General features: G+C 56.9%; 51 protein-coding genes, 3 tRNA genes and 3 pseudogenes (1 of these 57 running past the window's edge). 28 read left to right on the top strand and 29 right to left on the bottom strand.

All coding sequences use genetic code 11. The annotated features are described in order from the left end of the window. From BLW11_RS00300 to BLW11_RS00280, 5 genes are all read left to right on the top strand, one after another. Nucleotides 1-682, top strand: the 3' portion of a protein-coding gene (locus BLW11_RS00300) for a Dyp-type peroxidase (RefSeq protein WP_048360163.1). 203 nt of this gene lie to the left of the window's left edge; 682 of the gene's 885 nt are visible here — the last part of the coding sequence; its start codon lies off the left edge, out of view; it ends in the stop codon at nt 680-682. An 85-nt stretch (nt 683-767) separates the two neighbouring features. Then, nucleotides 768-3521, top strand: coding sequence for an ATP-binding protein (locus BLW11_RS00295; RefSeq protein ID WP_048360162.1), 2754 nt, complete (start codon nt 768-770; stop codon nt 3519-3521). An 11-nt stretch (nt 3522-3532) separates the two neighbouring features. Further along, entirely contained in the window at nt 3533-4729 is a 1197-nt protein-coding gene (gene pvrR, locus BLW11_RS00290) for a response regulator cyclic di-GMP phosphodiesterase PvrR (RefSeq protein WP_048360161.1), read from the top strand. A gap of 24 nt (nt 4730-4753) precedes the next feature. Further along, nucleotides 4754-5404: a response regulator gene (locus tag BLW11_RS00285; protein ID WP_048360160.1), complete on the top strand. Its 651-nt coding sequence runs from the start codon at nt 4754-4756 to the stop codon at nt 5402-5404. A 33-nt stretch (nt 5405-5437) separates the two neighbouring features. Beyond that, nucleotides 5438-6082, top strand: a complete 645-nt coding sequence (locus tag BLW11_RS00280) for a response regulator (RefSeq protein WP_048360203.1) — start codon at nt 5438-5440, stop codon at nt 6080-6082. Between the two features lie 9 nt (nt 6083-6091). On the opposite strand, the gene BLW11_RS00275 is transcribed toward BLW11_RS00280, so the two are convergent. The 6 genes from BLW11_RS00275 to BLW11_RS00250 all read right to left on the bottom strand — a co-directional run bounded on the left by BLW11_RS00275 (nt 6092) and on the right by BLW11_RS00250 (nt 12041). Next, nucleotides 6092-6610, bottom strand: a complete 519-nt coding sequence (locus BLW11_RS00275) for a fimbrial protein (RefSeq protein WP_088500151.1) — start codon at nt 6608-6610, stop codon at nt 6092-6094. A 7-nt stretch (nt 6611-6617) separates the two neighbouring features. Continuing rightward, on the bottom strand, nt 6618-7097 hold the full coding sequence (locus tag BLW11_RS00270; protein ID WP_048360158.1) for a fimbrial protein: 480 nt from the start codon (nt 7095-7097) through the stop codon (nt 6618-6620). A 20-nt stretch (nt 7098-7117) separates the two neighbouring features. Next, nucleotides 7118-8044: a hypothetical protein gene (locus BLW11_RS23675; protein WP_048360157.1), complete on the bottom strand. Its 927-nt coding sequence runs from the start codon at nt 8042-8044 to the stop codon at nt 7118-7120. Then, nucleotides 8037-10670: a fimbria/pilus outer membrane usher protein gene (locus tag BLW11_RS00260; protein ID WP_048360156.1), complete on the bottom strand. Its 2634-nt coding sequence runs from the start codon at nt 10668-10670 to the stop codon at nt 8037-8039. The genes BLW11_RS23675 and BLW11_RS00260 overlap by 8 nt, the downstream gene beginning before the upstream one ends. A gap of 33 nt (nt 10671-10703) precedes the next feature. Continuing rightward, nucleotides 10704-11399: a fimbrial biogenesis chaperone gene (locus tag BLW11_RS00255; protein ID WP_048360155.1), complete on the bottom strand. Its 696-nt coding sequence runs from the start codon at nt 11397-11399 to the stop codon at nt 10704-10706. 66 nt (nt 11400-11465) lie between these two features. Continuing rightward, the gene (locus tag BLW11_RS00250) at nt 11466-12041 is read right to left on the bottom strand and encodes a fimbrial protein (RefSeq protein ID WP_048360154.1); all 576 of its coding nucleotides are present in this window, start codon (nt 12039-12041) and stop codon (nt 11466-11468) included. Between the two features lie 235 nt (nt 12042-12276). Between BLW11_RS00250 and BLW11_RS00245 the strand changes: the two genes are divergently transcribed. Beyond that, on the top strand, nt 12277-15483 hold the full coding sequence (locus BLW11_RS00245) for a hybrid sensor histidine kinase/response regulator (protein ID WP_241486129.1): 3207 nt from the start codon (nt 12277-12279) through the stop codon (nt 15481-15483). A gap of 14 nt (nt 15484-15497) precedes the next feature. On the opposite strand, the gene BLW11_RS00240 is transcribed toward BLW11_RS00245, so the two are convergent. Then, a complete protein-coding gene (locus tag BLW11_RS00240; protein ID WP_048360152.1) occupies nt 15498-16214 on the bottom strand; it encodes a GntR family transcriptional regulator in 717 nt (238 codons plus the stop codon). A 137-nt stretch (nt 16215-16351) separates the two neighbouring features. On the opposite strand from BLW11_RS00240, the gene BLW11_RS00235 reads away from it, so the two are divergent. The 3 genes from BLW11_RS00235 to BLW11_RS00225 all read left to right on the top strand — a co-directional run bounded on the left by BLW11_RS00235 (nt 16352) and on the right by BLW11_RS00225 (nt 18475). Next, the gene (locus tag BLW11_RS00235; protein ID WP_048360151.1) at nt 16352-17752 is read left to right on the top strand and encodes an FAD-binding oxidoreductase; all 1401 of its coding nucleotides are present in this window, start codon (nt 16352-16354) and stop codon (nt 17750-17752) included. Between the two features lie 120 nt (nt 17753-17872). Beyond that, nucleotides 17873-17948, top strand: a tRNA-Phe gene (locus BLW11_RS00230). 182 nt (nt 17949-18130) lie between these two features. Then, nucleotides 18131-18475 carry a cupin domain-containing protein gene (locus BLW11_RS00225; protein ID WP_048360150.1) on the top strand — a complete coding sequence of 115 codons (345 nt, stop codon included), beginning with the start codon at nt 18131-18133 and terminating at the stop codon, nt 18473-18475. A 136-nt stretch (nt 18476-18611) separates the two neighbouring features. Here BLW11_RS00225 and BLW11_RS00220 read toward each other — a convergent pair. Further along, nucleotides 18612-18688, bottom strand: a tRNA-Met gene (locus BLW11_RS00220). Nucleotides 18689-18860: 172 nt separating this feature from the next. Here BLW11_RS00220 and BLW11_RS00215 point away from each other — a divergent pair. Next, nucleotides 18861-20078: an MFS transporter gene (locus tag BLW11_RS00215; protein WP_048360149.1), complete on the top strand. Its 1218-nt coding sequence runs from the start codon at nt 18861-18863 to the stop codon at nt 20076-20078. A 193-nt stretch (nt 20079-20271) separates the two neighbouring features. Here BLW11_RS00215 and BLW11_RS00210 read toward each other — a convergent pair whose 3' ends face one another. Next, nucleotides 20272-20811 (bottom strand): RNA polymerase sigma factor, encoded by a 540-nt coding sequence (locus BLW11_RS00210; RefSeq protein ID WP_048360148.1) that lies wholly within the window; start codon nt 20809-20811, stop codon nt 20272-20274. Nucleotides 20812-21081: 270 nt separating this feature from the next. Between BLW11_RS00210 and BLW11_RS00205 the strand changes: the two genes are divergently transcribed. The 12 genes from BLW11_RS00205 (at nt 21082) to BLW11_RS00150 (ending at nt 35965) form a co-directional block, all read left to right on the top strand. Next, a complete protein-coding gene (locus tag BLW11_RS00205; protein WP_241486128.1) occupies nt 21082-22173 on the top strand; it encodes a TyeA family type III secretion system gatekeeper subunit in 1092 nt (363 codons plus the stop codon). Further along, nucleotides 22170-24263, top strand: a complete 2094-nt coding sequence (gene sctV / locus BLW11_RS00200) for a type III secretion system export apparatus subunit SctV (protein WP_048360146.1) — start codon at nt 22170-22172, stop codon at nt 24261-24263. The genes BLW11_RS00205 and sctV overlap by 4 nt, the downstream gene beginning before the upstream one ends. Then, nucleotides 24260-25192, top strand: coding sequence for an FHA domain-containing protein (locus tag BLW11_RS00195; RefSeq protein ID WP_241486127.1), 933 nt, complete (start codon nt 24260-24262; stop codon nt 25190-25192). The genes sctV and BLW11_RS00195 overlap by 4 nt, the downstream gene beginning before the upstream one ends. Continuing rightward, nucleotides 25189-26547, top strand: a complete 1359-nt coding sequence (locus BLW11_RS00190; protein WP_048360145.1) for a FliI/YscN family ATPase — start codon at nt 25189-25191, stop codon at nt 26545-26547. The genes BLW11_RS00195 and BLW11_RS00190 overlap by 4 nt, the downstream gene beginning before the upstream one ends. After that, a complete protein-coding gene (locus BLW11_RS00185) occupies nt 26534-26962 on the top strand; it encodes a hypothetical protein (protein WP_048360144.1) in 429 nt (142 codons plus the stop codon). The genes BLW11_RS00190 and BLW11_RS00185 overlap by 14 nt, the downstream gene beginning before the upstream one ends. Beyond that, nucleotides 26959-27399 (top strand): type III secretion system HrpP C-terminal domain-containing protein, encoded by a 441-nt coding sequence (locus BLW11_RS00180; protein ID WP_053069549.1) that lies wholly within the window; start codon nt 26959-26961, stop codon nt 27397-27399. Before BLW11_RS00185 ends, BLW11_RS00180 begins: the two co-directional genes overlap by 4 nt. After that, nucleotides 27396-28406, top strand: a complete 1011-nt coding sequence (locus BLW11_RS00175) for a FliM/FliN family flagellar motor switch protein (RefSeq protein WP_048360143.1) — start codon at nt 27396-27398, stop codon at nt 28404-28406. The genes BLW11_RS00180 and BLW11_RS00175 overlap by 4 nt, the downstream gene beginning before the upstream one ends. Continuing rightward, the gene (gene sctR / locus BLW11_RS00170; RefSeq protein ID WP_048360142.1) at nt 28403-29056 is read left to right on the top strand and encodes a type III secretion system export apparatus subunit SctR; all 654 of its coding nucleotides are present in this window, start codon (nt 28403-28405) and stop codon (nt 29054-29056) included. The genes BLW11_RS00175 and sctR overlap by 4 nt, the downstream gene beginning before the upstream one ends. A 7-nt stretch (nt 29057-29063) precedes the next feature. Further along, nucleotides 29064-29324, top strand: a complete 261-nt coding sequence (sctS, locus tag BLW11_RS00165) for a type III secretion system export apparatus subunit SctS (protein ID WP_048360141.1) — start codon at nt 29064-29066, stop codon at nt 29322-29324. Nucleotides 29325-29337: 13 nt separating this feature from the next. Then, entirely contained in the window at nt 29338-30135 is a 798-nt protein-coding gene (gene sctT / locus BLW11_RS00160) for a type III secretion system export apparatus subunit SctT (protein WP_048360140.1), read from the top strand. Continuing rightward, nucleotides 30132-31229, top strand: coding sequence for a type III secretion system export apparatus subunit SctU (sctU, locus tag BLW11_RS00155; protein WP_048360139.1), 1098 nt, complete (start codon nt 30132-30134; stop codon nt 31227-31229). Before sctT ends, sctU begins: the two co-directional genes overlap by 4 nt. A gap of 338 nt (nt 31230-31567) precedes the next feature. After that, nucleotides 31568-35965: an AvrE-family type 3 secretion system effector gene (locus BLW11_RS00150; RefSeq protein ID WP_241486126.1), complete on the top strand. Its 4398-nt coding sequence runs from the start codon at nt 31568-31570 to the stop codon at nt 35963-35965. 21 nt (nt 35966-35986) lie between these two features. On the opposite strand, the gene BLW11_RS00145 is transcribed toward BLW11_RS00150, so the two are convergent. The 18 genes from BLW11_RS00145 to BLW11_RS00055 form a co-directional block, all read right to left on the bottom strand. Next, nucleotides 35987-36373 carry a type III secretion system chaperone gene (locus BLW11_RS00145; protein WP_048360138.1) on the bottom strand — a complete coding sequence of 129 codons (387 nt, stop codon included), beginning with the start codon at nt 36371-36373 and terminating at the stop codon, nt 35987-35989. A 39-nt stretch (nt 36374-36412) separates the two neighbouring features. Continuing rightward, nucleotides 36413-36571: an HrpT family type III secretion system protein gene (hrpT, locus tag BLW11_RS24055; protein WP_338152527.1), complete on the bottom strand. Its 159-nt coding sequence runs from the start codon at nt 36569-36571 to the stop codon at nt 36413-36415. A gap of 41 nt (nt 36572-36612) precedes the next feature. Continuing rightward, nucleotides 36613-38625, bottom strand: a complete 2013-nt coding sequence (gene sctC, locus BLW11_RS00135) for a type III secretion system outer membrane ring subunit SctC (RefSeq protein WP_420912208.1) — start codon at nt 38623-38625, stop codon at nt 36613-36615. A 37-nt stretch (nt 38626-38662) separates the two neighbouring features. Next, nucleotides 38663-38881, bottom strand: coding sequence for a type III secretion protein HrpF (locus BLW11_RS00130; protein ID WP_048360136.1), 219 nt, complete (start codon nt 38879-38881; stop codon nt 38663-38665). A 24-nt stretch (nt 38882-38905) separates the two neighbouring features. After that, nucleotides 38906-39517, bottom strand: a complete 612-nt coding sequence (gene sctL, locus BLW11_RS00125; protein ID WP_048360135.1) for a type III secretion system stator protein SctL — start codon at nt 39515-39517, stop codon at nt 38906-38908. 526 nt (nt 39518-40043) lie between these two features. Next, nucleotides 40044-40844 (bottom strand): type III secretion system inner membrane ring lipoprotein SctJ, encoded by an 801-nt coding sequence (sctJ, locus tag BLW11_RS00115; protein ID WP_048360134.1) that lies wholly within the window; start codon nt 40842-40844, stop codon nt 40044-40046. 8 nt (nt 40845-40852) lie between these two features. Continuing rightward, a complete protein-coding gene (sctI, locus tag BLW11_RS00110; RefSeq protein ID WP_053069548.1) occupies nt 40853-41221 on the bottom strand; it encodes a type III secretion system inner rod subunit SctI in 369 nt (122 codons plus the stop codon). A gap of 99 nt (nt 41222-41320) precedes the next feature. Further along, the gene (locus BLW11_RS00105; protein WP_048360133.1) at nt 41321-41563 is read right to left on the bottom strand and encodes a type III secretion system major pilin HrpA; all 243 of its coding nucleotides are present in this window, start codon (nt 41561-41563) and stop codon (nt 41321-41323) included. A 293-nt stretch (nt 41564-41856) separates the two neighbouring features. Next, nucleotides 41857-42774: a sigma 54-interacting transcriptional regulator gene (locus BLW11_RS00100; protein WP_048360132.1), complete on the bottom strand. Its 918-nt coding sequence runs from the start codon at nt 42772-42774 to the stop codon at nt 41857-41859. A 287-nt stretch (nt 42775-43061) separates the two neighbouring features. After that, nucleotides 43062-44141 (bottom strand): FUSC family protein, encoded by a 1080-nt coding sequence (locus BLW11_RS00095; RefSeq protein ID WP_048360131.1) that lies wholly within the window; start codon nt 44139-44141, stop codon nt 43062-43064. A gap of 129 nt (nt 44142-44270) precedes the next feature. Further along, complete coding sequence (gene ychF, locus BLW11_RS00090; protein WP_048360130.1) at nt 44271-45371, bottom strand: redox-regulated ATPase YchF; 1101 nt, start codon at nt 45369-45371, stop codon at nt 44271-44273. A gap of 23 nt (nt 45372-45394) precedes the next feature. Next, entirely contained in the window at nt 45395-45979 is a 585-nt protein-coding gene (gene pth, locus BLW11_RS00085) for an aminoacyl-tRNA hydrolase (protein WP_048360129.1), read from the bottom strand. 166 nt (nt 45980-46145) lie between these two features. Continuing rightward, nucleotides 46146-46733 carry a 50S ribosomal protein L25/general stress protein Ctc gene (locus BLW11_RS00080; RefSeq protein ID WP_016781750.1) on the bottom strand — a complete coding sequence of 196 codons (588 nt, stop codon included), beginning with the start codon at nt 46731-46733 and terminating at the stop codon, nt 46146-46148. 139 nt (nt 46734-46872) lie between these two features. Further along, nucleotides 46873-47814, bottom strand: coding sequence for a ribose-phosphate pyrophosphokinase (locus BLW11_RS00075; RefSeq protein ID WP_003439794.1), 942 nt, complete (start codon nt 47812-47814; stop codon nt 46873-46875). Nucleotides 47815-47859: 45 nt separating this feature from the next. Further along, nucleotides 47860-47934: transfer RNA gene (locus BLW11_RS00070), tRNA-Gln, on the bottom strand. A gap of 10 nt (nt 47935-47944) precedes the next feature. Then, entirely contained in the window at nt 47945-48832 is an 888-nt protein-coding gene (gene ispE, locus BLW11_RS00065; RefSeq protein WP_048360128.1) for a 4-(cytidine 5'-diphospho)-2-C-methyl-D-erythritol kinase, read from the bottom strand. Nucleotide 48833: 1 nt separating this feature from the next. Further along, nucleotides 48834-49460 (bottom strand): lipoprotein insertase outer membrane protein LolB, encoded by a 627-nt coding sequence (gene lolB, locus BLW11_RS00060; protein WP_048360127.1) that lies wholly within the window; start codon nt 49458-49460, stop codon nt 48834-48836. Nucleotides 49461-49462: 2 nt separating this feature from the next. Next, nucleotides 49463-51187: a tetratricopeptide repeat protein gene (locus tag BLW11_RS00055; RefSeq protein WP_048360126.1), complete on the bottom strand. Its 1725-nt coding sequence runs from the start codon at nt 51185-51187 to the stop codon at nt 49463-49465. 202 nt (nt 51188-51389) lie between these two features. Here BLW11_RS00055 and hemA point away from each other — a divergent pair, with 202 nt between their 5' ends. From hemA to BLW11_RS00025, 6 genes and pseudogenes are all read left to right on the top strand, one after another. After that, a complete protein-coding gene (gene hemA, locus BLW11_RS00050; RefSeq protein ID WP_048360125.1) occupies nt 51390-52673 on the top strand; it encodes a glutamyl-tRNA reductase in 1284 nt (427 codons plus the stop codon). 2 nt (nt 52674-52675) lie between these two features. Beyond that, nucleotides 52676-53757: pseudogene (prfA, locus tag BLW11_RS00045) on the top strand (peptide chain release factor 1). Then, on the top strand, nt 53758-54588 hold the full coding sequence (gene prmC, locus BLW11_RS00040) for a peptide chain release factor N(5)-glutamine methyltransferase (protein WP_048360123.1): 831 nt from the start codon (nt 53758-53760) through the stop codon (nt 54586-54588). Then, nucleotides 54582-55337, top strand: coding sequence for a molybdopterin-synthase adenylyltransferase MoeB (locus tag BLW11_RS00035; RefSeq protein WP_048360122.1), 756 nt, complete (start codon nt 54582-54584; stop codon nt 55335-55337). The genes prmC and BLW11_RS00035 overlap by 7 nt, the downstream gene beginning before the upstream one ends. Beyond that, on the top strand, nt 55330-56121 hold the full coding sequence (murI, locus tag BLW11_RS00030) for a glutamate racemase (protein ID WP_048360121.1): 792 nt from the start codon (nt 55330-55332) through the stop codon (nt 56119-56121). Before BLW11_RS00035 ends, murI begins: the two co-directional genes overlap by 8 nt. A gap of 81 nt (nt 56122-56202) precedes the next feature. Continuing rightward, nucleotides 56203-56720, top strand: a pseudogene (locus BLW11_RS00025) (acyloxyacyl hydrolase). Nucleotides 56721-56790: 70 nt separating this feature from the next. Here the strand turns inward: BLW11_RS00025 and BLW11_RS00020 are convergent. Together BLW11_RS00020 and BLW11_RS00015 are read right to left on the bottom strand one after the other, a co-directional pair. Beyond that, on the bottom strand, nt 56791-57096 hold the full coding sequence (locus BLW11_RS00020; RefSeq protein ID WP_048360119.1) for a YkgJ family cysteine cluster protein: 306 nt from the start codon (nt 57094-57096) through the stop codon (nt 56791-56793). A gap of 245 nt (nt 57097-57341) precedes the next feature. Further along, nucleotides 57342-57634: pseudogene (locus BLW11_RS00015) on the bottom strand (DUF2878 domain-containing protein). Nucleotides 57635-57671 lie beyond the last annotated feature (37 nt).

Below are 57671 nucleotides of genomic sequence, written 5' to 3'. Positions count from 1 at the left end.
CCCGGCCCTCAATGCAATGGTTGAGAACCCGTCCACCCAGCACGCACTGTGGCTGTGGTTGTTGGGCGAGGACCGCGGCGAGTTGCTGCACCGCAGCCAGAAGATCGAGACCGCGCTGGCGCAGGCGTTCAACCTGCTGCAAGTGACTGAAGGTTTCCGCTACAACACTGACCGCGACCTGACCGGCTACGAAGACGGCACAGAAAACCCGGTGGATGAAGCGGCAGTCGACGCCGCTATCGTTGCGAACGCTGGCGCTGGGCTGGACGGTGGCTGCTTTGTTGCCATCCAGCAGTGGCAGCATGACTTGAACGGTTTTGCCGCACGCCCGCAAGCCGAGCAGGACAACATCATTGGTCGTCGTCTGAGCGATAACGAAGAGCTTGAAGACGCGCCGCTCTCGGCCCACGTCAAACGTACCGCTCAGGAGAGTTTCTCGCCTGAAGCCTTCACCGTGCGCCGCTCCATGCCCTGGGCTGAAAACGGCAAGGCCGGGCTGATGTTCGTGTCTTTCAGCCGCACCCTGAATGCATTCGAAGTTCAGCTGCGTCGCATGAGCGGTATGGAAGACGGCATCGTTGACGGCCTTTACAGCTTTAGCCGGCCTTTGAATGGTGGTTATTACTGGTGCCCGCCGTTGAAAGACGGGCGTATGGATTTGAGCGCGGTTCGCCCGGCTTAAGGTCGGGCTCCAACTGAAACCGCACCTCCTGCGGTTTCAGGAATTGTCTGATTATTTTCTTTTTGCCCAAGCCTCAAGCTTGGGCATGAAATCGACTCCCCAAGCCGCGCGAAAACTGCTCCACTTATTTGCCATTGGCCTGATAGTTGCGGTTTTTGCGGGTTCGTTTGTTTATTTGCGCGCTGTTTTTAATGAGGAGGTTTCTCTTCGTCGCAGCTATATGAATGAAGCGGTTTTCCATGCGCAGGACTTTTTTGTCAGCCGCCAGACTTTGCTCAAAAGCCTGGTGCTGGCCTCGGTGCCTGACATCAACGGCGCCAAACCTTATATCAGTGCCAATCCAGACGAAGAGGTGAGTATCAGTCTTGGCACTGATGAGGGCCATTGGAACCTCTGGCTGACCTGCCGAATGATGACCTATCTGCGCCAGAACAAAGTCAATCTGTTGTATGTGCCGTACGCGGCTGACCCCGAGGTGGTGCGCTTGTTTGACGCTTCAAGCCATTTGAAGCCCCTGCCCACTTTGGTCTTGCAACGTTTGGCGGCACATGGCGATGTCGATGAGCTATGGCTGACAGACAACCAGGTACTGGATTCACCTTTCTATTTGTTCGCGCGCCTTGATAATCGCCAAGCGAGTTCTGGCTGGCTGGGCATTGAGGTCGATGTGCCGGACCTTGTAGAGGCTTTGCGCAGTGAAAGTGCTGGCGACTTCATGTTACTGGACAGCCAGGGTCAGATTATTTTCGCAAATGCCGTGCGATCACCTCTGGTGGATTCGTTGCATTCGCTGGAGGCTCAAAACTCGTTTGGTTTTATCGGCTCGGGCTGGTTTCCCGATCGTCTGGCCATCCGCAAACAATTGGGCTATTCCGGCTGGAAAATTGTGTATGCGGTGGACATTCGCTCTTTGCTTCCAGTGTTGGGTTGGCCTTTGCTGGGCTGTGTACTGTTGGGTATCGCGGTCTGTATTGGACTGCGCTTGCTGATACTGCGAATTGAACGGCGTCTGATAACCCCCAGTGAAGCCCGCATTCAAGCGCTGGTTGAAAGTGAAGCCTTCAGCCGCGCCGTGCTGCAAGTTGCGCCGGTTGCCTTGTGTGTGATCAGCCGCACAGACGGCGCAGTGGTGCTGGAAAACTCCCTGTCGCAACAGTGGTTAGGCAGCAGCAGTGAGCGCGCAAAGTTGTGTCATGGCTGGATTTGTCGCGCTTTCGATGAGAATGATCCGCGCAACAGCGATGAAATTGAGATGGAAGATGGCCGCCTCTTGTACCTCGCCTTTGCGCCGACACGTTACAAAAGTCAGGATGTGCTGATTTGCGCATTCAGCGACATCAGCGCGCGCAAACAGATTGAAGTGACACTGGAGCGTGCCCGGCTCCTTGCAGACCGGGCCAATGAAGCCAAAACCCTGTTTCTGGCGACCATGAGCCATGAAATCAGAACGCCTTTGTATGGCGTATTAGGCACGCTCGAACTGCTGACGCGTACCGAACTCAATGAACAACAAAACAACTACTTGAAAGCCATCGAGCGCTCGTCCGGCAATTTGTTGCAGTTGATTTGCGACGTGCTGGATGTCTCGCGAATCGAGGCAGGCCAATTGCAGCTTGAGCTCAACACCTTCAGCCCTCTGGAGCTGATAGAAGATGTGATTCAGGGGTATTGCGGCGCGGCACAGGCCAAGGGCCTGCAGTTGTGTGCCCTGATCGATTCGACGGTGCCTGAGTGGCTCAGCGGTGATGTCACCCGTATTCGCCAGATTCTGAACAATCTGCTCAACAACGCCCTGAAATTCACCGACTACGGAAAAATCGTGCTGCGCCTGAAAATGGACAGCCGCGATGATGAGCGCGTCATGCTGCACTGGCAGGTTTCGGATAGCGGCAAAGGTATCGCCCATGCTGAGCAGGGCCACTTGTTCGAGCCCTTTTATCAAGTTGAGTCAGGGAAAAACATGGTCGCCGGGACAGGGCTGGGTTTATCCATCTGCAAGCGCCTCATGCACTTGATGAACGGCACGATGCGCTTGGTCAGTGAGCCGGGCTTGGGTAGCAGTTTTACCCTGTATTTGCCATTGGTGCAGGTCAACGATCCTGTGCGGTCAAGCCCTTTTGGCGAGTTGTCCCCCAGTGTGGTGTATGTGGTTTCGCCCCTGCGCGAGTTGGCTGAGTGTTATTGCGGCTGGTTGCGTCGCTGGGGCGCGCGCGCTCAGTTGGGGCCGCCCAAGCAGGGCGAGGCAAACGATGATGCGGTTTTGCTGGAGCTACACCCGAACTGCGCCCCGCAATTGCTGGTGCCCGCATGGACGGGACCTTTGGTGCTGGCCACCAGCGATACCTCAGTTGTTCTCAACGTTGAAAACCCTTGCTGGAAAGCTGACCTCAACAGTTTGCAGGACGTATACCGGGCCCTGTGCAAGGCTCAGGGCATCCACACGGCTACTCATCTTGAGGCTGGAGTCGCCAAGGCTGAACTCAAACTCGGACTGCGAATCCTGGTCGCGGAAGACAACGTGATCAACCAGCTGATTTTGCGTGATCAGCTCGAAGAGCTGGGATGCGTGGTGACGCTGGCCTGTGATGGTATGCAAGCCCTGGAGCTCTGGCAGGAAGGCAAGTTCGATCTGGTGCTGACCGACGTCAACATGCCGAGAATGAACGGTTATGAGCTTGCGGCCAAATTGCGGGCCATGAAGATGACGCAGCCGATTATTGGCGCCTCGGCCAATGCCATGCGCGATGAAAGCGAGCGCTGCCTGAGCGCCGGCATGAACCACTGTCTGATCAAGCCTTTTACGCTGCACACCCTATACAACTGTCTTCAGCACTTCTAAAGGAGGGGCAAGTGAAGCCCTATCGTGTACTGGTCGTTGAGGACCACCCCTTTCAGCATGAGTATTTGCTGACTGTTTTCAATGAAGTGGGTGGCTTTACAGTTGACACTGTTTGGGATGGAGATGGCGCGTTGGAATGTCTGGCGCGTAATGACTATGACCTGTTGCTCAGTGATTTACTCATGCCCGTCATGGACGGCGTGCAATTGATCCAGAAAGTTGCCGTCCTTAAAAAACGGCCTGCACTGGCGCTGATGAGTGCATCGTCACGGCGGATGTTGATCAGTGCGGGGCTGGCGGCGAAAAATCTGGGTATTTCGGTGGTGGGTTTGATCTCAAAGCCGGTCGAGTTCAATGCGGTCATGCACTTGAAAGAGCGGATGGCTATTTTCCGCATCAACGGTGAAGTAGACCCTGCATTAGCCATAGAGATTGACCCGAAAAGTATCGAAAAGGCTATGGGTAACGGCCAGATTCAGGCCTGGTACCAGCCCAAGAAGTCGCTGCGCAACGGCAATATTCTCAGCGCTGAAGCACTGGTGCGTTGGGTGCATCCCGAGGTCGGGCTGTTATTGCCGAAAGACTTCCTTCCCGTCCTGATTCTTCAGGGGCTGGAAGAGCGTCTGTTGTGGTTGATGCTGGAGCAAACGCTGCAAGCCCAAAGGCAGTGGCGCGAGCAGGGGTGGGATATCCCGGTTTCAATCAACCTGCCGACCCATTTGCTGGATAACCACGATCTGGCTGACCGCTTGCGCGATTATGTGGTGGCTGATGGCGGGGAGCCGCGCAGCATCATTTTTGAACTGATGGAGAGTTCTACCACAGAGGAACTCAGTAACTACTACGCTGGTGCTTGTCGGTTGCGCATGATGGGCTTTGGCCTGGCTCAGGACGACTTTGGTCAGGGGTTCAGTTCTTACTTCAACCTTGTCTCAACACCGTTCAGTGAACTCAAGATCGATCGTTCACTGGTACATGGTTGTGTCGAAAATGAGAACATGGCATCCGCCTTGCGCAGCCTCGTGGAATTGAGCCGAAAGCTGGGGCTGACGGTTGTCGCTGAAGGCGTAGAGACCCAGGCAGAGCTTGCATTCCTGCGTAGCATTGAATGTGATCAAGTTCAGGGCTTCCTGATTTGCGGTGCTTTATCGTGCACCGATTTTGAAACTCTTTTGCTTGAGGATAGCTCTAGGCCATCATGGAATTAGTTCGAATCATCACTGGAGCAGGCAATGCGCGAATTAAGGGTAGTGATTGCCGATGATCACCCGGTGGTTTTGGTAGGGCTTAGGGAAGTGATTCAACGTGATGAGTGCTTCACCCTGGCTGGCGAGGCCCTCAATTCTTCGCAGTTGGTCGAGCAGTTGGCGTTGCATCAGCCTGCCCTGGTGATTACCGATTTCAACATGCCCGGTGATGATACTTATGGCGATGGGCTGCAACTGATTGAGTACATCAGCGAGCATTTCCCCGCCGTGAAAATTCTGGTGCTGACGATGGTGAGCAATCAGTTGATTATTTCGCGCTTGCTGGAAATGGGTGTAGCGGGGGTGATCGCAAAAAGTCATATCCATCAAGAAATCGGCAAGGCACTGAGTGCACTGGCCAATGACCGGCCATATGAAGCGCCTGCTGCTCCCGCCACTTCGGTGATGATCAATCCTAAAGTCATTGATGAGCGATTTTCCACGCTCTCGCCTCGGGAAGTTGAAGTGTTGCGGCTGGTTGTATCGGGGAGCAGTGTGGGTGACATTGCCCGTCTGCTTGATCGCAGCGTTAAAACAGTCAGCACCCAGAAAGTATCGGCCATGCGCAAGCTGGAAGTGCTGAATGATCATGCCTTGATCACTTACTGCATCAAGGCGGATCCGTTTGAACAGTAATGGAGCTTTATCAGCATCGGAGTCATGCCTGCCATGCCGCAAATGAGAGTCTTACTGGCTGACGATCACCCGATTGTCTTGATGGGGGTACGTGAAATTATCGAGCGCGACCCGCGGTTCAAAGTCGTGGGCGAAGCGATGAGTTCGTCAGAACTGATCGACAAAATTGCGCAGCTGCGCCCTGACGTCATCATCACCGACTACAACATGCCGGGTGACGATCAATACGGCGACGGCACCCGCCTGGTGGAGTACCTGCGCCGGCATTTTCCTGAGCCCAGGGTATTGATCCTGACGGTGATTTCCAACCCGCAGGTTTTGAGCTGGCTGTATGAGTTGGGTATCAGCGGGGTTATTTCGAAAAGCGCGGGGCTTGAACAAATACTGGTGGCGCTGGATGCGTTTTATCGTGAGGGGCATTTCCAGCAAGCCCCCCCTGATGGTGCATCGAGTGATGATGTTGATGGCTTAGCGCAGAGGCTAAGCCAGTTGACCGTCAAGGAGTTTGAAGTTCTGCGCCTGTTCGCAACGGGTGTGAGTTTGGGGGAGGTTGCCCAGAGCCTTAGTCGCAGTATTAAAACCGTCAGTACCCTGAAGATTTCGGCGATGCGCAAGCTCAATGTCGATAACGATCAAGCGCTGCTGATCCTGTGCGTCAAGGCCAATCTGTTTGCCTGATTGGCCGGGTTACAGATAGGTTATTTCCATCAACAGCGTTGAGCTGTAGCTGCCAATTGCGGGCAGCTCTGTTCCGGTCTTGACCGGTCGCACGGAGAGCTGGAGTTTGAGCTGTGTGTCTTCGACCGGGAGGACCAGTTGCTCGCCCAGCTTCAAGTCCATCACTCTTGCAGTACTGGTCATGTCACTCAGGCGGGTTTTGAGCCCAAGCCTGTCGAGGGTGGTGCGCAGTGTGCTGCTGTCAAAAGAGCCATTCCCCGCGCTAAAACGTACAAGCACCTGGCTGCCTGTGACGCATTGGAAATCCAGCGCCACATCGGTCCAGTCGGTGATATCCGACTTCAGCGAATTAAGGTTCGTCTTGGGGATATCAATAGTTTGCGAGGTTGGAAAGTGGGCTGTGCACGATGGTTTTGTCAGGGTGCCGCTGACCTCTAACTGAGTGGTGTCCTGAGCGTAACCGGCCGTGCTCAGGCTCAGCGTTACGGCTGACAGCAGCGTTACCCACGGGCTTTTTTTGACGTGCATTAACATCTCACAGGTACTCGATGTTGATAACGGCCGTGGTACTGAACGCGCCTTCGGTCAATGCACCCAATGCGATCAGCTTGGCCTTCAAACTCAGATTCACGGCACCGCTCTGGTTGGTCAGGGAGCGTTTCACCCCGGTGATGTTCGCCGCCGAATTATCACTGTTCCAGAGTAGCGAATAGGCCAGGTTACTCTTGCCCGCGGATGCCTGGGTGGTTGAGCCTGAAACGGCGCTTGCCGCCTTGATGCTGATGTTCAATGACGAATTGCTCGGGCAGCTCAGGGTGACCGGGATATCGATCAAGGGTGCACTGGCGATCTGGTCGTAGGGCAAGCTGCCAAAGTTGGCGCTCAGGGTTTTACTGCTGGTCAGCGTGCAGGGCGGCCGGGTGAGGGTGCCACTTACGTTTATGGTGACCGTATCGGTGGCCGCGAAGGCTGGCGTGCAGGCCAGTGCAGCCGCCAGCGAGAGCGAAAATCTCATGGTCGATCTCCCGAGTTTGATTAGAGATAGGTGATGTTGAGGGTGTACTGGCTGGAGAAGTTTCCGCTCGGCGTGGCGTCAGGGGATATCAGCTTTGGGCGAAAGCCCAGGCTAATAGTGTTCGTGCCCGCTGTGAACGCAAATGTGCGTGGAACGTTGAAGTTCACGGCGGAGTTGTAATCGGCCCAAGTGGCGACCATCAACAGCTGGGGCAGCGTGGTATAGCTGGTACCTGCTGCGCCGGTAGAACTCTGCGTGGGACTCAGGCTTGCAGTTACCTGAGAGGCGTCGGGGCAGTTCATTGTAATGTTTGCGATTTGCTGTGAGGTCGCAAAGTCGTTGCTGCTCAATGTGCCGAATGGCAGGTCCAGGGTGCTGTTCGTCACCATTTTGCAGCCGGGTTTAGCTACGGTGTACGTGATGTCAAATGACTGAAGATGTTCGTTGTAGGTGGGTGAACCGATCATGGTGGTATTGAGTAACACTGCGAGCTCGTATCTGCCAAATCCTGAGCCCGTACGCCCTATGACTAACACTTCATATATAAAAGGCGTACCCGCAGTTAATCGGGTGCAGGTTAATGGTAGGCACACCGGTCCTACGTAGCCGGGCTGTTGTAAAGGGACAATTTTTTGCGAGTTTGTGTGAAAGATAGCTACGTCATCTGCTGAGCCGACGAGGTAACGATTGAACTGCCCCAGTGATGCTCCGCTCGCGAACGTGCGCACTGCCGTGCAATTCGCAGACATGGAAACGCGGAAGGATTCGTTGGGTTGCAGATTACCGAGATTAGTGAAATTCGTCGCTGAGCCGGTCCCGAGCCCGCGACACTCCATGCTGCCTTCAATCGCAAATGCCTGTGGGCAGGCAATGCTAAGGATCAGAAAAAACAGCAGCCCAAAACCGAAAAGTAATCTATTGGGCTTTTTTTGCCGTTGGTTATGCATCGGGAGTGCCTTGATTTTTGTCAGTTGAGGTCAATCGGGCATCGCAACTGATATGCAGTTGTCCGATGCCCGCTTCTGGAAGGGTGTGTGCGTTCAGGTCCAGATCCCTGGCGCACCAGGGCTGGCCGTTGACGTTGATCAGCAGCCGCGCCTTGTCGGGCACGCCGGTCAAAAATACCCGGCCTTTGTCGGCCACCATCGCACTGCTCAGCAATCTGTCGTCAGGGCCGTAGAGCATGGCTTCGGCGGCAAACGGTGCAGGCTTGCCATTGCTTGAGCTGATGGTGAGCAACAGTCGGCGGCCGTTGCGGGTTTCGAAATTGGCCAGAACAAAGGCCCCGCGATTGGGCGTCACCTCCTGAACCAGTTGCTCGATATCGGTGTTGTCCGATAACGAATCGGTATTGAGCGACACGCGGTTTTTACGGTAAGGCTGCGCCGAAGAAATGATCGTGTAGCCGCCGCTGTTGGTTTTAACCCCGCTTTTGGTTCGCACCCCAACGTTGGCGGCGCCGGGCGTGGCAACGATGATGTTGGTCTCGCCCAAGGGCTGGGTGAACATCAGCGTGTCACCGGTGGCGACCAGCGCACCCTCTACGCCGTAGTCGGTCTGGCGCATGTTTTGATCGCTGTTGTAAGCACCGTGCCAAATGGCATTGGCCGCGTTGTAACGGGCCGCCACCGAGCCGCCGAGCACGCGCTCCTGGTCGCTGACTTGCTGATTCACCCCCAGGCTGTAGGACAGGGCGTTGTCTTGAAAATGAGAACCGCCGAACGTGGCCGAGCGGCTGGCATTGCCGCTTGAGTCCTGGTTGGTGCTCAAACCGATGCGGCTGTTGCTGGTGCCCGGATTACCCAGCGGGATGCTCACGCTCAGTGACACGCTGCGCACGTCACTGCCCATGCCGCTGCTCTGCGCCAGGCCCAGGTTGTACGAAGCGCTGCCGGCACTGAAGCTGTAGCCCAACTGCATCGAGGTGTTGCTCTTGGCCATGTTCCAGTAATCGGTTTTGCTCAGGTTGGCGTACATGCCGCCCCAGTCGCCGAATTGCTGCGAGACGTTGGCGCTGAAACTGCTTTTCAGGTGGCCGCTGATGTAGGGGGAAAACACCCCGCTGTCATTGACCGCCTCATCGATATAAGGGGCGAGCGAGTCGTTGGCGCGGGCGTTGATGGCCTCGTTGAAGCTGTAATAACCGCTGGTGGAATAGCGATAGCCAATCAGGCTGAAGTTGGTGTCTGTCAGGTCGATGGATTTGGAATAGCGAAAACGAAACGACTGGCCCGACAGGGTCTCGCTCCCGGGCCCCATGTCATCGCTGATGGCATGGGTCACGTCCAGGGAAATCGCACCGAAACCCGCAAAGTCGTGAGCAAAGCCCAGTAGCGCTGATCGGTACTGCTCGCTGATGACGGTGCCGCCGAATAGGGTGGTGCCATCGGTCAAGCCGCGCCGGTAGGTGCCTTGTACAAAACCGGGTGCTTGTTGATTCAGCGTGCCGTCTGCCGGGCGATATTGCCCCGCAGTCACGGCGTAGCTCTGTTGCCCTTCGCGCAGCATGTACGGCACGGAAGAAAACGACTGGGTGTACACCTGCAATTCGCCATTGGGGCCTTCGATGGTGACTTCGATATCGCCGTTGCCCGAGGTCGAGTACAGGTCCTTGAGGGCAAACGGGCCGGACGGTACCCACTGTTCGCTGATCACGTAGCCGCGCTGGCGCAATGTCACCAGTGAGCGGCCGTTGGCCACACCGCGTACGACGGGGGCGAAGTTGCGCGAATCATCGGGCAGCATGTCCAGATCCGAGGCAATACCCGCGCCGCGATACGAAATAGAGTCAAACAAATCGCTGTCGGTTGAGCTTTCACCGATCGTGGCGATGGCCATCAGGTTACCCAGGTCGCGCTGGACATAGGTGTCCACGGAGTTCCACTTGCCGTCGACGCTGGTGCTTTTTTGCCAGGTCGAGAAGTTGCGAAAGCGCCAGGCTCCGCTGTTGATTCCGCTGCGCACACTGCCGAACTGGGATTGGCGGTTACCGTATTGGGTTTCGAAATGGCTACCGGAAAAGTTGTAGTTGGCAAAGGCTACTTGCTCGCCATCGCTCCAGCCCTTGCGGCGCGTTGCGAACGGCACGCTGCCGATGTACGCCTGGGGCACTTGCAGGTCCAGGAGCTGTTTGTTGAAGTCGTAGTTGTAAGTGACACCGGCGAGGTCACGGTTGAAGTACACGCAATTGTCGACGCTGATATCAGCGTTTTTCAGTCGCGTCGGATCGATGCCCAGATCAGTCATGGCTTCAAGAGAGAAGCAGGGGAACAGGCCGTTGGGGGTCGATGTCTGCTGTGCTGTTTCGCGGATAAAACGCAGGTCGCGTTGCTCTACAAGGCGGTTATCCACAGACAGGTCGACACGGTAAATACCGGGCAATTGCCCTTGGCTCATGGATTTGACCTGCTCGGACACTTCGGCCGTAGCGTTGCCGCCACCAATTTCCAGAAAGGAAGAGTCGAAGCTGTAGCCCGCTTGAACGGCGGTCGTTGTGAAGCCGACAGCACCAAGGATCAGAGTGTTCCAATACTTTTTTTGGCGCGCGAAGGCGCACATGCGCAATCGCAGCATGAGGGGAGTCCTTTCAGTGTTGTCATCCAGTGATCAATGCGCGGTGACGGGGGCGGCCTTGACCGTGCTGCCGTATTCATTGATGTAGCTGAGCACCAGCGTGTCGCTGTTTTTCAGCGGTGTGCCGGTGGTGACGGTGCTGCCCGGCCTGATGACTTCGGGTATGTCTTTGCTGGCGCTGTTGTTGATCAGTAATTCACTGACCACCACGTTAAAACCCGACGGGTTATGCACACTCAGCTTGCCGTTTTCGACACGCCATTGAAGTTGTTCCACGGCTTGCGGCAGAGAGCCTTTCAAGTTGGTGGGGCGATAAAACAGTTTGATCGTGGTCTTGAGCGCAATCTGCAGGACGTTCTTGTTCTTCTGCTCGGCACTCATGGCCGGAATCGCTTTTACGTTGACCAGGAACAGGCTTTCTTTATCGCTGGGAAGGTTCTGCGTGCCGGTGGCAATAATCCGCAAGATGTTCTGGTTGTTGGCATCCAGGCGAAACAGCGGCGGGGTGATGATGAATTCATCCGCGCTCTCATCCTTGTTATCAAATGGACTGACCCAGGACTGCACCAGATACGGTACGTCGTCGCCCGAGTTTGAAAGGCCCAGGTTGGCTTCCTTGTCCTTGCTTTGATACACAACGCGGGTGGAGGCCACATTGACGCCAGCCTGAAGCTGGGGCAGCCAGAAGCCCGCTGCCAATGCCAGAAAGGCTGCAACTTTTAAACGCATAACGGGTGTCCTCGGTTTAACGCCAGAGCTCGCGATTGGCGCGAGCTCTGGCGTTAAACACATGGGTTACTTGTAGGTAACGTCGAAGCTGGCCAGAGCGTTGACTTTACCGGTGCCGATGCCGCGTACGGCTGCGGCTCCCTCAGGTACGGCCGCGGTGTCCGCCACCAGGCGCACATAAGAGGCCGTAAAGTCGAAGGTGTTGGTCTGAGGGCGCAGCACGTAATCGGTGCTGGCTGTGTTCAACGGCAGTTTGCTGCCGGTGCGTGCGTCGTTGATCTGGATGCCTACGCCCGTCACCTGGTTCGCCCCGCTCATGCCCAGAACGGTGTCATCCGTTGCCGATTGCTGGCCGCTGAACTTGATCGAAACGTTTTTCAGGGTGGACGTGCTGCAATTTTCCAGCGAGACCGAGAACGGTGTAGAGCCTGCAGTAGAGCCAACGGTATTGGCAAAGTCGGCGATACGAACCTGGCCCATATCAACCGAAGTCTTCAGAACCCCACTGTTGATGGTGCAGGCGTTGTCGTTGATGCTGCCGGTGAACTCAACCTGACCATCTGCCGCGTGAGCGTTAACAGCTATCATGACCAGCAGCGATGACGCGCACAGTGCGGTGTATTTGCCCATTTTCTGAAACATGTGAGAAGCCCTCTACAAACAAGTGGTGTGTGATATCCATTATTTATTGCTCCCTGTTCACGGCTTGCCGTAGCAGGTGGTGCACAGGATGCAATTTGGAGGAGGCGAGCCCCATCAGACGATTCCTGTTCTGCTTCTCTCTGTATCCTTGGCCTGCAGTTCCTGCCAGCGAAACCAACGGCACTTAATCATGAAGCAAGCAAAGGTACGTCTCGGTGCACTGGCACTGAGTTCAATGAGACTTCACAAACTGATGTTCCTGCTCATATGGCTGGCCCTGTTGCTGGTGAGCATGAGTTATTGGGCGGTTAACCGGGTGCTGCAGGAGGAATGGGAGAAGACCGACTTCGATTTCGCGCGGCTGATGGAAAGCATTCATGAGCACAAGGGGTTCTTGCGCACTGCCGCCCTGAGCTATGGTCAGGCCAGCGACAACTTGTCGATGGATATCAAGCCACGTGTACAAACCGAGTTGATGCGCCAGGGCGATGAGCGTTTGTATTTGAATAGCGACACGCTCAAGTCACTGCCGTTTACGGTGAGTCAGCGTGGCAGTTTTACGCCCGACAACATGCAGGGTGCCTACGCATTCGGGGTTCAATTGACCGACCTTTTTGCGGCTTACTGGTCCAACTCCTACCACTCGGCACCGCAAGTGTTTGTTTTTTCCCCTGCCAATCAGTTCACCATCGCCGTGCCTGGCATCGATGACACGCGCGAGTATGCCTGGCTGTTTAAAAGCAATTTTTTTGAAGTTGAAAAGCGTTTGCACGATGCACTTGTGCCTGCTCGTGATGCGATAAACAGCGAACACTTGGTCTGGTTAAGAGCGCCCCCCGACTTGATCCAGAACCACAAGTACATTGTGGGCGCCATAGGCGTCGATATTTCCCCGCGCTTTATGCCCGCGCCTGACGAAGACGGCACGGTGGTGCTCGCCGCATTGGTGGATGTCAGCGATGTCAGTGATCAAAAGCGCTTGCTGATGCGCCCCACCAACAGTCGTCTGACCCTGATCTCTCCAGCCGGTGACGTGCTGCTGGGAGACGATCCGCAGGTGGGCAAGCTGCCATTGGGCTTGAGTTTTACCCGCGATGGTTTGCGTTTTAAATTGAGCTCCGGTGGCACCGAGCCCTGGATTGGTTTGTACGCGACCAGCTATCAGAACTTTTTCGGCTATGCGATCTGGCCAGTGATGGGCGCGGTCTGTCTGCTCCTGCTGTTTGTATTGATCGGCTGGCGCGTCAACCGCTGGTATCGAGCCCAGATCATTGAACCCGCCCAGCGGGCCAGCCAGTCCCTGACCGAAAGTGAAGAGTTCAGCCGGGTCATGCTCGATAGCGCGCCCGTTGGGCTGTGTGTGGTCGAGCGCGGTACCGGTGTCGTCTTGCTGGAAAACCAGCGGGCGCACGAATGGCAGGGCACCCCAGAACTGATCGCCCTGTTGAAGCGCGATTATGATGCGCAGGAGCCGGGTGAGGTTCAGATTGAGGTGGCGGGGCGTCATCTCCAGGCCTGTTTCGCCTTCACCCGTTACAAAGGCAAGGACGTAGTGCTCTGTGGCTTCAACGACGTTACGCGGCATGTAGACGACGCTAACCTGATGGAGCAGGCACGTCGTTCGGCCGATGAAGCCAGCAAAGCTAAAACCATGTTTTTGGCCACCATGAGCCATGAGATTCGCACGCCCTTGTACGGTGTGCTGGGCAATATCGAGTTGCTGGAACTCACGCCGCTTAATGGGCGTCAGCACGAGTATCTGCAAACCATTCAGCGCTCATCCACCGTCCTGTTCCAGTTGATCAGCGATGTGCTGGACGTGTCCAAGATCGAGTCCGGGCAAATGGCGGTAGAAACCAAAACCTTTAGCCCTCTGGATGTCTTCGAGGATGCCGTGCGCAGTTACTCTGCCGCGGCGAGCAATAAAGGTTTAAAAATATTCGCTTGTGCGGATGCCACCCTGCCGGCTCTTTTGTGCGGGGATGCCGTGCGGATCCGGCAAATCATTAACAACTTGCTGAGTAACGCAATCAAGTTCACTGACTCCGGCCAAGTGGTTCTCAGGCTGAAGGTGACGGATATTGAATCGGGCCATGTGTCGCTGCAGTGGCAAGTGTCGGATAGCGGCGTCGGAATCAGCGAGCAGCAGCTATCGCTCCTGTTCAAGCCTTTTTCCCAGGTGGGTGGCAGCGAGCGTGCAGGTGGCGCCGGGCTGGGCTTGTCCATTTGCTCCCGACTGAGCGAATTGATGGGCGCTAACTTGCGGGTGGTCAGTGAGCCTGGGCTGGGCAGCAGTTTTTCACTGCATATACGCCTGCCCATCGTTAGCGGGTCGCTGGTCAACAGTGCTGATATTGATCTTGATGAAGTGAGTATTTATGTCCACGCGCCGTTCAAGGATGTCGGCCAGAGCCTGATTGACTGGCTAGGTCGTTGGGGAGCGCGGGCGAAGGTGTTACCGGCGTCAGAGACTAAAGACAGCAACGCAATACTTCTGGATGTCGATCCGGATCCGTTGCAGGCGTCGCAATGGCAGGGTGAGCGAGTGATCGCGACGGCGTCGGGCCGCAGCCTGCCCCAAAGAACGTCTCGAGGCTGGGAGGTCAATGCCCATGACATCCGGGCCATTGCCAGAACCTTGATGCAGGTGGCGCGGGGAACCGTACCGGAGGTGACCGCCAGCGTGGCCGAACCTGTTGCAAACATGGCGTTGAGCGTCTTGGTTGCCGAAGACAATCCCATCAACCGGGAAATCCTCAAGGAGCAACTACAGGCTTTGGGCGTTCAAGTGACGTTGGCAGAAGATGGCGTGCAAGCATTGCTGCGCTGGGACGAGGCCTCGTTCGATCTGGTGATCACTGACGTGAATATGCCCAGACTCGATGGCTATCAGCTCGCACGTCGCTTGCGTGAGCTGGATCCGCAAGTGCCGATTATTGGCGTGACCGCCAATGCCTTGCGCGAAGAAGGCGAGCAATGCCTGGAGGCCGGGATGAATGTGTGGCTGGTTAAACCCTTGAGCCTGACAACATTGCGTCAGACCCTGTCAGCCTACTGCCCGCAATCTGCACGGGGGCAGTTACCCGCATTGGAGGTTCCTGCTGCGGTCCTGCCGGCGGATGATCTTGAAGGCTGGATTACGCTTTCGCCGATGATGCAACGGTTGTTTATCACCACCATGCAGGAGGATCTGGCGAAGGCGCAACAGGCTTTGCAGGAAGCCAACACTTCGAAACTGGTCGGCCATGTGCACCGGATGCATGGTTCATTTGCCACGGTAGGCGCCGTCACTTTGACGGCGGCCTGCAATGAGTGCGAGAACGCGTTGTTGAATGAGCCCTTGAGCCTCGAGTCTTCCAGTGGGATCAAGGCGTTGTTGCAGCGCTTGAATAACGTAGTGTCGAGGCTGGTTGATGGGGAGTTGAATCCCGGGGACAAATAAGGGGCGACCGCTCGCTACAAACGCAGCTTGCGGCGCATCTTCTCCACCCGGTCACTGTTCTGCCCCTGCAGCTCCTGGCGTTCACGCAGGGTCGCGATGTAGCTCTCGCGGGTTCGCAGAATATGGCGGCTGAGCAGCGTCGCCAGGGCGCCATATTTGCCCGTCTCGGCCAGCTCGATCATTCGACGGTGATCATTGAACGAACGGTCCGGCTCATGCCGGGCGCGTCGGGCCAGGTGCGTGCGCAACGCCGCGACACGGCCCAGATTTCGTTCGTAGGCATCCACCAGGTAACGATTGGCGCTGTACTTGAAAAAGCTCAAGTGAAACTCAGTGTCGGCGGCGCCATAACTCAGTCGGTCATCCTGCTCCAGCGCACTGATCATCTGCGCCAGGGCGTCACGCATCGCTTGCAGCGTGGCTTCAGGGTTGCGCTCAAGCGAACGGCGCGAGGCCTCGACTTCGAGCGTCACACGGTGCTCGCACAGCTCGACAATATCGTCTTCGCTCGGGCTGAACACGTAGCTGCCGGACTTGGCCACCACGTTTACCAGCCCTTCGGTTTGCAGCAATGCCAGTGCCTCGCGCACCGGCGTGCGACTCACTTCAAAGGCGGCAGCCAGGCTCTCTTCGGAAAGCGCTTCGCCCAAATCCAGCCGTGCCGAGACGATGGCTTCACGGATGTTGTCAGCCAGGCGCACGGCGAGGGATTTTTCTACGGGTTTGCTCATCGGGTCTACGCAGGTTTTCTTCGCCGAGCCATGGCTCAAGGCTGTGGGATCGCCATGATAACGGAACGGCAGCTTTAAACTTGTATACTAGTTGTTGTACCTTAGATTCGTCCCCCAACAATAATATGGACGTTTCCATGGCCTCTACCCAAGCGCTTCAGCCTTCTTCCATGCCCACTTTGCTCGATGCCCTGTACGAGCTTCTCGGTGAGCGACTAAGCACCAGCCGTGCCGAGTGCGAGCAACACGGGCGCGGTGAGTCATACCACCCGTCTTTGCCGCCGGATGCGGTGTGTTACGCCGAGTCCACTGCCGAGGTCGCGGCCATCGTAAAACTCTGCGCAGCGCAGCGGGTGCCGATCATTGCCTTTGGCGGGGGGACTTCACTGGAAGGGCATGTGGGCGCCACTCTGGGTGGGGTTTGTATCGACCTGAGCCGCATGCAGCGAATCATCGCTGTGCGTCCCGATGATCTGGATGTCACGGTAGAGGCGGGCGTCACCCGGATGCAGCTCAATGCCGAACTGCGCACCACTGGTTTGTTCTTTCCGGTCGATCCCGGAGGTGAAAGCACCTTGGGCGGCATGGCGGCCACCCGTGCTTCAGGTACCAATGCAGTGCGCTATGGGACCATGCGCGAGAATGTATTGAACCTCACCGTAGTGCTCGCTGATGGCCAGGTGATCAAGACAGGCGGCCGCGCGCGAAAGTCGGCCGCAGGCTACGATCTGACGCGTTTGTTTGTCGGCTCGGAAGGCACGCTGGGGATCATCACCGAAGTCACGCTGCGCCTTTACGGCATCCCGGAAACCATCTGTGCGGCAGTCTGCACCTTCCCGACGATTGCCGCGGCGGTCAGCTCGGTGGTGTCCATCATCCAATACGGCATCCCGGTGTCACGGGTCGAATTGCTCGATGCGCGCACGGTGCAGGCCGTCAACCGCTTCTCGCAGATGGGGCTGGCCGAGATGCCGACGCTGTTTTTTGAGTTCGCCGGTTCCCCGGCCAGTGTGGCCGAGCAGGTCGAACTAACGCGGGAACTTGTCGAAAGCAACGCGGCACTGGGGTTTCAGGCAGCCGCCGATGCAGATGCACGTAATGCGCTGTGGCGCGCCCGGCACAATGTTCACTATGCGATGCAGTCCATGCGCCCGAATGCGCGGATCTGGAGCACCGACGTATGTGTACCTATTTCGGCGCTGACCCAATGCATTGCCGAAACCGCTGAAGATGTGGCCAGGGTCTCTTTTTTCGTCGGCATGGTCGGGCATGTGGGGGACGGCAACTTCCACTTGGGGTTGGTGGTCGACCCGGATAACGAGGCTGAAATGGCTGAGGCCGAAGCGCTCAATGAGCGTGTGGTAGAGCGCGCTATTGCCCTGGAAGGCACGTGCACCGGTGAGCATGGCATCGGTTCGGGAAAGATAAAGTACATGCCTCTTGAGCATGGTGCCGCACTCGGCGTCATGCGTCTGGTCAAGCAGGCACTCGATCCGTTGGGCTTGATGAACCCGGGGAAAATTCTGCCTGAGGCTTGATGCTCGGCTGGCGGGGGCGCTTTCTCAAATAACGGATAATCGTAAGCACAGGTATTTATTGATCTTTTTTTTATTTGTTGATTGACGTCCCGAGTGTAAAACACGTTTAATTGCACCCTTGCCCAGATAGCTCAGTCGGTAGAGCAGGGGATTGAAAATCCCCGTGTCGGCGGTTCGATTCCGTCTCTGGGCACCACAACACCAAAACCCCTGATGCCTCACGGCCTCGGGGGTTTTTTGTTTGTGGTCGTTGCAGATGTTTGCAAACCCGTTCTGTCCATTCTTGTGATGAACAACCCTTTGTCGCCTCGCCACTCATTACGCCTTTTAGGGTGTCTACTTTCAGTAAGGCGTTGTCCTTACAAAGAGGTGGGCGCGATGAGGAACGAACAGGTGGCACCTGAAACGAAAGGCGTGACGGTCAAACTGCTTGCCGCCATTGACCTGGGCCCTGAGATCGAGGGAATGGCAGGGCGCCAGCTTCGCATGCGTATGGTGACGATTGAGCCTGGAGGCGTTTTTGGGCCGGTTCACAACCATATAGACAGGCCAGGCACCGTCTACATTCTGCACGGAGTGATAACTGACCATCGTAATGGTGTCGCCACGGATTATGGCCCGGGTGTCGGCTGGCCCGAGGACAGGCACACCACGCACTGGCTAGAAAACAGAGGGGCGATTCAGGCGGTGGAGATATCGGTCGATATTGTCAGGCAAGAATAAGCCCGTGTCCGATTTCCGAGTTGGCTGTGCGGGGGCATGGCGTGAGAAAACGAATACCCCAGACACAAGAAAGCCCGCACTAGGCGGGCTTCTTGTACTGTTTATAGACTCATGGAGACATCTGTAAACAAGCGTTTGGTGGCTACACAGGGACTTGAACCCCGGACCCCAGCATTATGAATGCTATGCTCTAACCAACTGAGCTATGTAGCCAATGGCGCGCATTATTCCCTCGTAATGGACATGTGTCAAGCAAATATCTTAAAAAATTCTTTGTCCTATCAACTGCTTAAGGTTTTCCGGCGCTTGGATGGCAATATGTTGTAAAAAAATGGCACATTGAAGCACCTGCAAGCGCGCATTCACCTGATGTCCGGAAACTCTTATGGCTCTTAGCAACGCTCAAACAACAACAAGTACCGCTTCGCAAACCCCTCAGTCCAGCCCGCTCGTCATGCGCATCATCGGTGCCGTGGCGCTGGCGCATCTGATCAATGACTTGATCCAGGCGGTGCTGCCGTCGATCTATCCGATGCTCAAGGCCAAATATGACCTGACGTTTACCCAGATCGGGCTGATTACGCTGACGTTTCAGCTCACCGCTTCACTGTTGCAGCCCTGGGTGGGGTACTACACCGATCGTCATCCGAATCCGTTGCTGTTGCCGGCCGGTATGGTGTGCACCCTGATCGGGATTCTGATGCTGTCGCAAGTCGGCAGCTTTCCGCTGATTTTGCTGGCAGCAGGCCTGGTGGGGGTCGGTTCCTCAACCTTTCACCCGGAAGCTTCCCGGGTGGCGAGACTGGCTTCGGGCGGGCGCTACGGTTTGGCGCAATCAACCTTTCAAGTCGGTGGCAATGCCGGCTCAGCCTTTGGGCCATTGCTGGCGGCAGCGATCATCATTCCCTTTGGCCAGGGCAACGTTGCCTGGTTCGGACTGTTTGCGCTGTTCGCGGTCGGGCTGCTGTATGTCATCAGCCGCTGGTACCGTAACCACTTGAACCTCTTCAAGCTCAAAGCCGGGCAGAAGGCTACCCACGGGCTTTCAAAGCAGCGCGTACTCAGTGCGTTGGTGGTGCTTGGTTTGCTGGTGTTCTCCAAGTATTTCTACATGGCGAGCCTGACCAGTTATTACACCTTCTTCCTGATTGAGAAGTTCGACGTGTCGGTCGCTACTTCACAGCTGTATTTGTTCCTGTTCCTGGGCGCTGTCGCGGCGGGTACGTTTTTTGGTGGCCCGATCGGTGATCGTATCGGCCGCAAGGCGGTGATCTGGTTCTCGATTCTCGGGGTCGCGCCGTTCACCTTGCTGCTGCCCTACGCCGACCTGTTCTGGACCAGTGTTCTTAGCGTCATCATCGGGTTTATTTTGGCGTCGGCATTCTCGGCGATCGTGGTGTACGCCCAGGAGTTGGTGCCGGGCAATGTGGGGATGATCGCCGGTATCTTCTTCGGTTTGATGTTTGGCTTCGGCGGGATTGGTGCAGCCTTGCTCGGCCATCTGGCTGACATTCATGGCATCGAGTATGTATACGGCCTGTGCTCGTATCTGCCGTTGTTCGGCGTGCTGGCCATCTTGCTGCCGCGCACCAAAAAAGTCTAAACGCCCCAGTCGTACCGGCACCGGCCCAGGTGCTGTTTGCCTTCAACCATGGGCTACCTCAACAGTAGCCCCATGGCTGGCAGCACAATCATGCGACTGACAGTTCACTGGCTCAATCTCACCTAAAAGCAGGGCTAACTTCCCTGTTGCGCACCCGTTCAAAACGGCAGTGCTGATATGGCCCATGGCAGCTCTAGCAGTGGGTCGCAATCTTGAGTTGTTCGCGTGCACGAGAGATGCGCGAGCGAACCGTACCGATGGGTATCTCCAGGGCACTGGCCGTTTCTCGGTAGCTGCCCCCGGTTTCCAGTGATGCATACAACGTATTGCGCATTTCAGTCGGCAGCCGGTTGATGGCATTGAGCGTGAGTTCAAGTCGCCGGCTGACCTCGAACTGCCCGCCCGGGTCCTGGGCGCAGTTCTCCTCATGGCACATCATCTCGTCGAACTCGCAATGCACTGGCTTGGCGTACAGGCGGCGAAAGTGACTGCGGATCAGGTTTTGCGCAATGCCGCACATCCAGGTGCTGAGCGCGGCCTGGCCGTTGAAGCGGCCTTTGCTGCGCCAGGCCTCAAGGCAGGTTAATTGAAAAATATCGTCTGCATCTTCCGGATTCAGGACGCGTTTATGAATAAACATGCGCAGTTTTTTCTGGAGCTCTGGCGACAGGTCCAGCGGATCGCATGGGGGGGGCAAAAGGGTAGGCGCTAAAACATCATCCAAGTGATTCATTCTTTATCCTCGAGTGAAGGCTGTCGAAATAGTTTCGACGAGGACCTGCTAAGCATCGCTTGTGCCAATGACGGACAGATTTTATCTGTCTGTTTTTTATGAAAATTTATTGTTGTTCGCGACTTTTCAGTGCTGTTTTTTGCATGGCGGCTTTTTTCTTGTGCCATTTTTTTCACAAAAGATGCCGCTGAACGACCAAGGAACCGTTTGCCTGTGGACGACCACACAGGTACTCGAAACTTCCTTGATGGCATCTCTATGAAAGTTGACGTGCGAAACGATGTTACGTCGGTCTCCATCCCGCTTGTCTCCCTGCGGGAAGCCCGAGCGCAAGCCCCGCAGGTATCCCAGCAAAATGCCGTCGAGGAAGTCGGCATGCTGTTCAGCCAGCAGGTCGAGAGCAGCAGCAAAGTCCAGTCCAGACGTAATCTGAGAACGGATACCCCGGTGCTGAAAGTTCAGGGTATTCAGCAACTCAACGAGTTGTATGAGCAGTTGGGGCATCCCGCTCAGGTCAGCCTGGGGCAGTTGACCCGGCAAGTCCGTCAGGAGCTCATGTCCAGGCCCAGTGTCGAGAGTTTGCTGGCGCTGACCGGTGACGATCCGGCCCGTACCTATGTTGTACTGCAGCACGTGACGGCCCAGGCGCATGCACAAGGGCGAGTGCCGGATGCTGTTCAGGCACAGGCTTTTCAAGAGCAGGTGCAGGTACGTTTTCTGCGGCAGATCCAGGCAGGCGTGAACATTGCCCGGGCGCTGAAGACTGCCAATGGTGATGCGTCTTTGTGTCAGGCCGTTCGCACGCTGTATTACTCCAGCGTGGTGATGAAGCAATCGCTGGTGAGCATCACGCAGGCATTGCTGGGGTTGCTCGGCGAAGAAGGGGTCGATACCGGCTTGAACATGATGGGCCGGGCCCTAGCGGATGACATCGCTGCGTATCGTCCGTCGGTACCGACAGACAAGTTGCGTACCTTGCTCCTGGGGCTACAGGCCTGCGGCCAACTGGGCAGCATCCTGCACGGTTGTCGCCAGTTTATCGAGCGCTCGCCTGCCCGTGAGCCGGCGGGTGAACTCACTGGCGTGGCCTTGCTGCAGCGCTTGTTGGGGTACGCGAGTATCGGCACCGATCCCGGCGAGATTCAGGACCTGAGCCGGGAGTTGGGAGAGGAAGGGCTTTCTGGCCAACTGGTCTCCCTGAACCAGGTCTATTCACTGGTTCAGCAGCTGCCGCTGGCGGTATGGGGTGATCCGCAAAGCCGCCAGGCCACGCTCCAGTCTTTATTGGCGTTGATGGGGGAACACACTCAGGCCGAGGGTATTGCGCAACTGTGGCCCGGGTTGTCGAGGCCCATTCGATGACACTTGTGCAGTGGTTCAACAAAGGCCTGTCGAACGTCGCCAAAGGGGGGGAGGCTCTGGGGGCGGTGTTTGTACTGGGTATCGTGTTTATCTTTATCGCGCCGCTGCCGACGTGGCTAATAGATATTCTGATCGCGATCAATATCTGTATTTCCTGCCTGTTGATCGTTCTGGCGTTTTACCTGCCGAGCCCTCTGGCGTTCTCTTCGTTCCCCTCGCTCCTGCTGTTGACCACAATGTTTCGTCTGGCGTTGTCCATTGCAACGACCCGTCTGATCCTTCTGGAGCAGGATGCGGGTGACATTGTCGAGGCATTCGGCAACTTTGTGGTGGGGGGCAATCTCGCCGTCGGGTTGGTGATCTTTCTGATCATTACCATCGTCAATTTTCTGGTGATCACCAAGGGCTCTGAGCGTGTGGCGGAAGTCTCCGCGCGTTTCAGCCTGGATGCGATGCCCGGCAAGCAGATGTCCATCGACAGTGATTTGCGCGGCGGGCTGATTGATGGGGCCCAGGCCCGTCACAAACGCGACGAGTTATCCCGGGAGAGCCAGTTGTTCGGGGCCATGGACGGGGCCATGAAGTTCGTCAAGGGGGACGCTATCGCAGGTCTGGTCATTGTGGTGATCAACATCCTGGGGGGGGTCTCCACGGGCATGTTGCAGCATGGTATGAGTGCGGCGGATGCCATCACGCTGTATTCGGTATTGACCATCGGTGATGGTCTGATCGCGCAAATACCGGCCCTTCTGATTGCGTTGACTGCGGGGATGATCATCACCCGGGTCGCCCCCGACAACGCGTCGGCAAGCACCAACGTCGGGGTGCAGATAGGGCAGCAAATAACCCGCGAACCGAAAAGCTGGATGGTTGCCTCGGCCGGGATGCTGGGGTTCGCCGCGTTGCCGGGAATGCCGACCCTGGTGTTTATCGTGATTGCCCTGGGTACCTTTGGCCTGGGGCTTCACCTGTGGTTGCGCAGCAGGAAGGCAGAGGCGCCGCAGGCCGTCGAAGTGCCGCAGCTCGCTCCAGAGCAAAACGGCGAAGAGGATTTACGCAGCTTTGATCCATCCAGACCTTATTTACTGCAGTTTGCAACTGCCCATCAGGACCTCGAGCCAACCACGCAACTGATTCGCGGCATTCGCCAGTTGCGTAACAGCATCGTCACAACCGTGGGCTTGACGCTTCCCCCATTTGAAATCGAATACAGCCCCACGCTTGGTGAGGATGAGTTCCGTTTTTGTGTGCATGAGGCCCCGGTGCTCAAGGCCACCTTTGGTGAGCGCAGGGCGGTGAGGCGCGCCAGCGTGCCGGGCGAACCCCTTGAGGCGCTCAGGGGCAGCGAGTCGCGGGATGAGCTGGACTGGTTATGGCTGCAACCCGATAACCCGGTGCTGGCCCAGGAGAGCGTCGAGTCGTTCAGTGCCCATACCTTGATCATCGAGCGCGCACGGCGAGCGATGATGATCAGCGGGCCGCAGTTTTTAGGTATTCAGGAGAGCAAATCCATTCTCTCCTGGCTCGAGCAAAGCCAGCCGGAACTGGTGCAAGAGCTGCAACGCATCATGCCCCTTTCCCGATTCGCCGGCGTACTGCAGCGCCTGGCCAGTGAAGGGGTACCGTTGCGTGCCGTACGCCTGATCGTCGAAGCACTGACCGAGCACGGGCAGCACGAGCGTGAAGTGATTGCGCTCGCGGACTATGCGCGCATAGCCCTGAAGTCTCAGATTTATCACCTGCACAGTGAGCTCGACGGGCTTCATGCCTGGCTGCTGTCGCCCCACACCGAAAACATCTTGCGCGAGGCGTTGCGTCAGACCCAGACCGGAGTTTTCTTTGCCCTGGACACCGAGCACAGCACCCAATTGGTGGAGCAGCTCAAGGATGCCTTTGCCCCGGGGCTGCGCGAAAAAAGCGTAATGCTGGTCGCCCAGGATCTGCGTAGCCCTTTACGCACTTTATTGTTTGATGAGTTCAACCATGTGCCGGTCATGTCGTTTGCCGAATTGATGGGCTCGGCGAAGGTGAAAGTGCTTGGCCGGTTTGATTTTGAATACGAAGGGCTGTTGCGTGAGGCGGTCTCTTGAGTCATCAGGGCGTACCGACCGACAACGCGGGCGAGATGTTCGAGCTGCGGGTTTTAAGCGGCCTGCATCAAGGTGCGGCATTGCCATTGTTCGGTGATCAATGGTGCATCGGTGCCAGCGAAGAGGCTGACCTGGAGTTATACGACCCCGGTATTGAGGCTCAGCACGCTCAACTGCTCTGCATTGACGGTCGATGGCAGGTACAAGCCCGGCAAGGTCTTTTGCAGGACGAGTGCGGGGCTGTATTGGCGCGCATTGCAAACCTGGCGCCCAGGGTCGAGTTCTCCATTGGCGGTATCCGGCTTTGCATTGCCAGCATCGACAGCTTCTGGTTGCAGGAGCCTGTTCATGTGCCGGGCACGTCGAATGAAGTTGCGGTCAATGAGCGGGCCGCCCCCACGGTGAATCGATGGAAAACCGGGCTGATCTGCGCACTGTTGGTGCTGGTGCCGCTGGCGGTGGCAGGGGGGATGGTCTTGCCCCCCAATGACGTGATGCCACCGCCCCGGGAAGAGTCCTCTGCCAGTGACAAGCGTCAGCTCGCGACGCCCGCAGAGGTGCATCAGCAGTTACGTAAAATGTTGATCGAGCGCGAGCTGGGCCACCAGGTCAGCCTTGAGCTCGCCAGCGATCAAATCACCCTCGGCGGTGAAGTCTCGAAAGAGTCGCAGGCACTGGTTTCACGGATGCTTGACCGCTTTTCGGCACAGTTTGAGACGACAGTGCCGATCCTCAACCAGGTCCAGGCGCTCAACTCGGACCTGCCATTGCGGATCGTTCAGATCATCGGCGGCCCAAAGGCCCATGTGGTGTTGGCAGACGGGCGCCGCCTGTTTTTCGGTGATGAAGTCGACGGCTTGCGACTGACTGTTATCGACAATCACCGGTTGCTGTTTGAAGGCAAACAGCGGTACGAGGTGAAGTGGTGAGCAAGGGTATTCAAGAAAGGCTTGAGTCCTGGCGGCAGGGCCAGTCAGCCCGGTTGGCCGATTTTGCGCCGGTGACCCTGTACGGCCGAGTGCAGCGGATCAATGGCATCTTGCTGCAATGCCGTTTACTGCATGCCCGGATCGGGGACTTATGTCAGGTCGAGACGTCGGGCCAAGCGTGGGTGCTCGCCGAAATTATCGGATTTGATCAGCAGGACGCAATGCTAAGTGCTCTTGGCAACCTGGAAGGTATTTGTGCAGGGGCAGCGGTTAAACGCCTGGGAGGGGCGCATCGGGTTCGTGTCGGCAATGAATTGCTGGGCCAGGTTCTGGACGGATTTGGTCGGCCACTCACCGGCGGCGGGTGGGGAGCCTTCGCCCTACCGCCTTGTGAGGCTGCCAGTGCGGTGCTGTGCGAAGCGCCACTGGCCACTGAAAGGCCGCGTATTTGCCGCGCATTATCGACCGGGGTGCGGGCAATCGATGGTGTGTTGACGTTGGGCGAAGGTCAGCGGGTGGGGCTTTTTGCCGGGGCCGGTTGTGGCAAAACCACACTGCTGGCTGAAATCGCCCGCAACGTCGATTGCGATGTGATCGTCTTTGGGCTGATTGGTGAGCGGGGCCGCGAGTTGCGCGAATTTCTTGACCATGAACTGGACGACGCGTTGCGCGCTAAAGCTGTTCTGGTGTGCGCGACTTCTGATCGCTCAAGTATGGAGCGGGCGCGTGCAGCCTTTACGGCAACCGCTCTGGCCGAAGGTTTTCGCAGCAAGGGGCAGCGGGTTTTATTGTTGATCGACTCCCTGACGCGCTTTGCCCGGGCCCAGCGTGAAATCGGCCTGGCAGCAGGTGAACCGCTGGGGCGTGGTGGTTTGCCGCCTTCGGTTTACAGCTTGCTGCCGCGATTGGTGGAGCGCGCAGGGTTGACTCAGCAGGGGGTTATTACTGCGATCTACACCGTGTTGATCGAGCAGGACTCCATGAGCGACCCCGTTGCGGATGAAGTCCGTTCCTTGCTGGACGGGCACATTGTGTTGTCACGAAAACTGGCCGAGCGCGGCCACTATCCGGCGATTGATGTGCTGGGCAGCCTGTCCCGGATCATGAGCAATGTGGCTGCCCCCGGCCATGTGCAGAGCATGACGTCTTTAAGGCGTTTGCTGTCTGCCCATCAGCAGATCGAGTTGATGCTCAAGCTGGGTGAGTACCAGGCGGGGAACGATGCGCTGACCGACATGGCCGTCGAAAGTCGACAGCGGGTAGACGCTTTTCTTCGTCAGGACTTGCGTGAGCCCACGCCATTTCTGGCAACGCTGGACCAGCTCAGCAAGTTGACTGCCCATGTACCTGCCTGAAGTGCCTCAGTGCGAAATAGAAGCCCTGCAATGCCTGCGAGGATATCGGGCCGAGCGGGCTGAGCGTCAGTTGCGAAAAGCGCTGGTGGCCCAGCGCGCGCTGGACGTGCGTATCGAGCTGGCCCGGGTGCAGGTCGAACAGACCCGTCAGCAAGAAGCCCTGCAACGGACCGAATTATTGGGCCGGCATCAGGGGCAGTTTGTGTCACTGCAGACCCTGACAAGCTGGGGCGAGACGGAGCGCAAGGCATGTGCCGAAACGGCCCGTGAAGAACAACGCCTGCAGTTGTTGTTTGATCAGCAGCGGCGGGAAGTGATCGACGTTGAACATGCGCGCAAGCACGCCTCGCAGTGTCAGCGGGGAGTGGAAAAACTTCGGGAGTTATCCGCGCTATGGGTGCAGAAAGGCCTATGACCGAGCTATCGGTGCTCACACCGCAACGTGCGGACCTTCGCCAATACCCGCGCGACTCCGGGCCATTGAGGCGCATAGCCGACAGCAAGCTGTTCAACGCGCTTTTGGTGCCGGGTGGCCAGGGCAGTCCGCCCGATACACGCCTGGAAAACACCGCGCAAGCTGCCGAGTTTGCCCAGGCCATGTCCGAGCAGTTGATGCCCCGCCTGGGGGGGAGCGGTCACTGGCCCCTGCAGTTTGTGATTTGCCTGGCTCGTTGTGGCCGGATCACGGTCAGTGCACGCCAAGAACGTCAGGGGTGGAGTGTCTGGCTGGATGCCGAGCGCGCCGACACCGGCCAATGGCTCGCAGGCCAGCTGCAGCGCTGCCAGCAAAGCCTGGCGCGCCGGCTGGGCCAGCCCGTCAGGTTGGAACTGATGCAGGGGGTGCGCAGATGACTGCAACGGCAATCTGTTTGCCTCAGCAGGACAGTCTGGTGGTCGCGGCATATCGCCGGCTGGGCCGTGGCTTGCGTTTTCTATTCCGGGTAGCCGACGAGGTCGGGGAGCTTGTGCTTGAGCCCGGCCCGGCCCCGGATTCAGGTGTGTCTCTGTCCTTTGAAAGCGGATGTGGCGTCATGACGTTCACTGACTGCACCGCCATTCTCAGCTTGTTTGGCGAATGCCCGGTGGTGCTGGCAGACACCGGCAATGATCCGGACTCATGGTTTTGGGGTCTTTTTCAGCAGCATTTGAGCCCGCAATTAACCGGGCTTTTTGGTTACCTGCGACCCCTTGCCGATGTACAGCAGGGCACTTTCGAATGCCGCGTCAGCGTGGTGCTAGGGCAATCACGCAGTGTCGGCCGGCTGACGATGCCAGCGCAAAGCCTGCTGGCGCTATATGACGCGGGGGCGTGGCAGGCAATCAAGGCGCCGCTGTGCGAGGGCTTTCTGGTCTCGATCCCGATAGTGCTCGGGCACTTGCAGTTGGCGATTGAGCAGTTGCGCACGGTTCGCCCCGGTGACGTGTTGCTGCTGGAGTGCCCCGGGTACAGCGCCGACGGTTTTGGAGCGTTGAGGGTCGGGCGGCTCAAGCTGTATACGCAGATTGATGATGGCTGCGGGCGCAGGCGCCTGAATATTTGTTCTGTTGAGGAATTCGCGATGGATGATGTTTTTTTTACGAGCACGGGCGTTGCACCGATTGATGAACCGGGCGGGGCGCCTGCGCTGGACGAGCCGATTGAAGGCTTGTTGCTGGAGATGAGCGTTCGTTGCGGTGCACTCAAACTGAGCCTGGGTGAGCTGCGCCAGTTGGCACCCGGCATGGTGCTGGGCGTTGAGGGTTATGGCGCAGGCATGGCCGGGCTTTATTACGGCAATCGTCAGATTGGCCACGGTCAACTGGTGGAGGTCGACGGGCGTCTCGGCTTGCAGTTGTCGCGCATCAGTTTTTCACAATGACGGTCCAAGGGGTTGATCCCTTCCTGCTCGCGCTTTTCCTTGGCGGGTTGTCATTGATGCCGTTGCTGCTGGTGGTGTGTACGGCATTTTTGAAAATCTGCATCGTGTTGATGATCACCCGTAATGCGATCGGCGTGCAGCAGGTGCCGCCGAGCATTGCGCTTTACGGCATTGCCCTGGCAGCGACACTGTTTGTGATGGCGCCTGTGGGTTATGAGACCGCCCGCATCCTCAAGGAGTCGCCGGTCGACCTGAGCAGCTTGCAGACCTTGCAGGACAGTGGAGCGCAAGCCGTGAAGCCCCTGCAGGGGTTTATGGTGCGCAACACAGACCCCGATGTGCTGACCCATCTGCTGGAAAACACAGCGCGGCTGTGGCCGCAGGAAATGGCGCAACAGGTCAATCGCGATGACCTGATTCTACTAGTCCCGGCATTTGTGCTCTCCCAGTTGCAGGCCGGGTTCGAAATCGGTTTTCTGATCTATATCCCGTTCATTGTTGTCGACCTGATCGTGTCGAATCTGCTGCTGGCCCTGGGCATGCAGATGGTCTCGCCCATGACGATTTCACTGCCTCTCAAGTTGCTGCTGTTTGTGCTTGTGTCCGGCTGGACACGCCTGCTCGACAGCCTTTTTCTGTCCTTCCTTTGAGGCGCCTATGGACTCGATTCTATTGTTCAAACAGGGCATGTTGCTGGTGGTGGTGCTGTCTGCGCCACCGCTGATCGTGGCGGTGGTCGCGGGGGTGCTGACATCACTGGTCCAGGCCTTGATGCAGATCCAGGACCAGACATTGCCCTTCGGTATCAAGCTGGTCGCCGTGGGGATCACGCTGGCGCTGACGGGGCGCTGGATCGGCGTCGAGTTGATTCAACTGTTCAACCTCACCTTCGACATTGCCGCACGATCGACGCGTTGAAGGGAGCCCTGCCATGACGCCGTCCATACCGATCCTTGAGTACTTGCCAAGCCTCGCCATTGCGATGGCGCGCTTGTATCCCTGCTTTTTTCTGGTCCCTGCATTTTGCTTTCAACATGTGCGCGGGATGCCTCGTCATGCCATCGTTTTTTCACTGGCATTGATCCCGGCCCCTGGCATTTACCACAACTTGTCGGCGCTGGATTACAGCATGCTGGCGCTTTGCGGGTTGCTGCTCAAAGAAGCTGTACTGGGCTTTTTGCTGGGCATGTTGCTGTCCATGCCCTTCTGGTTGTTCGAGTCGGTCGGGGCGTTACTGGACAACCAGCGCGGGGCCCTGATCGCAGGGCAGCTCAACCCGCTGTTGGGCCCCGATGCCACACCCATCGGGCATATGTTCAAACAACTGAGCATCTTTTTGCTGATTGTCACGCTGGGGTTAGGCAGCCTGACCCAAGTGATCTGGGACAGCTATCTGATCTGGCCGCCCACACTCTGGCTTCCGACGCTGGCAGAGGATGGCTTTGACGTCTTTTTAGGTCTGCTCGGGGATACCTTCACCCATATGCTGCTGTACGCGGCGCCGTTTATCGCGTTGCTGCTGATGATCGAGTTCGCCATCTCCCTGTTGAGCCTCTACAGCCCGCAGTTGCAGGTTTTTGTGTTGTCGATGCCCGCTAAAAGCCTGGCCGGGCTGGGCTTTCTTTTGCTGTATTTGGAGTTGCTTGAGGCATTGATTGTGGGGCGCATGGGACTGTTGGGCGACCTCAAACATTCACTCGGCCAGTTGTTCAAGGTGACCTGGCCATGAGCGACTCCGGTGAAAAAAAGTACGATGCGAGCAGCAAAAAACTTCAGGACCAACGGCAAAAAGGGCAAGTCGCGCAGAGCCAGGACATCGGCAAGCTGCTGGCCCTGACCGCCATCAGTGAAATAGCCCTGGCCTCGGCCCAGAGCAGCATGCAACGCCTTCAGCAACTGTTGATGTTGCCCGTGTCACTGATGGGGCAACCCTTTGTCCGTTCGCTGCAAGAGATCGCAGTCCAGGCGGTTCAGGTGTTTTTCGGGTTCGCGCTACTGATGACAGGCATCGCGATCGCCATGAAGTTGATCAGCAGCTGGCTGCAGTTCGGATTTTTGTTTGCCCCCCAGACCCTGACGCCGGATTTTAACCGGCTTAACCCGATCAATCAGGCCAAGCAGATGTTCTCGGGCCAGTCCTTGATGAACATGCTGATGGGCGTGCTCAAGGCCCTGTGCATCAGCTTTGTGTTGTACCGGGTGATTGGCCCGGCCCTGGGCGTGCTGGTGGGGTTGGCCAACGGTGATTTACCGGGCTACATCGAGGCGTTGATCGTGTTGTTTCGGCGTTTGTTGCATACCTGCCTTGGCCTGTTGCTGGTGCTCGCGCTGGTGGATTGGGCTTTGCAGAAATACTTTTTTGCCAAGCGCATGCGCATGACCTACGACGAAGTGGTCAAGGAATACAAAGGCATGGAGGGTGACCCCCACGTCAAGATGATGCGCCGGGAGCTGGCCCAAGAGCTGGCTCATGAAGCGCCGGCGGCCAAGCCACTGCCGCTGGAAGAGGCCGACATGTTGCTGGTCAACCCGACTCATTTTGCTGTTGCACTGTATTACCGCCCCCCACAAACACTGTTGCCGATGTTGCTCGAAAAAGGGGTCGATGCTCAGGCGCGGCAAATGATCGACAGGGCCAGGGCGGCGGATGTCCCCGTGATCCAGTGTGTCTGGCTGGCCCGTACGCTGTATCGCGAAGAGGTCGGCGACTGTATTGGCCGCGAGACATTGCAGGCCGTTGCCCATATCTACCGCATTCTGCGTGAACTGGATGATGACGCGCGTCGTGGAACGATAGAGCTGCCTGAGCTGGATCGCCTCTGACTAGGGGGCGTTCTCAATCAGTTTGCGCGCCGCGTTGTGCCTTAAAGCGGGCCAGGCAAGGCGCAGGCCGCTGGTAATGGTTGTTCCCTTGCCAAGGCCTGGAACGCAGCATGGCCCGCTTTAAGGCACAACCCGAAGGGCCGGGCCTGCTGTTGCGCAGGGCTGCGTTGCTCGAAGCTTATTTGGAATGACCAAACTACGCTTCTCGCGTCTTGCCCTGCACAACAGCAGACCCGGCGCGGCGCGCAAACTGATTGAGAACACCCCCTAGGCATGAGGGAACCGGTAGCGTTTTCAGTGTCACTCAGTTGCCACTAGCCAATAAATTCGAGCCTGCCATGTTTTTTAGTCCCGCAGTTCCTGTTCGTCTTGAAAAGAACCTGAGTACCTCGCAGAGCGAGGCCAGCCCGGCCATCCGGCAGAAGCCTGCCACTCAAAGCATTGGCCGCAGATGTTCCGATCTGTTTCGGCTGGGTCGCTCCAGCCAGCAGCGCCCGGAGCTGATCCAGTTTCGCAGTTATCGGCCGTCTTCCTTGGCATTCAGCGCCAAGGTACTCCATGGAAAGGTTGTTGCCGAAGGTTCGCAAGCAGGGCGGGATATCGCAGGGCAACTCAATCAGCTCCCCGGGCGCCTGACCGCGGACCTCGGCTTTGCGGGCACGGGGCAAGGGCTGCGCTTGCTGGATGAGAAGCTCAATGTGTTTCATATCCAGTCCACGCCGGCCGTTGCCGCCGCGTTCAAAAGCAGTTGCCCCCTGGCTGGCGGCGCGCGGGTGCCCGACAACCCTGGCAGGGCCCATCTGGGACAGGTCAGTGACGTATACACAACCCGGGACGGTAGCCAGTTTCGTTTGATAGAGCAGCGCCTGCACCGGTTCGAGCCGCAGACCTTTACCTGGCTGGCCGACAAGGATGAGGGCAAGTACGCCCGCCTTGGCCTTAGCCGGGAAGGTTCCCTGATGAAAGTCCCGGAGGGTGTCAGTGACCTGAGTATTGCCGGTGAAACACAGGCAAGCCTGAGGCCATGCGCTGAAGGTGCTTTTCTTCAGGTCCATCGAAACAAGGGTGCGCCCGTTATCCGCCTCACACCTGTCAGTGAGTCGGGCGAGCCTGTGCAGCTAACACGCATTGGGCTGACGGGTGATGTGCTGTATGCCTCGAACCTGAAGGGCGAGCTGTTACGCGGGGATTTGCGCACGGCCGGGGAGGGGCGTCTGGAGATGGTGCGCGAGCCGATCGGTCAGCCTGGGCATCTCGTCAAGGAAGGCGTCACTATCAAGGGTTTCATGCATGACGATAATGGCCAGCTCAACGTTCTGTTTCTCGATGCATACAAGCAGCTCCACAGCAGTGCGCTGATGGACGGGGCAGGGCTGGCGCCGGGCTGGAATCTCAGTGATGTGATGTTTAAAGCGATCGACAAAGGTGTGCCACAACCGGGGCTGGGAGCACTGGCCGGTGCTGTGGATCTTGGCCAGCGGGGCAAGGTCGCGCTGCAGGGCAATACCCTGTTGTGCTGGGACTCGCCGGCACAGCGTTGGGAACAGACGGATCAACTCAATATCGACCATCTGGAGCGAGGCCTGGATGGCTGCGCCTATGTGCTGCAGGAGGGTCAGTTGAAAGCACTGGCCCCCCATAAAACCCGGGAGCCGTTATACATGGGCGCCAGTTATGACCTGGCCCCGCCCAATGGTGCAAAAAACCGGTTTGCGTTCGAAGCAATGACCGCAGGTTCTGAGCGGGTCATCACTGGTTTCGCAGTGGATAACGCTCGTCGCTTTGTGAGCCTGGACCATAACAACCAGCTGCATGCTCACATCGATGGAAAAGAAAAGGCCTTAACGTTCAGCACATCTGAAGTTGTGCAGGCGCTGGCGCTGGATCACCTTGGCAACCTTTACGGCCAGACCCAAACCGGCAAGTTGCTGACGCTGGAAAAGGCAGTTTGGCAAAACCCTTCGTCATCACACGTTGCCTGGGCGTCGGTGAAGTTGCCTGGCAATGAACAACTGAAAACACTGCGCATGGGATCCGACAAGCATCTGGTTGCCAGTTGGGGAGAGAACCATCCTCAACTGAATCGCTGGGGCGAAAAATATCGCCAGCTGAATATTTCACCTGACGGTGCCTTGCAGTGGGAGCCGCTTGCAGCGCAGTCAAAGACACGTGAGAGTTCCCTGGGTTCGGTGTTGAGTGGCGGTGAATTAAAAACACAGAGCCATGCAACTTCCTGGGCCGTGAGCTCCACTGTCCTGGGTCAAACTACGGAGGGGGTAGAGCGGGAAGGAGGTTATTTCAAAAGTTTAAGCGCGCACTTCAAACCCCATGAAGGGATTAAAAATACGGCTTACGACCTTCAGCATGGCATTAAAGGACGTGCCGGGATGGCAGGCCTTTATGGCAGTGACACAGCGCTGCGTCAGCAACTCAAGGCGTTGACGAGCGCCCCGCAGGCTTCGCTGGATTTAACTGCTCGTCTTGAACGACTGCAAGGGCACGAGCCCTTGCAAGGAATCGTCAAGGCGCTCAATGCAGCACGGCTGCACGTGGAAAAAAGCAGTGAGTCGGCGGCGTCCAGGCTGGGTGAGATGCACGGAGCCCAAGCGACCCCTGCGCCTGACAAAACCGTGACTGTTGGCGATCCCGAGTCAACGCTTCATCAGATACGCAAGGCGTTTGAAAACCTGTCGCCTTCAACGGGCAACAGAGCGGCAGCTCTGCTTCGCAGTTATGAGCAGCAGGGGGTAGTCCTGTCGAAGTGGAACGCTGATAACAAGCGGGACTTGAAAAACCCTACGGGGCTGATCGAAAGCGACTTGATTCATCATGCACTGACCCTGTCGCACCTGAGCGGCCTCATTTCCAGGCTAGAAAAGCCTCATCCCGACGTGACGCACATTGCGGCCTCATTAGAGAGCGTCATGCAGGATTATCACGACAATCCTGTCCATAAAAAGACTTCGCAAAACATCAACAATTACGCACAAGCCGAGGATCTCTACAAAAACTTCAAGTTGCTGGCCAAGGATCTGGGTACCCCCGGGTCCGCTCTCCATTCTCATATTGCCCGCACCTTGGGGGTCGGCCAGGGGGGCGATCTTAAGCAGGTTCTGATGCGAGAGGTCCGGCAGTCTGAAAGCGGCCAATCCATTGGGTCGAGTCGCAACATTACCAAGAGCGCAGGGTTGTTGGCGCTGGGCATACCGCCTGTGCCCTTCCTTGAGTTTTACATTGGGGCTTCGAGGGGCAAGACCAACGGGGTAACGATCAGCCGAACGGATCAGGGCGCCACTGTAAAAATCAGCATGGACACCAAGCATGCCCTCACCACTTCTGTAGGGGCAGGCTTGGTGCCGCTCTCAGTCGGTGACGTGATCGGGGCCGAGCTGAAACTGGGTGTGAAGGCCAACCTTAGTGCGTCACATGAGAAGGGCGCGAGTATCAGCTTTGATGTGAAAGAAGCGGATTTTCCAAGAATGATGGAGATCCTGATGGGGGAGCGGGGGGATGTATTCGACCTGCTGGATATCGGGAATGATCACAAGTACGGCCATCGCTCGAAAAACAGTGTGGACCTGAGTGTTTTTGCTCTTGCACAAGGCCGTGTCCACTACAAAGCGCTGCAAGAGCCGGGGTCTCTGGAGGGGTTGGTTCGTACGGCCATAGGCGGGAGCGCGAGCCTTAACCTGATGCATTTAGCGAAAGGCAGTGCGCTAACCCAGGGGCTGAACGAGGTGAGTCATACTCAGGAACGTAATTTTCAGTTGTTGAATAAAGGTGGTGCCTCTATCGGTGTGGCGCCCGGGAATACATCGTTAGTGGCCCAGGTTGAACCGCAGGGTTCATCCCTGGTGGGTTTCACATGGTTCGATTCTTCGCTCTCGGGAAACTTTGATCGCAGTAGATCGGGGGCCTTAAACTTTACATTTAAGCGTGTTCCGGCAGTTGAGCAGGCGAAGGTTAATGATCTGCGTGATGCATTGTCGGGCTTTTCCCCGCAGGCAAAGCGCGAACTGCAGGCACTTCCCTCTGCGGGCGATATAGGTGAGCAACTGCAAAATCTTCATCAATTATTGGACCGTTTACCCATACCGCAGGCTGGGCCTCAAGAGCACGTTGTGCTGCAAGGCAAAGTGCAAACGCTTCTTCAGCAGCACCAATGGAGCACGCAGGGCAAGCGCGAACTGGGCTCCGTCGAACGAACAGTGTCCTATGTGGGGCTGGACGGGGATGCAGAACATGGGTGGATGGACGATACGGCAGCGGCAAACAAGGCGGCCATTATCCGGATGCTCATGAGCCAGCCGCAATTGGCCCGAACACTTAAAGAGCTGGAGAGCAACAAAGGGACTTCAGTGAGCGTGGGGCTCGAGGTCAAACCGGATGTATTGCGGATGATTGAACGTGTGACTGTTGATGGGGGCGCCTCACAGGATGAAGTGGAACGTGCGTTGAAAAACCCGGACAACCTGCGGATTAAAAGCCTGTGCGTGAACTACACCGCAAGCCGGACCCACAGTATGGAGCTGACTCTGCCCGTGCTGACGTTCGCCAGCAGTGCATCACTGAGCCATACCCACAAGATGCTCAACACTGAATTCGAATACGGCCTTGACCAGAACACCCCTGTACTCATGAAATTCAAGGATGTTTTATCGCCCTCTGAAGATGCGGACCTCAACCCTGAATTACTTGAACAAAACATTCGCAACAGCCGCCGCCCCGTGTTTTAAAAGCTCCAGCCTGCCTGGTATTCAGGCAGGCTGGTCCAGCAACAGGCGTGTATCAGCCACTTGCTCAATAAAGCCGATGACCCATTGGCAAAAAGTGCGTTCCGTTAGTAATTCAACCGGGCACTGAGCGCACAAGCGCACGGTATCGCCCTCATCCAGCGCCAACCAGCAACCGTGCAGCATGTCGGGTTGGAAATTGAGCGTTAGCAGTCGGCGGTAGTGCTCAGAAACAGGGTGGGGAATGTCGATTGCGCAATGCAGCACTGCACTGCTGCCTTGGGGTAACAGCTCGATGACGCACACTTCCTGATCGTGACTGTCGAACAGGGCGCACACGCCACTTTCCAGTTGCAAGTCGACGTTGAGTTGCTGGCTCAGTGCCGCCAGCAGATGCATGTTTTTATTCATGTGATGAGACCGTCTTGAGTAATGGGTTGCCAGGCCTGTTTAGTGCTCAAGGAGGACAACCAGATGGTCGGGCTGCGCTGCGTTCGGGCCTGTGTCGACGCGCATTTGCGGGGGCCACCAGATCACCAGTGCGCTGGCGCCGGACTCGGGGCGAGAGCACGAATCACCCCGGCAGTGGGTTGTACACCCTTGAAGCATCAGTACGGTCCCGACCGTTATGGCAACGGTTATCCAGCGGCTCATCGGGTGACACCCCGGGCGGGTTTGAGCAGGGACGGTCGAGGTACAGCCATACGTTCATCCCCTGCGGTGTGACGTGTCGCAATCAGCACTTCAGCCTTTTCTCCGGGGGGCAGCCAAGGGTTTGGCCAGACACTTACCGCCAGGGTTCGCTCGTTGCTGCATTCGCTTTCATCGATACGTACACGGTTGTCGCTTTGGTTGTGCAAGACAATAACGGCCACGTTGTAATGCAGGCTTTCGTACCACTGGCTTTTCCCGGGATCGACCTTCAAAAAATCGGGGGTAGTGCACCAGGCGTCCGCCACGGCGGGCATCGGCATGGCCGTGAAGTCTTTGGGCACGCGGCCCAGGACCAGGTTGGCCAAGGTGTCCGCGACATCGGTGCGCTTGATCACGGGCAGGTGTTGCGCATAACGCCGTGCCAACGGCGCTGCTGCTGATTCCAGCAGGGCCTGATCTGATTGCGGCAGGTAACGGGCCGGGTTGAGCTGATCGCCAATGAGGCGCGGGGTCAAAATAAACAATCGCTCCCGGCGGCTTTTCGTGATTTGCGAGGATGAAAACAACAGCTTGCCCAGCAGGGGGATATTTCCCAGCAGCGGTACTTTGTTGAGGTTGTCGACTTCGTCTGCGACATGAAAGCCGCCAATGACCAGTGACTGTTTTTCGGCGATAACGGCCTGGGTACTGACCTTGCCTTTTCGAACATCCGGCGTTGAAGAATCCGTGGGGGGATCGGAAAAAGTGCCGTCTTCTATATCGATAATCAAATGGATCTGGTTCATGCCATTGGCTGTAATCACACGGGGTATGACCTGAAAACTGGTGCCGGCGGTGACCGGCATGATATTGGCAACGCCTTCGCCCACGGCCTTGATGTATTGCGTGCGATTAAAATCGATAACGGCGGGCTGGTTCTCCAGCGTCATGATTGAAGGGTTGGACACCACGGTTGCCAGCCCGCGCTCTTCCAGTGCTTTTATATCCGCAGTGAACCGGTCTATGCGCACTGCGGAAAAGGACGAGTAGCCAGCACCGGGCAGGTTGTTTTGATTGACCTGGAAACGACGGTTCTGAAACCCCCAGTTCATCCCCAATTGTTTGAGCTGGGTGCGGTTAATGTCGAGAATCACGGCATCTATTTCCACCAGTTTTCGTGGGGTATCGAGCTGGTTGATCAATGTTTGATACAGCGCCTGGCGTTTACGGGAGTCGTAGATCAGAACGCTGTTATTGCGCACGTCCGCCTCGACCCGAACGCGACTCCCTGCTGTGGGTGCCAGCGTGCTTTGAGGGCTCCCCGGGGGGCTGTTCGAGAAAGGGTTGCCGGGTTGCGGGGCGGCACCAGCCAGTGACGCGTGGGTGAGCGCACTGGGCTCAAGCCCGGAATAAGTCGATGATTTTGCATCGAGAAGGCCGCGTAACAGACTGGCGATACCCGCAACCGTAAGCTTCTCGCCCCGATAGTCGATCTGGCGATCACCGGCATTGGCAAACTGGAGCGCGAATGCCAGAACTTCCTGCTTGTCGACAGGCTCTGTTCGTGTGCGGCTGAACTGTTTTATGTGCTCTATGTAACGCTTGGGCCCCGAAACAAGCACCACACCGAGGTCAGGTAATTCACCCCAGCCGAACCGGTCATCAAACAGCCCCATCTGAGTCAGTGCCTGCTTCAAATCGGCGATTGTGTTGTCAGCAACCTCAAGACGCTCGGATGTTTGTTGATCCAATGAACTGATGTAGAGCGTGTTGTTGTAGACGAACCATTGGAAGCGGTGCTCCAGGGCCAGCCGTTCCACAAATGCCTTCAGGTTGTCGGAGCGCCGCTTGCCATGCACCATGCCCTGCAACTGGCCGTCGATTTGCAACCTCAGGCCAAGGGTCTGGACAAGGTCCTCCATGAAGTCACGCAACGGCCGGTTCGTGGCTTCATGGGCGTAGGGCGTTTTTTTCCAATCTTCGGGGATCGCGGCCGTGGCCTGAGGGATCAATATGGAAACATGCGCCAAGAGAACGAGCCGGCAGGCGTACTTGACCCCGAGCACGTTACTGCACCGCATCAATAATGCTTTTGGTCAGGCTGTGTTTGAGACGGGTTTGCTCGGTGAGAGAAAACGTTGCGGTCGCCATTTTTCGTGAGGCATCAAGGAAGACCATCATGTCTTCGGTGCCGCCCTGGTTGCTCAAGGCGGTCTCATCCATCTTTTTCTGGGCCAGGGCAAAGCGCAAATCAATCCGTCGCTGGATACTTTCGAACGAAGCCATACAACCTCCACTTGATCATGTTGGTTACTCAGTGGCGGGCAGTGCTTCATCGGTTCCATGAATATCAGCGGGCAGCAACAGGGTTTCGAGGGTCGCAGGCCAATCGATGCGCAAGTCTCCTTGTACCGTGACCAGTGCGAGGGTCTGCGGGTCGAGTCGCTCATCTGTTTGAAGCTGCCACACGTTGTCTGCTCGGGTGTTTAGCCATTGCTGGACATCGTCACGCGCCTGCGGATGGCAACGTAATGTCGCACTTGACGGTGGGCATTGGGCGCGCAGCAGTTGCTTGAGCAGGGCGGTGATACGTGCCTGTTGCGGCAGGTCTTCGAGTAAATGACGCAGGGCCTGATTGACCACCTGGCTGGCGCTGGACTCCAGCCCTTCGCACAGGGTGCCGTGTTCCATTTGCCAGCGCTCAAGCTGCCCATTGGCCTGTAGCCAGAATTCGCCTCGGGCGTTTTCAAGCAGAACATCAGAAGCTTCTTGCGCGTTGCGCAGCAGTTCGGCGGCCTGGGCGCGGGCGCGGGCCAACACCTCGCTGACCTGGCCGCAATCAATGAGTTGTTGTCGAGTAATCAGCGTTTGTGGCAATCCGGGAGTGTCGGGTCGCAGTTCAATTTTGCGTCGAGATAGCATGGTCGTTAACCTGGGTGGAAATGCGCGCGCCAGAGCACCGCCTGCCAAAAAATGTCGAGCCTGGACGGGGCGATGCGGGGGGAGGAGGTTTGTTCGAGGGCCATGACACGTGCGCGTGCAAAACACAGTCGCAGGCGTTGCCACACTGGCGGTTCAACCCATGCTTTGAGCAGGTGTAATGCATCGTCGGACTGATTGAGCCAGGCCGGTGTGTGGAGTGCCCTGGCAAGGCGTTGGCACCAGAGATGCCCGGCTGTATCCAGCGGGCCCGGGTATGCAGGGCGGCATATACAATTCGCCAGCGCCAGGATGAAATCCTTTTGCCCCGGCGGTGCAAGCGCCAGACGAAGCAAGGCGGGTGTGGGCTGGCAGGGCAGGCACGGTTCTATCGCCAGCGCCTTGCTTACGCAAACATGCCGGTTACGGGTTAGCGCAGGAGGCCATGTCGCCTCATCGGCGCAGTGCCAATCCGGGTGAGCGTGACGCCAGGCGAATGACCACCACTGAACCCATAGGTCTGCTTCGTTCATGACGCGCCCTCGGCAGGTTGAGACTGGCTTCCAGACGCCGGTTTGTTGCGTAATAGCAAGAACCTGTACAGCCAGATGGCGAGCGCGATCATTATCAGACTGAGTCCGGTAACAGCACTGACAACGACGGTCTTCCAGAACCCAAGGTTGTGTTCAGGCACCAGAAAAGGGCCGAAAAAGATCAACTGTTGTTTCTCTTGAAACGCTGCCGAGGGCACAAATACCGTCGTTATTTTTTGCGGGTTATCTAACGCCGTGGCCATGCCCGGAATGCTGCTGGCAACCAGCCGACGCACGCGAGATTGAATACTGTCCGGGTCAAGCCGCGTGTTGTGCTTGATAAACACGGAAGCAGACGCAGGCTGAACAGGCTCCCCCGGAGCGATACGTTCAGGCAGCACCACATGCACTCGCGCCACAATGACCCCGTCAATTTTTGACAGCGTGGCTTCGAGTTCTTGCGAAAGGGCATAGATGTAGCGGGCGCGCTCTTCCAGCGGTGTAGAAATCACCCCCTCCTTGCGAAAGATTTCGCCCAGTGTTGACCGCGTAGCCCGGGGTAATCCGGCCGCCTCCAGCACATTAACGGCCCGGCTGATGTCTTGTGTATTGACGCTCACGGAGACACCGTTTTTGGTCGGATTTTTTTGGGCCCTGACTTGCTTGTCTGCAAGTTCGGCGATGACTTCATTCGCGTCCTGCTCGGACAGTTGGCGGTGCAGTTCTACACGATCACTGCAACCGGCCACGCATAACGCGAACACGATAAGCACGCTCTTGATAAGGCGCGGCAACATGCGCTGACCTAAGAAAGATTGGTGAGTTTGTCGACTGCTTGAGACGTCTTGCTGACCACCTTGGCAGCCAGGATTGAATCAAGGCCGTGCTTGGACAGCGCACGGGTTGAATTGAGCATGTCGATGGGGTCAGTGCTGGTGCTGACTTTCAGCAGGGCCTGTGCCGCCTGATTCGAGAGCCCTTGCAGATGAGCCGATTGCCGGTTCAGCGGTCGGGCGAAATAGGGGGCGGACGGGGTGTTATGGGTTGATGGAATTACAGGCGTGTTTAATGACGCATTGAACCAATTGATATCCGACGGCGCGGGGGCATAAGAGGGCTTGTCAGAGAAGGAGGGCAACGTCAGGGAGGGCATTGGCGCAGTTTCGATTTTCATGTAAAGCCTCAGGCGTGCCGGGTTTGATCTTCGATCTGCAATATTTGCATGGACTGTTTTGGAAATGCCCCATTTTTGGGATGGGGCACTGGTAATACATCAGAATTGCAGAGCTTTGCCCGCCGTTGTCATGGCGTTGATCTGTTTGTTGGCTGAGTCCATGATGCCGGCTGCTTTTGCAGCCTCGGAGTCACTCCTGAGCTTATTTATATTTGTAATTGCATTGTCCATGGCTAATTTTTTCTGGAACTCTTCTTGCATTTTAATCGGGTCGGCGCCTTGGCCTCCACTATTGCGACCACCAATTATTGCGCCCAGAAGTGGGCCGATCAAACCAAGCATGGTGTTTCTCCTGTTTTTTATGGGTGGGGCGATTAAAAAAAGATTTGGTTGTTTTTGGTGGTGGTGGTGTTCTGGACTGGCGGTGCAGTATTAAGAAGCGTGTTCACCGTGTTTTTTGCCAGGCCGCCAAGGGTATCAATAACCTTGTTTGTAATCGGTAACAAGAGGGGGGCTATTATTGACGCTATAGGTAACATATCAATGCCTCTATGGATGGTGCTCGATGTTGAACCAAGGAGTTGGTTCAGTCTTTGAGTGTCGGTATCAAGGTCGTGAGTTCCAATGAATAATAGTCAGGCAATTTCCAATTGTTTCATTCGATGGTAAAGCGTGCGTTTTGCGATACCTAACTCAAGTACAACAGCATCCAGGCAATATAAATGGCGCCGTAAAGAATCTTGAATAAGCAGTTTTTCAATTTGCTGCAAGCGCCCCTTCAAGTTCTTGTCGCCATCTTTATGTGTGCCCGCATGCGTCGAAAGCGCGGGTAAACCGAGCACAAATCGCTTGGCGACAGATCGCAGTTCCCTGACATTACCTGGCCAGTCATGACAAATGATGTGCTGCAACAGCGAGGTATTGGGCTCCGGTATGGGAGATTTGAAGCAGTCTGCTTCACGTTGAATCAGATGCATGAACAATGGAATGATGTGTTCGCGCCGTTCGCGCAACGGTGGTAGATGCAGGCTGACGACACTGAGACGAAAATACAGGTCGCGTCGAAACTGTCCTTGTTCAACTTTTTCCAAAAGGCAAGATTGAGCGGAAGCAATAACGCGCATGTCCACGGGAATAAATCTGGTCGAGCCCAGTCGCTCTACACCCCTGGTTTCCAGAACGCGTAATAACTTGGCCTGCAAGGTCAGCGGCATACTGTCTATTTCGTCGAGATATAACGTACCCATGTTAGAGGCTTCAACGAACCCCTCCCGAGATTGGACGGCTCCGGTAAACGCCCCATGAGTAACACCAAACAGTTGGCTTTCAGCCAGCCCTTCTGGAATGGCAGCGCAATTCAACGCAATGAATTTTCCCCTGCGGCCGGACAGGGAATGGATACTTTCAGCGAGTGTGTCTTTGCCAGTGCCCGTTTCGCCATGTAACAAAATATCTATATCAAGCCTGGCAGTACTGTTGATTGTGGTGTCGAACTCTGGCGGGTTGAGTTGATATATCTTATGCGTTATATCTTTGTTGTTAGAGGGCACCATGTATTTTGCTCCGGCAAGCTGCTTGCTAGAAAGGTTGCAGGCACCGCTCCATCGGAAAGCCACTTTGGGAAGTTATACTTTTAATGTGTGTTCAGTGAAATTTTCAGAGAGTTGAAAGTTAGAGTCTTCGTTGTTTTACGTGCCGAGAATGAATGCTTAGGCTAAGTTTTTAATAGGTTGGATGTCTTGCGATAAGGGGAGTAAATGTTGTGAGAATTGGTGTCCGTAACAGTAGGGTAATTACCTTGCGCTATGAGAACGGGTCTCGTAGCGGCAAGGAGGATACTTCAAATCTGTGTCTTGGCTTTCTCGGCCATGCTTTTAGCATCGCTTTGGGTGGTAAAGCCAAACGTCAGAAGAGCGCTTTCAACGGTACTCAAATGCTGCAAGCACAGTTGCCAGGGGCCAGACACCGCGTCGGCCCGTTCACTGGCTGATACCGGGATCAAGATCGGGCGATCACTGTCGTTGGCGATAGCAGCACAGCCTGACGCAACGTTTGCGAGGCGTTCGTGCAGCGAGGCTGGCGCCGGGCCCTCTTCCTTGCGCAAGGCATCGGCAAAGGCTTCTGCGAACAGCAGGGCACTGGCGTACAAACGAACGGCATGACGTTCGTAACGACTGGCGATGTCCTTGACTTCACGTGACACAAAACGCCCGCGTAACGTCCAGCGTGCGGTGTTGCGGGCCATGCTGATGCCGTTCTCCAGGGCAATCAGGCTGTCGTGGGCCCGAGAAAAAATCTGCACGGCATTCTGTGCTTTTCCCGCGTCTTTATCTTCGAGTGCCTGCAGGCTTTTTCCAAATCCAGCGGCGAGCTTTTCCAGCAAGTCCTTCGCCGAGCTATCAATGATGCCGATAGGGTTAGGCGTGAGCAGTACCTGGCTGAAAACCAGCCCTACACCAGCCCCTACCAGCACATCAAGCATGCGCACTACCCCGGCACTCTCGGGGCCTACAGCGAGCATCAGCACGGCCGAAACCCCGGCCTGAATCGGCACAACGGGGCCCAGGCCATACAAGGCCGCGATGGCGATGGCCGAGAATGTGGCAAAGCCAATACGCAGCAAGGGGTAGGAGTCCGGGAGCCACAAGGCCGCTTCTCCCACCAGGATCCCGGTGGCCACACCCACCATCAGGCCCACCGCCTGTTTGCCATGGCTGGGCAGACCGGGGGCCAGGCATACCACGGCACTGATGGCCGCAAATACCGGGTGTACGTGCCCCAGCAGATGGGTGGCGAGGATCCAGGCCAATGCCGCGGCGATGGCTGAAGCCAGGGCATCTCGCCAGGCTGAAGACCAGCGAAAGGCAAGCCGCTCGATCAGAGGGGCCGTAAAGCGATTGATAAATACCTTGGCGAGCATTGAAACTCCCGATCAGTCTTATGGCATAGAGACTAACCATAGACCGTTTGTCCGGGAGATGGTTTGACCTGCAAAAACGCCAGGCAAAAAAAACCGCGCCTGAGCGCGGTTTTTTATACGTGTGGTGTTTTACACGTTGAAGCGGAAGTGCAGGACGTCGCCGTCTTTAACAATGTATTCCTTGCCTTCCAGACGCCATTTACCGGCTTCTTTCGCGCCAGCTTCACCGTTGAACTTGATGAAATCGTCGTAGGCGATTACTTCAGCGCGGATAAAGCCTTTTTCGAAGTCGGTGTGGATCACGCCGGCTGCTTGTGGAGCGGTAGCGCCCACTTTAACGGTCCAGGCGCGTACTTCTTGAACGCCGGCGGTGAAGTAGGTCTGCAGGTTGAGCATTTCGTAACCGGCACGGATTACGCGGTTCAGACCCGGCTCTTCCAGGCCCAGGGCCTCAAGGAACATGTCCTTTTCTTCGCCGTCGTCGAGTTCGGCAATTTCAGCTTCGATCTTGTTGCAGACCGGAACCACGATTGCGCCTTCTTCTTCGGCAATCGCCATGACTACATCGAGCAACGGGTTGTTTTCGAAACCGTCTTCAGCCACGTTGGCGATGTACATCACAGGCTTGGTGGTCAGGAGGTGGAAGCCTTTGATGATTTGTTTCTCATCGGCATCCATGTTCTTGATCAGGCTGCGAGCTGGCTTGCCCAAGGTGAAGTGCGCGATCAGTTGTTCCAGCAGGGCTTTTTGAGCCACAGCTTCTTTGTCGCCGCCTTTGGCGTTACGCGCGACTTTCTGCAGTTGCTTTTCGCAGCTGTCGAGGTCGGCGAAGATCAGCTCAAGGTCGATGATCTCGATGTCACGCTTCGGGTCAACGCTGTTGGAAACGTGAATCACGTTCTCATCTTCAAAGCAGCGGACCACGTGAGCGATAGCATCGGTCTCACGGATGTTGGCCAAAAACTTGTTGCCCAGGCCTTCACCTTTCGACGCGCCAGCCACAAGACCCGCGATATCGACGAATTCCATGGTGGTTGGCAGGATGCGCTGAGGTTTAACGATGGCAGCCAGCGCGTCCAGACGTGGGTCGGGCATCGGCACGATGCCGGTGTTCGGCTCGATCGTGCAGAAGGGGAAGTTCTCGGCCGCAATACCGGATTTGGTCAGGGCGTTGAACAGGGTGGATTTGCCGACGTTAGGCAGGCCGACGATGCCGCAGTTAAATCCCATGGTGTTTTCCCCGAGGAGTAGAGTCAGGCCTTCTGGCTGTGCAGGTTTTTCATCGCACGGTTCCATTCCCCGGCGAGGATATCCGGCAGCACGCCGAGGGCAAAATCGATGCTGGCGTCCAGTTTTTCCTGTTCGGCGCGAGGCGCGCGACCCAGAACAAAGTTGGACACCATGCTGGCGACGCCTGGGTGGCCAATGCCGAGCCGCAGACGATAAAAATTATTGTTGTTCCCCAGTTGCGCGATGATGTCGCGCAACCCGTTGTGACCTCCATGGCCGCCGCCCAGCTTGAGCTTGGCAACACCGGGAAGGAGGTCGAGTTCGTCGTGGGCCACCAATATGGATTCAGGCGCAATACGGTAGAAACCGGCAAGCGCCGCAACGGCCTGGCCGCTTCGGTTCATATAGGTGGTGGGAATCAACAGACGAACGTCCTGACCCTGGTGGCTAAAGCGCCCGGTCAGGCCAAAATATTTGCGGTCTGCAACCAGGTTTACCCCGTTTGCCGACGCGAGACGCTCAACAAAAAGGGCCCCTGCGTTATGCCGGGTCTGTTCGTATTCGGTGCCTGGATTTCCCAGGCCAACGATCAGTTTTATGGCGGTCACGACAAGGGCCCTTCTATGGAGTTGTGGATAACATCGCCGCTAACGGTTAGCGGCGAAAACGGACAAAAAAGCGGGTTTACATGAGTAAACTTCGCGATCTTGTCCGCTTTACTCGCTGCGTGTTAGCTCGCGATGTTTCTCAAAACTCCAACTACAGAGTAATGAATTACTCTGCTGCTTCTGGTGCAACACGTGGAGCGTGAACGTTGGCTACTGCCAGGTCGTTACCGTGTGCCAGAGCTACGAACTCAACGCCTTTAGGAGCGGTGATGTCCGACAGGTGAATGATCGAGCCGACTTCGGCGTTAGCCAGGTCAACTTCGATGAATTCAGGCAGGTCTTTTGGCAGGCAGGAAACTTCGATTTCAGCAACAACGTGCGAGATCTCGCCGCCTTTCTTGATCGGAGCAGCTTCACCAACGAAGTGAACTGGAACGATTGCAGTCAGCTTTTGACCAGCAACAACGCGTACGAAGTCAGCGTGCATCACGTGGCCTTTAGCCGGGTGACGCTGCAGAGCTTTGATGATCACGTTTTGCTTAACGCCGCCAACGGTCAGTTCGATAACGTGGCTGTAAGCAGCTTCGTTTTCGAGCAGTTTGGCAACTTCTTTAGCCAGCATGCTGATGGATTCAGGGGCTTTGTCGCCACCGTAAACTACAGCTGGAACCAGGCTTGCGAGACGACGCAGGCGGCGGCTCGCACCTTTCCCCAGGTCGGAACGCACTTCAGCATTCAGAGTAAAATCGTTCATGTTGTATCTCCAAAATAACCACATCCGGCCTAGCGTTTGCGACCAGCGCTATGGACGGTATGGGCAAAAAAGCCCCGCCCCAACAGGCTGCTGGGGCGGGGCGCTTTTCGTCAGCTGATGTCTGAAAAGGGCAGGGCCCTTAGCGGAACATCGCGCTGATCGATTCTTCGTTGCTGATGCGGCGAACCGCTTCAGCCACAACCGGTGCGATATCCAGTTGACGGATACGCGTACAGGCTTGTGCGGCAGCGGACAGCGGAATGGTGTTAGTCACCACCAGCTCATCCAGCATGGAATTTTCGATATTCTCGATTGCCCGACCCGACAGCACAGGGTGTGTGCAGTAGGCGAACACTTTGGAAGCACCATGCTCTTTCAAGGCTTTAGCCGCGTGGCACAGAGTGCCGGCGGTATCGACCATGTCATCAACCAGAATACAGGTACGCCCTTCGACATCACCGATGATATGCATCACTTCCGAGTGATTGGCTTTCTCACGGCGTTTGTCGATGATACCCAGATCGACGCCCAAGGATTTGGCAACAGCACGTGCACGCACGACGCCGCCGATATCCGGGGACACAATCATAAGGTTCTCAAAGCGCTGATCTTCGATGTCATCCACCAAAACTGGGGAGCCATAGATGTTATCTACAGGAATATCGAAGAAACCCTGGATTTGGTCAGCATGCAAATCAACCGTGAGAACACGATCGATGCCGACTACGGTAAGCATGTCAGCAACAACTTTCGCGCTGATAGCTACACGTGCGGAACGCGGACGGCGATCCTGACGGGCATAACCAAAGTAAGGAATAACAGCAGTAATACGAGTAGCTGAGGAGCGGCGGAAGGCATCAGCCATCACGACGAGTTCCATCAGGTTATCGTTGGTCGGAGCACAAGTCGGCTGAATGATGAAAACGTCTTTACCGCGGACATTTTCATTAATCTCAGCGGTAATTTCGCCGTCGGAAAATTTGCCGACAGAGATGTCACCGAGTGGGATATGCAGCTGACGTACGACACGCCGAGCCAGATCGGGGTTAGCGTTCCCCGTAAAGACCATCATCTTGGACACGCGCAGTACCTGAAGGCTGAGGGTAACCTGGATGAGTATAAGAAATGGCAGGGGCGGCTGGATTCGAACCAACGCATGGCAGGATCAAAACCTGCTGCCTTACCGCTTGGCGACGCCCCTGTATCTGTTGCTACGAGTACCGTGTACCCGTTTCCTTTGCCAGATCTTGTAGCTTGCGATGCAACATCGAAACGTTGCTTCCTTTTGCTACAAACCCTGTAAGGGTGTCTGTCAGAAGGTGCAGCACTTTATCAGCATCTGCTTCGTTTGGGAAGGCCCCAAATATACAACTTCCAGTTCCAGTTAATTTTGCTTCGGTATATTTACCTAACAAATTCAAAGCGTTACGTACTTCTGGATAACGCTCCTTCACTACTGCTTCGCAGTCGTTTCGGCTGTTTCCCTTGGGAACGGGGCGCACTTTAATGGGCAAAGAGTCACGTGTCAACAAAGGATCTGAAAATATTTCTGCAGTACTTACAGATACTTGCGGAACAAGTACCAAATACCAGGGTTCTTCCGGTTCTGCAGGCGTAAGAATTTCACCGATACCCTCAGCAAATGCGGCGTGTCCACGCACGAAAACCGGAACGTCTGCCCCTAAACTCAAGCCCAGCGCTGCCAGTTGCTCTTCATCCCAGGCCAGTTGCCAAAGATGATTGAGCCCCAGCAGGGTGGTTGCAGCATTTGAGCTGCCGCCGCCGATACCGCCACCCATGGGCAGCACTTTTTTGATCCGGATATCGATCCCCAGGGTACAACCGGATTGTTCCTGAAGTTTTTTTGCCGCCTTCACGATCAGATTTTGGTCGTGAGGGACGCCGGGGAATTCGGTGTGCAGGCAAATAACGCCATCGTCCCGCACGGCAAAGCTCATTTCATCGCCGTAATCGAGGAACTGAAACAGTGTTTGCAGCTCGTGATAGCCATCTTCTCGACGACCCAGGATGTGCAGCATCAAATTCAATTTCGCCGGGGAGGGCAAAATGAGATTTTTTTTATCTAAATGGCCTTGCATCTCATTGACCCAACAGGCGAGGTTGCCAATCTTTAACCACTAACGTGACGTCCAAATCCGGGCCGTGCAGCTTTACCCGCTCAGGCAGCCAGAAGCCGTTTTGCTCTACATAGCTCAGATATTCGATTTTCCAGCCATCCTGCTCCAGGTTGGCCAGGCGGCTATCGGCATTCAGTGTCACGCGGCTTTTGCTGCCGGGCGCAGGCAAGCCGCGTACCCACCAGACCAGATGTGACACCGGCAGGCTCCAGCCCAGTTGTTCGCCCAGCAAGGCTTCCGGGGTTGGCGCTCCATAGCGGCCCTGATTGGCAACTTCCAGAGTTACATTTCCCGGGCGTCCGGTCAGGCGTGCAGCCCCCCGGCCCAGCGGCCCGGAAAGGCGAATATCGTAATAGTCCTGACGTTGCAGCCAGAACAGCGTGGCGCTGCCTGAGTCTTTAGGGGCGCGAATGCCGACTTTGCCGTTGATTTGCCAGCCGTCGAGTTGGGTCAGTTGCTGTTTATGTGCAGACCACAGGGCAGGGCTGCCATGGCCCTCCACCGATTCGCGGGCGCCGAAGCCCGCGCAACCGGCGAGCAGGGCGATCAGGCTAAAAGCGATCAGGTGTCGCAAATGACGATAAAACATGATTAAAGATTCTCGGATCCGGTCAGGCGCAAGATGGTTTTGCGCAGGAGAGGGCTGTCAGGATTCTCTTTAAGGAACTTGGCCCAGATTTGCTTGGCTTCACGCTGTTTGCCATTGGCCCACAGCGCCTCACCGAGGTGAGAGGCGACTTCCTGATCCTGGAAGCGCTCCAGGGCCTGGCGCAGCAAGCGTTCGGCCTCATCCAGGTTGCCAAGGCGGAAATTTACCCAGCCCAGGCTGTCGAGCACTGCCGGGTCATCCGGGGTCAGGTCGTAGGCCTGCTGGATCAGCGCCTTGGCTTCGGCGTAGCGGGTGGTCCGGTCCGACAGCGTATAGCCCAGCGCGTTCAGGGCCATGGCGTTGTCGGGTTCGCGCTGGATGATGGTGCGCAGGTCTCGCTCCATTTGACCAAGATCGTTGCGCTTCTCGGCCAGCATGGCGCGTGAATACAGCAGGTTCAAATCGTCCGGGTATTGCTTGAGTGCCTGTTGCAGCACATTCCAGGCGCGATCGGTCTGGTTGTTCGCTGCCAGGGTTTCGGCCTCGATCAGGTAAAGCTGAATGGCGTAGTCGGGCTGCGTATCGCGGGCTGCTGCCAGCTTGCGGGCCGCTTCGGCGCCACGACCGTGACTGACCAGAATATCTGCTTGGCGCAGTTGTGCCGGCAGGTAGTCATTGCCGGGGCCTACCAGTGCGTACTCGGTGAGCGCGCCCTGGGGGTCATTGCGCTCTTCGGCAATACGGCCCAGATTCAAATGCGCCGAATCAACATGGCTGTCGCGCTCGATCAGTTCTTGCAGATAACCCTCAGCCTCGTCCCAGGCCTTGCCTTCCAGGCAGACCAGCGCCAGGGAGAAGCGCAGTTCGTCGTCTTCGGGGTATTGCTGGACCAGGCTGGCAAATTGCACCTTGGCCTCGCCCATTCGGTTCTGTTCGACCAGGGTTCGGGCGTAGGTGAGCCCCAGACGCTTGTCGTCGGGGTATTGGCGAATGCTCTTTTTCAGCAGTGGCAGTGCTTCATCGCCGCGATTGAGGCTTTGCAGCAAGCGGGCCCGCAGCAGAAGCGGGGCAACCTCACCGTCTTGTGGCGGGTTTTTTTCCAGCAGCTTCAGCGCGCCTTCTGCATCGCCGTCCTGCTGCATCAACAAGGCTTTGCCGAAAATCAGCTGGCCGTTGTCCGGATGCTTGATCAGAAGGCGATCAAAACTTTTTTGCAGGCCCGCACGGGTATCGGCATCTGTTTCTATCGCTGACAGGGCCAGGAAGTCGAAGTGAGTGTCGCCTTTGGCTTGCAGGACTTTTTCCATGTAGGCCATGGAGTCGTCATAGCGACCATTGCGCGCCAACTGAATGGCGGCAGCGCGTTGCGCCTCAAGGTCGTCCGGGGCGTTTCTGGCCCAGATCAGCGATGTATCGAGTGCGGCCTGATCGGCGCCCAGATACTCGGCAATACGGAAAGCACGCTCGGAGATGCCGGGGTCCTGTGTATTGATTGCCTGGGTCACGTAGTTATCGAGTGCGATATCCAGACGATTACGTTGACCGGCCAGCTCGGCGCTCAACAGGCTGTACAGCGTTTCTTCGCTGAACGAGCTGTAGACGGTGGGCTTTGCCGGGGCGGCGGTGACGTCTTCGGCCGCGGATGAATCTTCCGGGGACGTGGGAGCCAGGACCTGACAGCCACCAAGGAGGACGAGAGCAAGGAGCAACGCGGAGGATCTATTCATATAGGAGAAGGGCGACTTACCTGCGGTTTGGGCATCATGACACATGCGATGACGCAAACCCTAGCAGGTGCGACTATCGATATCCGGGGGCTGATGATGTGTTCAACAGACGTTAACTATAGAGACAATAGTCAGCAATGGTTGTTCTCAATCTGGCGAAGTAGGACAATTGTCGGCTTCTCGTCATCATCAGCGATCTTGAATGGCCTTCCTCGCACTCGGTATTAACCACAAGACTGCTTCAGTAGACGTCCGCGAGCGCGTGGCTTTTACTCCAGAGCAGTTGGTTGAGGCCTTGCAGCAGCTCTGCCGCCTAACCGACAGTCGCGAAGCTGCGATCCTCTCCACCTGCAATCGCAGTGAGCTCTATATAGAGCAGGACCACCTTTCGCCTGACAGTGTGCTCAAGTGGCTGGCGGATTATCACAACCTCAGCCTCGAAGAATTGCGGGCTTGTGCCTATGTCCATGAGGACGATGCTGCCGTTCGTCACATGATGCGTGTGGCTTCAGGCCTGGATTCGCTGGTGTTGGGCGAGCCGCAAATCCTCGGTCAGATGAAATCGGCCTACGCCGTGGCACGTGAGGCGGGCACCGTAGGGCCTTTGTTGGGGCGTTTGTTCCAGGCAACCTTCAACTCGGCCAAACAGGTGCGCACCGACACCGCCATCGGTGAAAACCCGGTGTCTGTGGCCTTTGCCGCCGTCAGTCTGGCCAAGCAGATCTTCAGCGACTTGCAGCGCAGCCAGGCCTTGCTGATCGGTGCGGGCGAGACCATTACCCTGGTCGCCCGTCACCTGCACGACCTGGGGGTCAAGCGTATCGTGGTGGCCAACCGTACCCTGGAGCGCGCCAGCACGTTGGCTGCACAGTTCGGAGCCCACGCGGTGCTGCTGTCGGACATCCCTCAAGAGCTGGTGCATAGCGATATCGTTATCAGTTCCACCGCCAGCCAGTTGCCGATCTTGGGCAAGGGCGCGGTCGAAAGCGCCTTGAAGCTGCGCAAGCACAAGCCTATTTTTATGGTCGATATTGCTGTTCCCCGCGATATCGAGCCGGAAGTCGGCGAGCTGGACGACGTTTACCTCTATACCGTCGATGATCTTCACGAGGTGGTTGCCGAAAACCTCAAGAGTCGTCAGGGCGCAGCTCAGGCGGCAGAAGAGATGGTCAGCATTGGCGCTGACGACTTTATGGTGCGTTTGCGTGAGCTGGCTGCGGTCGATGTGCTTAAGGCCTACCGCCAGCAAAGCGAGCGCTTGCGCGACGAAGAACTGCAAAAAGCCCAGCGTATGCTCGCCAACGGCAGCAACCCTGAAGACGTACTGGTACAGCTGGCGCGCGGTCTGACCAATAAGTTGCTGCACGCACCCAGCGTCCAGCTGAAGAAGCTTTCTGCCGAAGGCCGCCTCGATGCGCTGGCCATGGCCCAAGAACTTTTTGCCCTCGGTGAGGGCTCCTCGCATAGCTCTGCGGATAAAAAATAGTAATGAAAGCGTCACTGCTTAATAAGCTGGACATCCTCCAGGACCGTTTTGAAGAACTGACCGCATTGCTTGGCGATGGCGAAGTCATTTCTGATCAAACCAAATTCCGCGCCTATTCCAAGGAATACGCCGAAGTTGAACCCATTGTTACGGCTTACGGGCTGTGGCTGAAAGTACAGGCAGACCTTGAAGGCGCACAGGCGTTGCTCAAGGATAGCGACCCGGACATGCGTGAAATGGCGGTCGAAGAAGTTCGCGAAGCCAAAGAGCGCCTGGTCGAGCTTGAAGGTGACTTGCAGCGCATGCTGTTGCCTAAAGACCCTAATGACGGGCGCAACGTATTCCTCGAAATTCGCGCCGGGACCGGTGGCGATGAAGCGGCCATTTTTGCCGGCGACCTGTTTCGCATGTATTCCCGTTACGCCGAGCGTCGTGGCTGGAAGCTGGAAATCCTGTCAGAAAACAGCGGCGAACATGGCGGCTATAAAGAAGTCATTGCTCGCGTCGAAGGCGAGAATGTTTACGGCAAGCTGAAGTTCGAGTCGGGTGTACATCGCGTGCAGCGCGTCCCCGCCACCGAATCCCAGGGTCGTATCCACACCTCTGCCTGCACCGTGGCCGTATTGCCTGAGCCGGATGAGCAAGAAGCCATTGAGATCAATCCGTCGGATTTGCGGGTCGATACCTACCGCTCCTCGGGGCGGGTGGTCAGCACGTCAACAAGACTGACTCGGCGATCCGTATCACGCACTTGCCCTCGGGCATAGTGGTGGAGTGCCAGGAAGAGCGTTCCCAGCATAAAAACCGGGCGCGGGCGATGTCCTGGCTTTCCGCCAAGTTGAATGACCAGCAAACCAGTGCTGCGGCCAATGCGATTGCCAGCGAGCGCAAATCGCTGGTGGGCTCGGGGGATCGCTCCGAGCGGATCCGCACTTACAATTTCGCGCAGGGGCGAGTGACCGACCATCGCGTCAACCTGACCCTGTATTCCTTGGATGACGTACTGGCTGGCGGCGTTGATGCCGTTATCGAGCCATTATTGGCGGAGTTTCAGGCTGATCAACTGACCGCCCTGGGTGAATAAATGACTATTATTGCCAGCTTGTTACGGGCTGCTGAACTGCCTGACTCGCCAACTGCCCGTCTTGATGCGGAGCTGCTATTGGCTGCCGCCCTGGGCAAGTCGCGCAGTTACTTGCACACATGGCCAGAGAAAATTGTCAGCAGCGAAGCGGCATTGGCCTTCTCGCAGTTTCTGTTGCGTCGTCGGGCCGGTGAGCCGGTGGCCTACATTCTGGGGCAGCAGGGTTTCTGGAACCTTGATCTGGAAGTGGCGCCGCACACGTTGATCCCGCGTCCCGACACCGAACTGCTGGTCGAAACGGCGCTGGAACTGCTGCCTGCCAGCCCGGCCAGGGTTCTTGACCTGGGCACGGGCAGCGGGGCCATTGCCCTGGCGCTGGCCAGCGAGCGCGCCGCCTGGCAAGTCACCGCGGTTGACCGCGTACTTGAAGCCGTGGCGCTGGCCGAGCGTAACCGTCAGCGTTTGCAGCTTGAAAACGTCAAGGTGTTTACCAGCCACTGGTTTAGCGCCTTGGCCGACCAGCGTTTTGATCTGATCATCAGCAACCCGCCCTATATTGCCGCCGGTGACGTGCACCTGGCTGAAGGCGATGTGCGTTTTGAGCCCGAAAGCGCTCTGGTCGCCGGTGTTGATGGCCTGGACGATATACGCGAGATCATCTGCGCTTCGGCGCAGCACTTGAATGCAGGCGGGTGGCTGATGCTGGAGCACGGTTACGATCAGGCCCAGGCCGTTCGCGAACTGTTGCTGGCAGCAGGTTATGCACAGGTTGAAAGCCGCAAGGACCTGGGCGGGCACGAACGCATTACGTTGGGTCGCCTGCCGTGCTGACCGATGAGGAGCTGTTGCGCTATAGCCGGCAGATCCTGTTGCAACAGGTCGATATCGATGGCCAGTTGAAACTCAAAAACAGCCGTGTGCTGATTATCGGCCTTGGCGGGCTTGGTTCGCCCGTCGCGCTCTACCTTGCCGCGGCCGGTGTCGGTGAGCTGCATCTGGCCGACTTCGACAGCGTCGACCTGACCAACCTGCAGCGCCAGATTATTCACGACACCGCCAATGTTGGTGAGAGCAAGGTCGACTCGGCGTTGCGCCGGCTGCGCCTGATAAATCCGCACATCAAGCTGGTCGGCCACCGTTCGGCGCTGGATGCCGACTCGTTGAACGAGGCGGTGTCCCACGTGGATCTGGTGCTCGATTGCTGCGACAACTTTGCCACCCGCGAAGCGGTGAACCGGGCCTGTGTCGCGGCGCGCAAGCCATTGGTCAGTGGTGCGGCGATTCGCCTTGAGGGGCAATTGTCGGTGTTTGATTCGCGTCAGCCCGCAAGCCCTTGCTATCACTGCCTGTACGGGCACGGGAGCGAAGAGGAACTGACCTGCAGCGAAGCCGGCGTGCTTGGCCCGCTGGTAGGGCTGGTCGGCAGCTTGCAAGCCCTTGAAGCGCTCAAGGTACTGGCCGGTTTTGGTGAACCGCTGGTAGGTCGACTGTTATTGATCGATGCCTTGGGCACACGTTTTCGCGAATTGCGGGTCAAGCGTGACCCGGCGTGCAGCGTGTGCGGAGCTGGCCATGAGTGAGGCGCCGGTTGGGGTTTTCGACTCTGGCGTCGGTGGCCTGTCGGTCCTCAAGGAAATACACACCCTGTTGCCCAACGAGTCGCTGCTCTACGTGGCGGACTGTGGGCATATCCCGTATGGCGAAAAAAGCCCCGGGTTTATTCGCCAGCGCTGCGCAGTAGTGGCTGATTTCTTCCAGCGCCAGGGCGCCAAAGCCCTGGTGCTGGCCTGCAATACCGCGACAGTGGCCGGGGTTGCAGACTTGCGTCAGCTGTACCCCGAGTGGCCCATCGTCGGTATGGAACCCGCCGTCAAACCGGCCGCGGCAGCCACGCGCAGCGGTGTGGTGGGCGTGCTCGCAACCACCGGCACGTTGCAAAGCGCCAAGTTTGCCGCCTTGCTCGACCGCTTTGCCAACGATGTCCGGGTCATTACCCAGCCATGTCCCGGCCTGGTGGAACTGATCGAAACCGGCGACCTGCACAGCGATGCCTTGTTCACCTTGTTAAAAGGCTACATAGAGCCTTTGCTGGCGGCGGGGTGCGACACCATCATTCTGGGCTGCACCCATTACCCCTTCCTCAAGCCTCTGCTCAGCCAGATGCTCCCACCTTCGATCAGCCTGATTGATACCGGCGCCGCCGTGGCGCGTCAGCTTCAGCGTTTATTGACGGAACAAGACTTGCTGGCGGTGGGCCCATCCCGCGAACCACAGTTCTGGACCAGCGCTTCGCCTGAACACTTAGGAAAAATCCTGCCTGTGCTGTGGAATAAATCTGGCGTTGTGCGAAGCTTCGGACTGTAAAAAATCTGATATCAGCGCTATGACGTCTGCTTGCTGAAGCACACAACAACTGACAGATACCTATGAAAAAGGACTTTTCCTGTGAAGCGACTTTTTTGTTTGGCTGCGTTTGCCGCCGCTGCACTGGGCAGAGCTATACGGCGCAAGCCGCCGGGATTGAATTTGGGGTGGGGCATACCGCCGAATCGACCATGACTTATCGTCTGGGCTTGAAGTCCGATTGGGGCAAAAGCTGGATGCAAAGCGATACGGGGCGTCTGACCGGATACTGGGACGGGGCTTACACCTACTGGGAAGGTGACAAGTCATCCGCGAGCAACAGCCTGTCGTTCTCGCCCGTATTTGTGTACGAATTTGCCGGTGAAAAGATTAACCCCTATATAGAGGCCGGGATCGGGGTTGCGTTGTTCTCGCACACTGAAATCGAAGGCAACCGGCTGGGAACGGCTTTCCAGTTTGAGGACCGCCTGGGTTTCGGTTTGCGCTTTGCGGGTGGGCATGAGGTCGGGATTCGTGCGACTCACTACTCCAATGCGGGCATTTCCAGCACCAATGACGGCGTAGAAAGCTATGCGCTGCATTACACGATGCCGCTGTAGGACCGCGACAGGTCTGGCGAAGTCTTTGTGGGAGCTGGGTTGGGCGACACAGACGATACGGTTTGTGTGTTCAGCGATACGCCGTCTCAATGCCCTGGCGTTCGTTGAGGCATTCGACCTCGCCCATTTCGAATTCACGGCAAATCAGCGGGCGTTTCTCATAGATGGTGCACATCATGGTGTTGCGGTCCAACGCCGCACACCAGCCATCGTCCAGACGCAGCATGACCTCACCGCCCCAATCGTCGTTGTCGATAAAGCGCTCGGGCACGCCGGTGTCGGTGATGAGCATCACTTCCAGTTGGCAGCAGCACGCCGCACACGTCGAACAGGTGACGGCGGGTTCGTTGATTTCGGTCAGGGGGATGTTGGTCATAGGCGCGCAGTGTAAGGCAGAGCCGCCGTCAGGTGTGAATGTGCTGATGAACGCAGATTTTTTTATAGAAACCAGGTTGCCGTTCAAGGGCCTTTCTAGCAGCTGACCCCGTGGGAGCGAGCCTGCTCGCGAAGGTTGTTCGCGAGCAGGCTCGCTCCCACGGCTGAAATCATGCGGCCCTTATCGCAGCCTGCGGTAGCGGCTACAGGCGTTCAGCAATGGAAACAACCCCGCCCACAACAGGCTCAACCCGGCCAGTGTCGCACAGCCCAAAGGGAACTGCACCGCTCCCACCGCTGCCCGGCGTAATACGACAACGGCCCACTGATAGCCCCCAGCAAAATGGCGCGCCACAAAGGCTTGGCCGTCCAGGCCAGCAATGGTTCAAGGTGATGGCCAGTAATGCCCACAACACAACCAGCCAGAACGGAATCAAAAAGCCAGGTTGCTTGAAGACGAAAACCCCGGCATTGAGCAGCAGGCTGTCGACAGCAGTGCCGAGTAAACACACGACGAGCACTAAACGGACTTCTGCCATTGAGCGACTTATCCACAGCAGATGCGCCATCAAAGCG

The organism is Pseudomonas deceptionensis, from assembly GCF_900106095.1.
Taxonomy (GTDB): Bacteria; Pseudomonadota; Gammaproteobacteria; order Pseudomonadales; family Pseudomonadaceae; genus Aquipseudomonas; species Aquipseudomonas deceptionensis.
Note: the sequence above shows the minus strand (reverse complement) of the source record. Positions and strands in the feature narration are given on the sequence as shown.

Bases quoted from the DNA above. Each gene is read 5' to 3' on its own strand.
- BLW11_RS00295 (WP_048360162.1), top strand. From the start codon at position 768: ATGAAATCGACTCCCCAAGCCGCGCGAAAACTGCTCCACTTATTTGCC.
- BLW11_RS00285 (WP_048360160.1), top strand. From the start codon at position 4,754: ATGCGCGAATTAAGGGTAGTGATTGCCGATGATCACCCGGTGGTTTTG.
- BLW11_RS00280 (WP_048360203.1), top strand. From the start codon at position 5,438: ATGCCGCAAATGAGAGTCTTACTGGCTGACGATCACCCGATTGTCTTG.
- BLW11_RS00275 (WP_088500151.1), bottom strand. From the start codon at position 6,610: ATGCACGTCAAAAAAAGCCCGTGGGTAACGCTGCTGTCAGCCGTAACG.
- BLW11_RS00270 (WP_048360158.1), bottom strand. From the start codon at position 7,097: ATGAGATTTTCGCTCTCGCTGGCGGCTGCACTGGCCTGCACGCCAGCC.
- BLW11_RS23675 (WP_048360157.1), bottom strand. From the start codon at position 8,044: ATGCATAACCAACGGCAAAAAAAGCCCAATAGATTACTTTTCGGTTTT.
- BLW11_RS00260 (WP_048360156.1), bottom strand. From the start codon at position 10,670: ATGCTGCGATTGCGCATGTGCGCCTTCGCGCGCCAAAAAAAGTATTGG.
- BLW11_RS00255 (WP_048360155.1), bottom strand. From the start codon at position 11,399: ATGCGTTTAAAAGTTGCAGCCTTTCTGGCATTGGCAGCGGGCTTCTGG.
- BLW11_RS00250 (WP_048360154.1), bottom strand. From the start codon at position 12,041: ATGTTTCAGAAAATGGGCAAATACACCGCACTGTGCGCGTCATCGCTG.
- BLW11_RS00245 (WP_241486129.1), top strand. From the start codon at position 12,277: ATGAGACTTCACAAACTGATGTTCCTGCTCATATGGCTGGCCCTGTTG.
- BLW11_RS00240 (WP_048360152.1), bottom strand. From the start codon at position 16,214: ATGAGCAAACCCGTAGAAAAATCCCTCGCCGTGCGCCTGGCTGACAAC.
- BLW11_RS00235 (WP_048360151.1), top strand. From the start codon at position 16,352: ATGGCCTCTACCCAAGCGCTTCAGCCTTCTTCCATGCCCACTTTGCTC.
- BLW11_RS00225 (WP_048360150.1), top strand. From the start codon at position 18,131: ATGAGGAACGAACAGGTGGCACCTGAAACGAAAGGCGTGACGGTCAAA.
- BLW11_RS00215 (WP_048360149.1), top strand. From the start codon at position 18,861: ATGGCTCTTAGCAACGCTCAAACAACAACAAGTACCGCTTCGCAAACC.
- BLW11_RS00210 (WP_048360148.1), bottom strand. From the start codon at position 20,811: ATGAATCACTTGGATGATGTTTTAGCGCCTACCCTTTTGCCCCCCCCA.
- sctV (WP_048360146.1), top strand. From the start codon at position 22,170: ATGACACTTGTGCAGTGGTTCAACAAAGGCCTGTCGAACGTCGCCAAA.
- BLW11_RS00185 (WP_048360144.1), top strand. From the start codon at position 26,534: ATGTACCTGCCTGAAGTGCCTCAGTGCGAAATAGAAGCCCTGCAATGC.
- BLW11_RS00180 (WP_053069549.1), top strand. From the start codon at position 26,959: ATGACCGAGCTATCGGTGCTCACACCGCAACGTGCGGACCTTCGCCAA.
- BLW11_RS00175 (WP_048360143.1), top strand. From the start codon at position 27,396: ATGACTGCAACGGCAATCTGTTTGCCTCAGCAGGACAGTCTGGTGGTC.
- sctR (WP_048360142.1), top strand. From the start codon at position 28,403: ATGACGGTCCAAGGGGTTGATCCCTTCCTGCTCGCGCTTTTCCTTGGC.
- sctS (WP_048360141.1), top strand. From the start codon at position 29,064: ATGGACTCGATTCTATTGTTCAAACAGGGCATGTTGCTGGTGGTGGTG.
- sctT (WP_048360140.1), top strand. From the start codon at position 29,338: ATGACGCCGTCCATACCGATCCTTGAGTACTTGCCAAGCCTCGCCATT.
- sctU (WP_048360139.1), top strand. From the start codon at position 30,132: ATGAGCGACTCCGGTGAAAAAAAGTACGATGCGAGCAGCAAAAAACTT.
- BLW11_RS00150 (WP_241486126.1), top strand. From the start codon at position 31,568: ATGTTTTTTAGTCCCGCAGTTCCTGTTCGTCTTGAAAAGAACCTGAGT.
- BLW11_RS00145 (WP_048360138.1), bottom strand. From the start codon at position 36,373: ATGAATAAAAACATGCATCTGCTGGCGGCACTGAGCCAGCAACTCAAC.
- hrpT (WP_338152527.1), bottom strand. From the start codon at position 36,571: ATGCTTCAAGGGTGTACAACCCACTGCCGGGGTGATTCGTGCTCTCGC.
- BLW11_RS00130 (WP_048360136.1), bottom strand. From the start codon at position 38,881: ATGGCTTCGTTCGAAAGTATCCAGCGACGGATTGATTTGCGCTTTGCC.
- sctL (WP_048360135.1), bottom strand. From the start codon at position 39,517: ATGCTATCTCGACGCAAAATTGAACTGCGACCCGACACTCCCGGATTG.
- sctJ (WP_048360134.1), bottom strand. From the start codon at position 40,844: ATGTTGCCGCGCCTTATCAAGAGCGTGCTTATCGTGTTCGCGTTATGC.
- sctI (WP_053069548.1), bottom strand. From the start codon at position 41,221: ATGAAAATCGAAACTGCGCCAATGCCCTCCCTGACGTTGCCCTCCTTC.
- BLW11_RS00105 (WP_048360133.1), bottom strand. From the start codon at position 41,563: ATGCTTGGTTTGATCGGCCCACTTCTGGGCGCAATAATTGGTGGTCGC.
- BLW11_RS00100 (WP_048360132.1), bottom strand. From the start codon at position 42,774: ATGGTGCCCTCTAACAACAAAGATATAACGCATAAGATATATCAACTC.
- BLW11_RS00095 (WP_048360131.1), bottom strand. From the start codon at position 44,141: ATGCTCGCCAAGGTATTTATCAATCGCTTTACGGCCCCTCTGATCGAG.
- ychF (WP_048360130.1), bottom strand. From the start codon at position 45,371: ATGGGATTTAACTGCGGCATCGTCGGCCTGCCTAACGTCGGCAAATCC.
- BLW11_RS00080 (WP_016781750.1), bottom strand. From the start codon at position 46,733: ATGAACGATTTTACTCTGAATGCTGAAGTGCGTTCCGACCTGGGGAAA.
- ispE (WP_048360128.1), bottom strand. From the start codon at position 48,832: ATGCAAGGCCATTTAGATAAAAAAAATCTCATTTTGCCCTCCCCGGCG.
- lolB (WP_048360127.1), bottom strand. From the start codon at position 49,460: ATGTTTTATCGTCATTTGCGACACCTGATCGCTTTTAGCCTGATCGCC.
- BLW11_RS00055 (WP_048360126.1), bottom strand. From the start codon at position 51,187: ATGAATAGATCCTCCGCGTTGCTCCTTGCTCTCGTCCTCCTTGGTGGC.
- hemA (WP_048360125.1), top strand. From the start codon at position 51,390: ATGGCCTTCCTCGCACTCGGTATTAACCACAAGACTGCTTCAGTAGAC.
- prmC (WP_048360123.1), top strand. From the start codon at position 53,758: ATGACTATTATTGCCAGCTTGTTACGGGCTGCTGAACTGCCTGACTCG.
- murI (WP_048360121.1), top strand. From the start codon at position 55,330: ATGAGTGAGGCGCCGGTTGGGGTTTTCGACTCTGGCGTCGGTGGCCTG.
- BLW11_RS00020 (WP_048360119.1), bottom strand. From the start codon at position 57,096: ATGACCAACATCCCCCTGACCGAAATCAACGAACCCGCCGTCACCTGT.